Origin of the sequence: Pseudomonas sp. NY15356 (assembly GCF_048068175.1) — a bacterium.
Classification (GTDB): Bacteria; Pseudomonadota; Gammaproteobacteria; order Pseudomonadales; family Pseudomonadaceae; genus Aquipseudomonas; species Aquipseudomonas putida_K.
Map to the genome: position 1 here is coordinate 228,008 of NZ_JBLUPW010000001.1, position 56,655 is coordinate 284,662.

Consider the following 56,655-nt stretch of genomic DNA (forward strand, 5'->3'; position numbering starts at 1 on the left):
ACCGCTGGCCGATTGGCCTGCTGGCCACCCTGGGCGTGCTGATCGCCACCGTGGTGATCGGTTTCCTCGCGCATTGGGTCTTCGCCCTGTTCGGCTGGGACGTGCCACTGATCTACTGCCTGCTGTTCGGCGCGCTGATCTCGCCCACCGACCCGATCGCCGTGCTCGGTGCGCTGCGTACCGCCAACGCGTCCAAGCCCTTGAAGACCACCATCGTCGGCGAGTCGCTGTTCAATGACGGCACGGCAGTGGTGGTGTTCACCGTGCTGCTCGGCATTGTCCAGCTCGGCGAGGCGCCCAGCTTCGCCGACACGGCCGTGCTGTTCGCCCGCGAAGCCATCGGCGGCGTCGTCTTCGGTGGCGTGATCGGCTATGCCACCTACCGCATGATCAAGAGCGTCGAGCAGTACCAAGTCGAGGTCATGCTGACCTTGGCGCTGGTCATCGGCGGGTCGGCCATGTGCTACGAGCTGCACGTGTCGGCGCCGATCGCCATGGTGGTGGCCGGCCTGATCATCGGCAACCTGGGGCGCAACCTGGCGATGAACGACATGACCCGACGCTACATGGACGGTTTCTGGGAACTGATCGACGACATGCTCAATGCTTTGCTGTTCGCCCTGATCGGCCTGGAGCTGTTGCTGCTGCCGTTCAACTGGCTGCACCTGGCCGCCGGCAGCGTGCTGGCCGTGGCGGTGCTGCTGTCGCGGCTGCTCACCGTGGCCCCGGCCATCGTCCTGCTGCGCCGCTGGCGCAGCGTGCCCAAGGGCACCGTGCGCGTACTGACCTGGGGCGGCCTGCGCGGTGGCGTGTCGGTGGCCCTGGCGCTGTCGCTGCCCAGTGGGCCTGAGCGCGACCTGTTGCTATCGATCACCTATATCGTGGTGCTGTCGTCGATCCTGGTGCAGGGGTTGAGCATCGGGCGGGTGGTGCGCGGGGTAACCGCGCAGCCTTGAAGTTTTTGGGGCCGCTTTGCGGCCCTTTCGCGGCACAAGGCCGCTCCCACAGACGGGGCGCGCAAGCGTCATTCCACCGCGGTGTCGGGGAACTGGTCCTGGATGTACTTGATCTCGGTTCGCCCATGCGGGGCCGGCAGGCCGTCCTCGCCCAGGTTGACGAAGACCATCTTGTCCACCGTCAGGATGCTCTTGCGGGTGATCTTGTTGCGCACTTCGCACTTGAGGGTGATGGAGGTGCGGCCGAACTCGGTGGCAGTGATGCCCAGCTCGATGATGTCGCCCTGGCGCGAGGCGCTGACGAAGTTGATCTCCGACATGTACTTGGTCACCACGCGCTGGTTGCCCAGCTGGACGATGGCGTAGATCGCCGCCTCTTCGTCGATCCAGCGCAACAGGCTGCCGCCGAACAGCGTGCCGTTGGGGTTGAGGTCTTCGGGTTTTACCCATTTGCGGGTGTGGAAATTCATCGGGACTCCTGACCTGCTTGGCTGACGTGCGGTAATGATGGCAGAGCCTTCGGCAGTGCTCCATTGAACATCGACTATCGTCTCGATTAATCGACAGAAAACCTTGGGCGTGGCCCGGTGCCACGGCTATAATCCCTGCCGATTCACATGGCCACCCGCCGCGGGGGTCATCCCGCCACCCAGCCGAGGGGCGCTGCAGCAGGTTCGACCTGTCAGGCTCGGTTGGGGCGTTGTCCGCACCGCGGACGCTTAACGCACAACGGCGCCCATTCGCACACTACGAATGGAGGCTCTCGATGAGCGCTGTAAACACGCCTGCAGGTTTTTCCGACTTCAAGGTCGCCGACATTTCCCTGGCCGACTGGGGCCGCAAGGAAGTCATCATCGCCGAATCGGAAATGCCCGCACTGATGGGCCTGCGCCGCAAGTACCAGGCTGAACAACCGCTCAAGGGCGCGAAGATCCTGGGCTGCATCCACATGACCATCCAGACCGCCGTGCTGATCGAAACCCTGGTCGCCCTGGGTGCCGAAGTACGCTGGTCGTCGTGCAACATCTTCTCCACCCAAGACCAGGCCGCCGCCGCCATCGCGGCCGCCGGCATTCCGGTATTCGCCTGGAAGGGCGAGACCGAGCAGGAGTACGAGTGGTGCATCGAGCAGACCATCCTCAAGGATGGCCAGCCATGGGACGCCAACATGGTGCTGGACGATGGCGGCGACCTGACCGAGATCCTGCACAAGAAATACCCTGCGATGCTGGAGAAGATCCACGGCATCACCGAAGAGACCACCACCGGCGTACACCGCTTGCTGGACATGCTGGCCAAGGGCGAGCTGAAAGTCCCGGCGATCAACGTCAACGACTCGGTCACCAAGAGCAAGAACGACAACAAGTACGGCTGCCGCCACAGCCTCAACGACGCCATCAAGCGCGGCACCGACCACCTGCTGTCGGGCAAGCAGGCGCTGGTGATCGGCTATGGCGACGTGGGCAAGGGCTCGGCCCAGTCCCTGCGCCAGGAAGGCATGATCGTCAAGGTCACCGAAGTTGACCCGATCTGCGCCATGCAGGCCTGCATGGACGGCTTCGAAGTGGTCTCGCCGTTCAAGGACGGTATCAACACCGGCACCGAAGACGGCATCAACCGTGACCTGCTCGGCCGCATCGACCTGATCGTCACCACCACCGGTAACGTCAACGTCTGCGACGCCAACATGCTCAAGGCCCTGAAGAAGCGCGCCGTGGTCTGCAACATCGGCCACTTCGACAACGAAATCGACACCGCCTTCATGCGCAAGAACTGGGCATGGGAAGAGGTCAAGCCGCAGGTCCACAAGATCCACCGCACCGGCGCCGGCACCTTCGACCCGCAGAACGACGACTACCTGATCCTGCTGGCCGAAGGCCGCCTGGTGAACCTGGGCAATGCCACCGGCCACCCAAGCCGCATCATGGACGGCTCGTTCGCCAACCAAGTGCTGGCACAGATCTTCCTGTTCCAGCAGAAGTTCGCCGAGCTGCCAGCCGCGCAGAAGGCCGAGCGCCTGACCGTGGAAGTGCTGCCGAAGAAACTCGACGAAGAAGTGGCCCTGGAAATGGTCCGCGGCTTCGGCGGTGTGGTCACCCAGCTGACCCCGCAGCAGGCCGAATATATCGGCGTCACCGTCGAAGGCCCGTTCAAGCCAGACACCTACCGCTACTAAGCGGCGCTACGAGTGCCAGGCGGCGACAACCGGCCTGGCGCTCGCAGCCTGTAGATCTTGATGGATGCCCAAGCCAGGCCGGCCCCCACCGCCCTGGCTTTTACTTGCAGCTTGCGGCTTGTCGCTTGCAGCTGAGGAATAAGAGATGTCACAAGAACGCCGCTACAGTTTCGAATTCTTCCCCACCAAGACCGATGCCGGCCATGAAAAGCTGATGGCCGTGGCCCGCCAGCTGGCTGGCTACAACCCGGACTTCTTCTCCTGCACCTACGGCGCCGGCGGTTCGACCCGCGACCGCACCCTCAACACGGTGCTGCAGCTGGAAAGCGAGGTGAAGATCCCGGCCGCACCGCACTTGTCCTGCGTCGGCGACAGCAAGGATGAACTGCGCACCCTGATCAACCAGTACAAGGCCGCCGGGATCAAGCGCATCGTCGCCCTGCGTGGTGACCTGCCGTCCGGCATGGGCATGGCCTATGGCGAGCTGCGCTACGCCAGCGACCTGGTCGAATTCATTCGCCAGGAAAGCGGTGATCACTTCCACCTGGAAGTGGCCGCCTACCCGGAAATGCACCCGCAGGCGCGCAACTTCGAAAGCGACCTGGCCAACTTCGTGCACAAGGTCAAGGCCGGTGCCGACAGCGCCATCACCCAGTACTTCTTCAACGCCGACAGCTACTTCTACTTCGTCGAGCGCGCCCGCAAGATGGGTGTGGATATCCCGGTGGTGCCCGGCATCATGCCGATCACCAACTACAGCAAGCTGGCGCGCTTCTCCGACGCCTGCGGCGCCGAGATTCCACGCTGGATCCGCAAGCAGCTGGAAGCCTACGGCGACGACACTGCCAGCATCCAGGCGTTCGGCGAGGAGGTGATCACCCGCATGTGCGAACAACTGCTGCAAGGCGGCGCACCGGGCCTGCATTTCTACACCCTGAACCAGGCCGAGCCCAGCCTGGCGATCTGGAACAACCTCAAGCTACCGCGCTGACACATTTCGGCAATAAGTGCTTAAGGAAGAGTTAAGGCTTTGGCATTAGGCTAAAGCCTTATTTCTTTCTGCAGCCCGATAAGTTACCGAACGATGCAGCCGTCTTCCGCTTCGAATCCACAACTCATCTACCTGGCATTCGGTCGCTCGACCTACCATCAGGAAGCCTGTTTCAGCATCGTCAGCGCCCTCGCCCAGTTACACAAGGCGCCCGGCCAGGCACTGGATATCCAGGTCTATACCGACGACCCGGCCCCTTACGCGAAGCTGCCCGTCACGCTGCACCTGTTGGATGAAGCCACCCGGGCGGCCTGGAACCAGCCCCATGGCTATCACTTTCGCAGCAAGCACGTGCTGTTGCGCCAGGTCCTGCAGCAATATCCCGTGGCCGCCTTGATCGACACCGATACCTTCTTCCGCGAGTCGCCTTTGCAGCTGTTCCAGCGGATCGCCCCCGGCAGCCTGCTGTGCAATGCCATCGGCGGGCGCTACGACGCCAACCGGCAATGCCAGCTGTACAGCAAGCTGCAGGGCATCCTTCAGGATCGTGGCCTGGCGGATGGGCGGATGGGCCTGCTCAATTCCGGGGTCATCGGCCTGCATGCCATCGATGCCTCGGTTCTCGACCAGTCCATCGCCTTGATGGATGAATTCCACCCCCAGGTGCCCAACGCCTATACCCTCGAGGAGTTCTGCCTGGCCGTGGCCGCGTACCGTACCCTGGCGGTGGCCGCGTGCACCGACGTCATCCATCACTATTGGAGCCGCAAGGCCCTGTTTCGCGCCAAGGTCCAAGCCTGGCTGGGCAAGCATGGCCAGGATCCGCTCAGCGAGGCGGCGCTGGCCGACGTGGCGCTGGTCAACGACCAACTGCCGCGCCCGCCTACCCTGCATCGCCTGCGCTGCAAGGCCCTGAGCCTGACGCTCCCCAGTCACCAGCGCCAGTTTGCCCGTGAACTGCTCTACGGCTGCTACCCCTACGACAACGAGTTCGACCGGGCCTGCGCACCCGCCTGGTGGGACAAGGCACTGGAGAACTTCCAGGGCATGCATGGCCGCAAGGACCCCGAACAACTGGCGCGGCTGTTGCGCCAGCCCGGCCTGCGCCTGTCCCTGGGCAGCAGGCACAAGGAAGTGCAAGCCCACCTGCTCGGACCTTCCGGAGCCTGACCGCAACGGCTACTGGCGTTGGGCGCGCATTGCACGTACCCTGCCGCCATGCCCAATTTCCTGCGCCTGACCTGCATCCTGCTGCTCGCCTGCCTGAGCCCGCTGGCCCAGGCAGAGCGTTTGCGCCTGGTCAGTGACGACTGGGCGCCCTACATCTATTGGCACGATGGTCACCTCAAGGGCATCGACTACGAAGTCACCAACGAAGTACTCAAGCGCCTGGGTATCGATGTCGACTGGCAATTGCTGCCTTGGAGGCGCTGCCTGGCCATGGTCGAGCAAGGCCTGGCCGATGGGGTGCTGGACATCTTCCAGCTCGAGTCACGCGAACCCTTCATGGTCTACCCGGAGGAGCCCCTTTCGCACGTGCAGTTCGTGTTGTTCCAGTCGACCGCCCAGCACCGTGCAATAGAACGTCTGGAAGACCTCGCAGGCCTGACCGTGGGGACCTCGCCCGGCTACACGTACAACCCGGCCTTCAATACGTCACCGCTGTTCCAGCGGGAATCGGCCCCGACCCACGAGGCGAATTTCGGCAAGCTGATGCTCGGGCGCATCGACCTGCTGGTGACCGACCGCCGCGCAGGCCGCTACTTGCGCAGGCACCTGGGCCTGGAGCAACAGGTCGAGGAGCTGCCCCTGGTGATCAGCCGCCATGCCCAATATTTGGGCCTTGCCCGCAAGCCAGGGCGCGAACGCCTGGCCACGGTCTTCGCCGACGAGCTGCGCCGCTTCAAGCAGGAGCCGGCCTATGCGGCGATCAGTGCTCGCTATGAAAGCGACCAGGGAAATATTCCTGACGCCGTTGAGCAGCACGAACGCAGCACGGCGCGCTAGCTCTGTTATACTCGGGCCTTCCCGCCCGGCTCACGCCCGGACGCTCGGCCTCGCAACAGGCATCTCGACCGTCGCCCACGCACCCCCAGTGCTTCCCCGACGCTTCCAGGATGCGCAGTGAACGCCCAGCTGGACCGGACGCGATCGCATCCCGCCGATGCCCGTCGCGCCAGGCAGATCATCCCATCGGGCCCAGCCCCCACGAGAACAGGATTGCCCATGTCCTTTGCTTCCCTCGGTCTCTCCGAGGCTCTTGTCCGCGCTATCGAGGCAGCGGGCTATACCCAGCCCACCCCAGTGCAACAGCGGGCGATTCCCGCCGTGTTGCAAGGTCGCGACCTGATGGTCGCTGCCCAGACCGGTACTGGTAAAACCGGCGGCTTCGCCCTGCCGATTCTCGAGCGCCTGTTCCCGGGCGGCCACCCAGACAAGTCCCAGCGCCACGGCCCACGCCAACCCCGCGTACTGGTGCTCACGCCCACCCGCGAGCTGGCCGCTCAGGTTCATGACAGCTTCAAGGTCTATGCCCGCGACTTGCACCTGGTCAGCGCCTGTATCTTCGGTGGCGTCGGCATGAACCCGCAGGTCCAGGCCATGGCCAAGGGTGTGGACGTGCTGGTGGCCTGCCCCGGCCGTCTGCTCGACCTGGCCGGCCAAGGCAGCGTGGACCTCTCCCATGTCGAGATCCTGGTCCTCGATGAAGCCGACCGCATGCTAGACATGGGCTTCATCCACGACGTCAAGAAGGTCCTTGCGCGCCTGCCGGCCAAGCGCCAGAACTTGCTGTTCTCGGCGACCTTCTCCAAGGACATCACCGACCTCGCCGACAAGCTGCTGCACAACCCCGAGCGCATCGAGGTCACGCCGCCGAACACTACGGTCGAGCGGATCGAGCAGCGCGTCTACCGCTTGCCGGCCAGCCATAAACGCGCCCTGCTGGCGCACCTGATCACCCTGGGTGCCTGGGAACAGGTGCTGGTGTTCACCCGCACCAAGCACGGCGCCAACCGCCTGGCCGAGTACCTGGAAAAGCACGGCCTGAGCGCCGCCGCGATCCATGGCAACAAGAGCCAGAATGCCCGGACCAAGGCCTTGGCCGATTTCAAGGCCAATACCGTACGTGTGCTGGTGGCCACCGATATCGCCGCACGTGGCCTGGATATCGATCAACTGCCTCATGTGGTCAACTTCGAGTTGCCGAACGTGGAGGAAGACTACGTCCACCGTATCGGCCGTACCGGTCGTGCCGGCCGCTCGGGCGAGGCGATCTCGATGGTCGCGCCGGATGAAGAGAAACTGCTCAAGAGCATCGAGCGGGTCACCAAACAGAAGATTCCGGACGGCGACCTGATGGGCTTCGACCCAAGCCAGGTAGAGGCCGAGAAGCCTGAAGTACGCGAACGCCCGCAGAACAATGGCCGTGGCGGGCGCAACCAGCCGCGCGCCGAAGGCGGCAAGGACGGCAGCGGCGGGCGCAAGGACAAAGGCAAGGACAAAGGCAAGGCCAAGCAGCAGGCTGCCGAGAAGCCTGCCGACAAGGAAAAGGCCGGCGACAAGGCACAGCAGCAGCGCAAACCGCGCAACAAGAAGCCGCGCCAGCAGCAGGCCTCCCAGGGCCAGGCCGGCATCCCGCCGGTTCCGGCCGATCGTGACCCGGAAGAGTTCCTGGACGATGAGATCGACAATTTCGGCAACCGCGCCGACTATGTCAGCCCGTACCAGAACACCAAGAACCAAGGCCGCAACCGCCGCCCAGGCGGCAATGGCGGCCAGGGGCAGGCCCAGGGCCAAGGCCAGCGCAATGGCGGCGGCCAAGGGCGTGGCAATGGCGGTCAACGCCAGGGGCAGGGTTCCGGCGAGAAACGCGCCCGCAACAGCAACAACGGCGGTGCGCGCCGTGACAACAATGGCGGCGGTCGCAACCGCTCCGGCGGTCGTGACGACCTTTCCCGCCAGGAACCGGCAGTGCGCAACCCGCGCGAAACCCACCAGCCAGTGATCATCCGCAAGGAGTCCAAGCTCGACCGTTATCCGACGCCCGAGCAGCTGGATGACCTGCCCAGCCGCCCACGCGGTGAGCGCCCCGCGCTGTTGACTCGCAAGGGCTGACAACCGGGTATGTTGCGCCTTTCGCTGCCAGCTCAGCGAAAGGCGCAATACCGGCAGTTGCCGAATCAAGCCACGCGAAAGTTTAGTAACCGACGCGCCTCAGTATTCTTACCGCCTCCAGCAGTACGAATCCAATAACGCCACGGATTTTGGTGGTCTGCACGTATGTTGCGCAAAACTGTTAGTTCAGCCAGTTTTTAAAACTATTGCCCATCTGAACACTGAAGAGCCATAACGTAATAAGTGGCTCAACATGAATACTTTTACACCGACTCCAAAATCCAATAAAACCGAGTCCTCGGCCGGCACAACTACCGCAACACCGGTCATTACCAGCCTTTCGCTAAGGCGGGGTGCAAAGAATGATGTCCGAGGAAGCACATCCGTAACCCAAGGTGTGATCGAAGCCTTCTCCAATGGTACTTGGAAAGGGATTGCCGACGTAAAAGCCGATGGACGCTTTCATAATCCCGACTTGCCAGATAGCTACCTGCTGACCGCTGATACCGTACACGTGCGCGTCAACAGTTCGGGGCTCTCCCATCCCGTCACAGCGACGGATAGCTTTGTCCATCCGCGGTCTATCTTCATAGGCCCCACGGCGGCCAAAGCCAACGACCAAGCGTTTTACCAATGGAGTCTACAGTGGGCCGACTATCAACCCACCGGCTATAAATTGCCTGCCGGCAAAAGCGCCTCCCTCTGGCTTGAAGGGGACGATGAAGATGTGACAGTCCTGATAGGCGTACAAGGGCTGGCTGAGCAATCGAACCGCGCGATACAAACCCCAAACATGCGCGAGGTTCGCTTACAACGCGGTGACAACCGGCTGCGGCCCGATCTCGTCGGCGGCGTGATCCATATTCGCAATACGGGTAAGTCCGGCTGCCGCGTTATTCTCGACGGCGCCTTCCAGCCCATTCCTTACTATATCCTTGGGCAGACTCCGCCGAACGACTGGCATCGTATGCTCGATAAAAGCGATCGCCAAACAGAAGTCCAGCTCGTCGGCGACCGAGTGGTCATATCCGCCTACGCCGATACCTACCGGTTATTCGCGCACCCCGATGTTGGAGAGATTGTCAGGTCCCATGAAGAAGTCTTGAAAATCGAAACGATTACCGCCGGTCTGGACGGGTCTTCACCGAGGCATACGCGAAGCAATTTATGGATTCATGCCGTAGAAAGCGTATCCAGTAGCTCGCCCTACGCCACCACGGGCTACATTGGCCTGCCCCACAGTCGTAACCAAGGCAGCTCGTACATGAAGGCATTGTTGGGCGGCCGTGCACATGAGCTTTGGGTCGCCCTGCATGAGTACGGCCATCATTTTCAAAACCGGACGAACACCTTGGCGCCGTTGTTCGACGAAAACTCAGTGAACATCTATGCCCTCGCGGTCGGGCGTATCCATTCGAACGATTACAGCGAAGAATTTCCCAAACGTTGGCCGGGGCTGAAGGCATGGCTGGCCAAGCCACGCGATCAAAAACATTATCCGGAGTCTCCAGATACGCACGCTATCTTCGAACAGCTCAGAAAAGGATTCGGCAACCATTACCTGCCCGCCTGGGACCGCTTTGCCAGGGAGAACCCTATCAACGGTAATGACCTTGTCAACTTCACCGCCTCGCTATGCAAGGTGGCCAACTGCAACCTGGCGGATTTCTTTGCCGACTGGGGTGTCCTCAAGGAGGGTGATGCCACCTGGCGCGCGTTACATGCCCTGCGACTGCCAGCAGCACCTGCGGGGCTGATTCATCAAGTTCCGTACACATAAGCATAGGGGCCGCTACGCGGCCCTCTCGCGGCACAAGGCCGCGAAAGGGCTGCGCAGCAGCCCCCCGCTTTCAAACCGTTCGAATTACTTCTGCTTCACACCTTCGACACTGATATCCAGGTCCAGGGTCTGGGAGGTCGCGCCTGGGCCCTTGATGCCGAAGTCGTTCAGGTTCAGCGTGGTGGTGGCATTGAAGCCAGCGCGCTCGCCGCCCCATGGGTCCTTGCCTTCACCGTTGAAGGTAGCCTTGAAGGTGACTGGCTTGGTCACACCGTGCATGGTCAGGTCGCCGGTCACATCGGCAGTCTTGTCGCCGGTCTTCTTCACGCTGGTGGAGACGAACTTGGCTTCTGGATACTTCTTCACATCCAGGAAGTCGGCACTGGCGATGTGCTTGTCACGCTCGGCGTGGTTCGACCACAGGCTCGCAGTCTTCAGTTCGACGTTGATCTTGCTGTCTTCCGGCTTGGCGCTGTCCCAGGTGAAGTTACCGTCGAAGTCCTTGAAGGTGCCATGGATGAAGCTATAGCCCAGGTGGCTGATCTTCCAGTCGACGAACGCGTGCTGGCCTTCCTTGTCGATCTTGTACTCGGCGGCCATGGCCTGGCCAGCGGAGAGCAGTGCGGTACCGAGCGCCAGAGCGGCAAAAGTCTTTTTGAACATCCTTACTTCCTTCCTATGCAATTGAGGTAGAGAGTCAAGCTTTGCGGCCCAGCATGCGGGCCAGGGTCGCGTCACGGTCGATGAAATGGTGTTTCAGTGCTGCCAAGGCATGCAGGATGGCGAAAATCACCAGCCCCCAGGCCAGGTAGAGGTGGATGACCCCAGCAACATCAGCCTGGTCGGGCAGATCGCTGACAAGCGCCGGAACCTCGAACAAGCCGAATACCGGGATGCCCACGCCGTCGGCGGTGGAGATCAGGTAACCTGCGATCATCACGCCGAACAGGCCAAGGTAGAGCAACGCATGCCCCAGCTTGGCGGCCAGGCGGGTGAATGCCCCGTGGCTGGCCGGCGCCGGCGGTGGCGGGCTGACGAAGCGCCAGATCACACGCAACAACATCACCCCCAGCAGCACCAGGCCGATGCTTTTATGCAGGTCGGGCGCGGACTTGCGCCACGGGCTGTAGTAGTCGAGGCCGACCATCCACAGGCCCAGGCCGAACAGCCCGAAGACTGCCAGAGCCACGCCCCAATGCATCACGATGCTGACCAGGCCATAGCGAGAGGATGAATTGCGCAGTTGCATGTTGGTGTGTTTCCCCGTGAAAGCTGGTGCACAGACTAGCGCATAACGTATCGAAAAAAAGCGGAAAAACTTGCTTCGGATGATCGAAAAATTAGATATGTATTGTGAAACCTTCCCATTAAGGAAACATTAACGATAGTCGCTCACAGCGCTACTGCCAGTGCGGGCCCCATCGCGGTCCGACTTGCCTCACGATTGGGGCCCGCACTGGCTACGACAAGATTCAGCCAGCCTTGGCCTTGGGCTCTGCCGCCGCCTCAGGCTCGGCCTTGGCAGGCACATCGACCTTATCGGCGCCACCGAACATTCGCGAGAAGAAGCCAGGCTTGCCTTCCTTGGCCTGCGCCGGCTTCACTGGCTCAGCATTCGCCTTGTCGGCCTTGCCCGATGCACCACCGAACAGGTTGGAGAGGAACCCGCCCTTTTCCTTCGCGTTCGCTGCACTCGGAGCAGCGGCGACAGGTACAACCTTGGCCGGCTCGAACGACTTGCCGTCCGCCAGGTCCTGCACCTGGCTCGCGGCACGCTGGCCACTGCGCAGCGCACCCTCCAGCGTGCCGGGGTAGAGCGCATCGGTGTGCTCACCGGCAAAGGCGATGCGTTGCACCGGGCGCTCCCACAAACGCCAGTACTTGCTGATCTGGCCAGGACCGTAAGCCAGGTAGGCACCGCCCATTCCGGCGTCGGTGCTGTAGCGACGCACCTCGTATCCGGTGAAGGCGCCACGAGCCTGTGGGTAGAAGGCATGCATGCGGATCAGCACCTGGTCGACCATCTGCTTGTCACCGAAGGCCTGCAGCAGACGGGCGTTGTCGCCCGAAAGGTTGATCACCACATTGGCCCCTCCCTTGAGCGCAGGCTCGATCCACAGCATGCCAAGCCCTGCATTACTGAAGATTTCGCCCGACATGCGCGCACGGCTTTCCCACACTGGCTTCTTGAACTTGAGCATCAGCTGGTCGCGCCAACCGTAGTTGGTTCCCTTGAGGGCAGCCAGGTGCTTGCCGTCCAGGCCCGGGGTCATCTGGATCTTCGCCAGCGCCCGCAGCGGCACGGCCATCACCAGGTAATCGGCCTGGTAGCCGACGCTACCGACCTTGACCGTCACGCCGGTCTTGTCCTGGATGATCGCGGTCACCGGCGAACGGGTCTTGATGGTCTTGAGCTGCTTGACGAAGGCCTGGGCCAGCACCGGGCTGCCTCCTGGCAGGCGCGCGGCGCGCAGGTCGCGGTCGCTGACCCCACGATAGACGCGTGTCTGCTGGGCGAAGTAGAGCAACGACAGACGCGACGGTTCGTCGTAACGGGTCCGGATCTGCTGGTTGACCAGTTGCCGGGCGGTGGCCGGCAACTGCAGCTTGTCCAGCCAGGTGGAGACGTTCATCTGGTCGAGGGCGAACAAGGTGCTGGTGGCCGCCGGGTTCAACGGGTCGTCGATCGACCGGGCCAGGTCGTCGAGGGTCTTCTCGTAGCGTTTGAGCGCATCTGCGGTGGCCGGCTGCTTGGCCGCCAGGTCGCTGGCGCTGTAGTACTCGCCGTCGATCAGGTAGCCGGGGGTACGTACGAACTCCGGCGCAGGCAGCGTTTCAAGCTTGAAGCGGTCCAGGTACTGGTTGAGCACCGGCTGGCTCTTGCCGTTGCCGATCCATTCGCTGGTGGCGAGGCCCGAGCGCCCGCCCATGCCGGTCTTCGCTTCCAGCACCGTCACCTGCCAGCCCTTGTTCTGCAGCTCATAGGCCGCAGTCAGGCCCGCCAGCCCGCCACCCACGACGATCGCCGTGGGGCTCTTGTCCTTGGCCAGCGCGCCGGCGCTGGACACACCAATCAATACCAACGCACACAGGCGCACCCAAGCAGCAGCCATTTTGGCGAACTCCGGAAATAGAGGTGACAAAAAGAGGGGAAGAACGCCCCAGGATGTGATGCGTTAAGAATACGTCAGGCATCCAGACCCTGCCAGCGTAGTGACATCAAGTGCCCGTCGGCACAGGAAATTTAGTTTTCGACACCGCCGCACGCAGCGCGTCGGTTGTCCTGCGCGGCCCCATTGCTTAGGCTTGTCGGCCAAAGCACGCCCCGCCAGGAGATCTGCCCATGGGCCTCAACCAACAGTGGATGCAACGCGACCTGAAAGTCCTGTGGCACCCCTGCACCCAGATGAAAGACCACGAGCAACTGCCGCTGATCCCGATCCGCCGTGGTGAAGGCGTGTGGCTGGAAGACTTCGAAGGCAAGCGCTACCTGGATGCCGTCAGTTCCTGGTGGGTCAACGTGTTCGGCCATGCCAACCCGCGCATCAACCAGCGCATCAAGGACCAGGTCGACCAGCTCGAGCACGTGATCCTGGCCGGCTTCAGCCACCAGCCGGTCATCGAGCTGTCCGAGCGCCTCGTCGCCATGACGCCGGCTGGCCTGGACCGGGTGTTCTACGCCGACAACGGCTCATCCTGCATCGAAGTGGCGCTGAAGATGAGCTACCACTACTGGCAGAACAAGGGACAGGTGGACAAGAAGCGCTTCGTCACCCTGACCAACAGCTATCACGGCGAGACCATCGCCGCCATGTCGGTGGGCGACGTGCCGCTGTTCACCGAAACCTACAAGGCACTGCTGCTCGACACCATCAAGGTGCCGAGCCCGGACTGCTACCTGCGCCCCGACGGCATGGGCTGGGAAGAGCATTCGCGCAACATGTTCGCGCTGATGGAGCAGACCCTGGCCGAGCACCACGCCAGCATCGCCGCGGTGATCGTCGAGCCGCTGATCCAGGGTGCCGGCGGCATGCGCATGTACCACCCGGTGTACCTCAAGCTGCTGCGCCAGGCGTGCGACCGCTACGGCGTGCACCTGATCCACGACGAGATCGCCGTGGGCTTCGGCCGTACCGGCACGATGTTCGCCTGCGAACAGGCTGGTATCCGCCCGGATTTCCTGTGCCTGTCCAAGGCCCTGACCGGCGGCTACCTGCCGCTGGCCGCCTGCCTGACCACCGACGATGTGTACCAGGCCTTCTACGACGACTACCCGACCCTGCGCGCCTTCCTTCATTCGCACAGCTATACCGGCAACCCGCTGGCCTGTGCCGCGGCGCTGGCGACCCTGGATATCTTCGAGCAAGACAATGTGATCGAGGCCAACAAGACCCTGTCGGCGCGCATGGCCAGCGCCACCGCGCACCTGGCCGAGCATGCCCATGTCGCCGAGATCCGCCAGACCGGCATGGCCCTGGCCATCGAAATGGTCCAGGACAAGGCCGCCAAGGTCGCCTACCCCTGGCAGGAGCGCCGCGGCCTTAAGGTCTTCGAGCACGCCCTGACCCGCGGCGCGCTGCTTCGGCCGTTGGGCAGCGTGGTGTACTTCCTGCCGCCGTACGTGATCACCCCGGAGCAGATCGATTTTCTGGCCGAGGTGGCCAGCGAAGGCATCGACATCGCCACCCGGGACAGTGTCAGCGTGGCGGTGCCGACGAACTTCCACCCCGATTTCCGCGATCCGGGCTAGCCTGCAACCCCATCCACCTCCCCCTGTAGGAGCGGCCTTGTGCCGCGAAAGGGCTGCGTAGCAGCCCCGGCGATTGGGGCGTTGGCGTTGAGCGCCAGGGGCCACTTTGCGGCCCTTTCGCGGCACAAGGCCGCTCCTACACAGTGTGCGTAACCCTTTTTGACGAGTACTCCATGAGACTGTCCCGCTTCTTCATCGACGCCCCCTTGAGCCTCGGCGAACACGAGTTGCCCGAAGCCCAGGCCCATTACATCGGCCGCGTGCTGCGCATGGCCCCTGGCGATGCCGTGCAACTGTTCGACGGCAGCGGTCAGGAATTCCGTGGCCAGTTGCTGGAGGTCGGCAAGAAAGCCGTGCGCGTAGCGCTCGACGAGGCCCTGCCCGGCCAAGCCGAATCGCCGCTGCAGGTGCACCTTGGCCAAGGCCTGTCCCGGGGCGAGCGAATGGACTGGGCGATCCAGAAGGCCACCGAGCTGGGCGTCAGCGCCATCACGCCGATCGTCAGCGAACGCTGCGAAGTACGCCTGAAGGATGAGCGCGCCGACAAGCGCCTGGCCCACTGGCGCCAGGTAGCGATCAGCGCCTGCGAGCAATGCGGTCGCTCGACCGTGCCGGTGATCCACCCGCCGGTGACGCTTGCCGACTGGCTCAAGCAAACCGACGCCGACCTCAAGCTGGTGCTGCACCCGGTCGCAGAGCCCTTGACCCGCCACGAACGCCCGGCGCGCCTGGCCTTCCTGATCGGCCCGGAAGGCGGCCTGAGCGATACCGAGGTGGAACAGGCCAAGGCGGCCGGCTTCCAGTCGGCACGCCTCGGCCCGCGCGTGCTGCGCACCGAGACCGCACCGGTGGTCGCGCTGGCGGTGGCGCAGCAGCTGTGGGGGGATATCTAGTGTGGTGTTTCACAAATAACGACCATAACTCGCGAGCGATTTTTGGTCGTATTTGCAAAACACCACACTAGCGCACGTAGAAGAACACCGCGACGAAGTGCATCAGGCTACCGGCGATGACGAACAGGTGCCAGATGCCATGCCAATGGCGGAAGCGGCTGTCGAAGGCGAAGAACAGGATGCCGATGGTGTAGAACGCCCCGCCCGCCGCCAGCCAGGCGAACCCGGCGCCGCCGAGGGTGTGCAGCAGGGGCTTGACCGCCACCAGGACGATCCAGCCCATCACCGCATAGATGACAATCGACAGGATCCGCGCCTCCGAGCGCGGCTTGATCTCCTGGAGCATGCCGATCACCGCCAGCCCCCAGACCACGCCGAAAAGGCTCCAGCCCCAGGGGCCACGCAGGCTGACCAGGCAGAATGGGGTATAGCTGCCGGCGATCAGCAGGTAGATAGACAAGTGATCGAGCTTGCGCATGATCACCTTCGCCCGGCCACGGGTGCTGTGGTACAGGGTGGAGATGCTGTAGAGCAGCAGCAGGGTGCTGCCATAGATGGAGAAGCTGACGATCTTCCAGGGGTCGCCCTGCAGCCCGGCCACGACGATCAGCCAGATGGCGCCGATACAGGCCAGCACGGCACCGACCAGGTGCGTCCAGGCATTGAAACGTTCACCGTAGTACATGCAGACACAGACCTCCTGAAACGGGCCAGGTTCCAGATCACCTCGGCCCTCATCGCGGGACGAGCCCGATATCCTACCCGCCCAGAGGTTGCAGATCGGCGTCACGCACCATCCGTTCCAACCCTGCCAGGTCCGGGACCCTGGCCACCTGCTCGCCCACCTGCACCGCGGCCAGCTCCAGGCTGGCCAGCGGCACATCCACATAATTGAGCTGGCTGTCGAGCTTGCATGATCGCGGAATGTCCTGCAGCAGCAGCGCCAGGTAGCGAAGCCCGGTATCGCCCAGGGCGTTGAGCACCACGACACGAGCCCGATCACCGCAAAGGGTTTCGCCACCACAGGCCGCCTCGAAACCGATCAGCGGCAGCCGCTGCTGGCGCCAGTCGATCCAGCCCAGGTGCCAGGCCGGGTCATGGGCCTCGCAGGCGAACGCGCGCTGGCCGATCAGTTCGGCCACGGCGACATTGGGCAGCACCAGGGTCCGGTCGCTCATGGGCAGCAGCAAGCCGGTCAGGCTGCTGCGCTGGCCGGCGATATGTTCAAGCATGGGTCTGGCTCCAGTGGGCGATGCTCGCGAGCAGTACCGACTCCTGGTACGGCTTGCCCAGGTAGTCGTTGACACCGATGGCCATCGCCCGGTCGCGATGTTTCTGGCCTGTACGCGAAGTGATCATGATGATCGGCAGGTCCTTGAGCCGCGCGTCGCGCCGGATACGGGTGGCCACCTCGAAACCGTCCATGCGCGGCATTTCGATATCCAGCAGCAGCACGTCCGGGCGATGTTCCTCGAGCAGGGTCATGGCATCCACCCCGTCCTTGGCCGTGAGCACGTTCATGCCATGGCGCTCGAGCAGGCGGCTGGTGACCTTGCGCACGGTCACCGAGTCGTCCACCACCATCACCAGCAGACGCCGGCGTGGCGCCGGCCCGAGCAACGGCCGCTGGTCGCCATAGCCACCCGGCAGGCGCGCCAGGCGTCGCTGCTGGCCACGCAACTGGCCGAGCAGGTCGAGGATCAGCACCACCCGGCCATCGCCCAGCAAGGTCGCGCCGGACAGCCCCGGCACCGCCGCGAACTGCGGCCCCAGGCTCTTGACCACGATCTCACGGCTGGGCGACAGGCTGTCTACCTGGATGGCGAAGGATTGCTCCTGGGAGTGCACCAGCAACACCGGCAGCGGCACGCTCTGGCCCAGCAGGCTGGGACGCGGCCTGCCCCCTTGCAGCACTTCGCCAAGGTACCGCAGGTGGTATTCGTGCCCGGCATAGACATAGCGCGGCGCACTCAACTGGTAACAGGCCTCGAGCTCCGCGGGCGGCACGCGTACGATGCCCTCGATGGTGTTGAGCGGTATCGCGTATTGTTCATCATCCAGGTGCACCATCAGCGCCCGGTTCATGGAGACGGTGAACGGCAGGCGAATCAGGAAGCGTGCGCCCTTGCCCGGGCTCGACTCGATGCTCATGGAGCCGCCCAGCTGCTTGACCTCTTCATGGACCACGTCCATGCCAAGCCCGCGGCCGGAAATCTGGGTGATCTTCTCAGCGGTGGAAAACCCGGGGCGCAGGATGAACTGCAGGATCTCGTGGTCGCTCAGGTAGGCCTGTGGGTCCAGCAGGCCACGCTTGATCGCCTTGGCGCGCACTGCCTGCAAAGGCACACCGGCTCCGTCGTCGCTCATCTCGATGACGATGTCGGCCCCCTCATGAAGCAGGTTCAGGTGGATGGTGCCCTGCTCCGGCTTGCCGGCCGCCAGGCGCACTTCCCGGGTTTCCAGGCCATGGTCAACCGCGTTGCGCAGCATGTGCTCGAGCGGCGCCACCATGCGTTCGAGCACGCTGCGGTCCAACTCCCCCTCGGCATTGCCGACCACCAGTTCCACCTGCTTGCCCAGCTCGCTGGCCACCTGCCGCACCACACGCTGCAGGCGCGGCACCAGGCGCTCGAAGGGCACCATCAAAGTGGCCGTCAGGCCCTCCTGCAACTGGCTGTTCACCCGCGCCTGCTGCTGCAGCAGGCTGTAGGCGTCCTGGGCACGCTGGGCCAGGGTCTCCTTGAGATCGAGCAGATCGGAGGCCGACTCGAACAGCGCCCGCGACAACTGCTGCAACTGGGAATGGCGGTCCATTTCCAGGGGGTCGAAGTCGTCATAGGCATCGCCTTCGGCCTGGTAACGGCTGGACATCCGCCCCTGGGTCTCGATATCCAGGCGCAGCAACTGGTCGCGCATGCGCTCCAGGGTGGTTTCCATTTCGTTGAGGGCGAACTGGGCATCGTTGACTTGCTGCTCGATGCGGCCCCGGATGATCGAATGCTCGCTGGCCAGGTTGCCCAGGTCGTCCAGCAGCTCGGCATCCACCTTGACCATGTCGCCTGCGGCCCGCTCCGGGGTAACCGCTGGTGCTTCGGCGGCAGGCACCTCGGCCTGTGCCTGGCCCGCGGCGCTGTCGGTCAACGCCGCGCTGCTGAAGTTGCGGATATAGTCGATCAACGCCGTAGCGGCGTGCAGCGGTTGGCCTAGGCGCACCGCGTCAAGCATATGGGCGAGGCGGTCATGGCAGTTCTGCAGCAGGGCGAACAGCGCCGGGCTCGGTGGCAGTCGGCCAGCGGCGAGCAGTTCGTAGAGGAATTCCAACTCATGGGCCAGGTCGCCGATCGCCGCGACCTCGACCATCCGCGCCCCACCCTTGAGGGTGTGCAGGTCGCGTAGCAAGTTCTCGACCTCGATGCTGTTGCGCGGGTCGGCCTGCCAGCGGGCCAAGGAGGCCGCGGCGCTTTCGACGATATCCGAGCTTTCTTCCAGGAAGACTTCACGCAGTTCGCTGTCGCCCGGGCTCTGGGCCTCGCCTGCCGCAGGCTCGACAACCGGAGCGGTCGGGAAGGGCAAAGGCGTCACCGTGTCGAGGCCGACCTTGCCCATCGCGTCAGGCGCCAGGGCATCGTCCAACAGGCCACGCAGGGCCGCCACGCATTCCAGCCGCGCCTCGACCTGCTGCCCGGCGGCGATCTCATCGAACATGTCGAGCAAGGCTTCGTGAGCCTGCTGGGCCAGGCCGAAGAAGCGCCCATTGGCGGCCAGGCTGCCCTCCTCCACGGCGCCGTACAGATCGAGCAGCGCTTCACAGATTTCATCCACCTGCCACAGCTCGGCCAGGTGGGCCGCCTGCCCGAGGGCCGTCAGGTCATCGAGCAGGGTTTCCAGCTCCTGGCGCTCGCCCGGGTGCTCCTGCCAGCGCGACAGCAGCGATTCGGCATCGAGCAAGATGTCCATGCCCTGCGCCAGGAAGGCGGCGATACGCTGCGGGTCGCGCCCGGAACGTTGGGCCGGGTGCGGGTGCTGCTCAAGAAATGCCAGGCGCGCATCCACCGCCTGGCCGACCTGCTCGATCAGCGCCGCGGCGTCCGGGATGGGCGCCAAGGGCGTGCTGTCGAGCTGGGCGAGGCCCAGGTGGAACAAAGCCCGGGCTGCCTCCAGCCATTCGAGCTCGGCTACCTGCAACGCCAGCCCGTGCCCTTTGTATTCCCGAACCAGACGATCGAACGCCGTGGCCAGCTCGGCTATCGGCATGACACCCGCCATGGCGGCGCTGCCCTTGAGGGTATGCAGCGCGCGCTGCAGGCTGTCGCTGACGGGCGAGCCCTCGCCGTCCGCACCGCGCAGGTAGGTTTCCAGGCTGCCCAGGTGGCCCTGGGCCTCGTTGCGGAAGATTTCCAGCAATTGAGGGGCCAGCCCATGGGCCGCCGCCACTGGTGGATTATGGATGGCCAGCTGATGCAGATGGCTGGACAAGGCCTCGGCCTCGGCCAGCGGCGTCGGGTGACCCACCGCGAAATCGGCCAGCAGGTCCGGCAAACGCACCAATACCTGCTGCAAGGCCACCACCCCCTCCGCCGCCAGGGTGATGCGCCCCTCCAATACCCGGTTGAGCAGGTGCTCGGCGCCCCAGGCCAGCTCCGCCAGGGCCTCGGCATGCACCATTCGCCCACTGCCCTTGAGGGTGTGCAGCGCCCGGCGCACCTCTACCAGCGCATCGCGCAAGGTGTTGTCGGCACGCCAGCGCAACCAGTGGCGTTCGATCTCCGGCAGCAGCTCGCCGGCTTCCTCGAGGAAAACGTCGCGCAGCTCGTCATCGATCGCCTCGGGCTCGAGGCAGGCCTGGGGCTGCTGGCACACCACGCCGATCGCCGCCAGGCTGGCACGGGCCATGTCGAGGAAGGGCTGGGCATCGGCCAGGGGGTCGGCTACGCGCCATTGCAGATACATTTCGCCGGCACTCAGCGCTTCGGCCAGGTGCGCAAGCTCCTCGGCGGGTGGTTCCTGTTCCAGGTGGGCAAGCCAGCCCTGCATGTAACCGGCGCAACCACCGAACACCTCGGCCACCTCCGGCAGCATGAGCATGGACAAGGCACCGCGCACCTGGTGCAACAGGCCTGGCAGCGGCTGCAGGCGCTCGCGTGGCCAGCCGGACTCCAGGCAATCGCCGATCAGGTCCTTGGCCTGCTGCAACACCGCCAGCGCCTCGTTCAACACCAGCTGGCGGATCTCGATCACGTCGGCGCCCGGCAGGTTGCCCTGGCCGCTTTCATCCAAAGGCCCGACCATGCCGTTGAGGGTCGCCTCCACGTACAGCAAGGCGCCGGCGATATCCATCAGCACCGCGTCGTCCACGGCCCGCTCGCCCTGGGCCAGGGCCTGCAAGGCCAGCACTTGGTCGATGATCACCCGGCGCGGTTGCTGGAAGGCCAGTACCGCCAAAGTATCGGCGACCTGGCGCAGCGGCGCCAGCAGGGCCTCCAGTTGCTCGCGCTGCTGGCGGTCGCCGCGCACGAACAGGTCCAGCCGCTCCTTGATCCGGACCAGGTCATCGCACAGTGCCATCACCACCGAACGCAACGCGTCGCGGCCTTGCCCGGCCTGCAACTGTTCGCGCCAATTGCCCAGGGACAGGTCCAGGTCCGCCAGGTCGGCAGCCCCTGCCAGGCGCTGCGCCGCATGGCCGACCAGGCTGCCCTGGGGCAACGGCTCGACACCTCGGCACCCGCGCAACTGGTTCAGCAACGGCACCACCACTAACGGCAGGTCGTGACGTGCCCCACGCATGCGCTCCAGGTACGGGGGCAACTGCTCCAGCCCCCGGAACAGCGCGCCGAGGCAATCGCCCCGGGGGCTGACCTGGCCATTGGCCATGGCCCGGCCGAGCAGCTCCAGTTCCTCGGCCAGGTGAGTCGCACCGCGCAGCTCAAGCATGCGCAGGCAGCCGTGCACCTGGTGCAGATTGTCGATGAAGAAGGCCAGCATCGCCGGGTCTTCCGGCTCGCTGGCGAAACGCTCCAGGGCCTGGCGGGCCTGACCCAGGCAGTCGAGGATGGCTGCCTTGGCCCAGGCCAGGGCAACGGTGTCGTGGCGCTCGGGGCTCACGGTCGTGGGCACCATGGCTCGCTCCTCAACGTGGTTCGGCGGGGGCCGGCAGGGTGAAGCCGGAGACCGAGCGGCGCATCTCGCTGGCCATGCGCGCCAGGTGGCGGATGCTGTCGGCGGTGGCGCCGGAGCCGGCGGAGGTCTGCGCGGTGATCTGCTGGATCACCGCCATGGTGTGGGAAATCTGCCCAGCCGAGGATGTTTGCAGTTGGGCGGCGTCCGAGATGCTGTGGATAAGGTCGGCCAGCGTCTGCGACACGCCCTCGATCTCGGCCAGGGCGACGCCGGCGTCCTGGGCCAGGCGCGCGCCTCGCACCACTTCGGCGGTGGTCTGTTCCATGGAGATCACCGCCTCGTTGGTATCGGCCTGGATGGTGCGCACTAGCGCCTCGATCTGCCGGGTGGCCGACGACGAACGCTCGGCCAGGCGCTGCACCTCGTCGGCGACCACGGCGAAACCACGCCCGGCCTCGCCGGCGAGGGAGGCCTGGATCGCCGCATTGAGGGCGAGGATGTTGGTCTGGTCGGCGATGTCGTCGATCAGGCTGACGATGTCGCCGATCTCCTGGGAAGACTCGCCCAGGCGCTTGATCCGCTTGGCGGTGTCCTGGATCTGCTCACGGATGTTGTCCATGCCGTGGATGGTGTTGTGCACCACCTCGTTGCCTTTGTTGGCGATGGCCACCGAGCGCTCGGCTACCTTCGCCGATTCGTAGGCGTGGGCCGATACCCGGTCGATCGACTCGACCATGTCACCTACCGCCAGGGACGCCTCGCTGATCTGTTCGGCCTGGTGCTCGGAGGCCTTGGCCAACTGGCGGGCGGTGTTCTGGGTGTCCTGCACGGCCGCGGCGACCTGCTCGGCACTGTGGTTGATGGTCGCCACCAGGTCGCGCAACTGGTCGACCGAATAGTTGATCGAGTCGGCGATGGCCCCGGTGAAGTCCTCGGTGACCGACACGGTGACGGTCAGGTCGCCGTCGGCCAGCTCTTCGATCTCATCGAGCAGGCGCATGATCGCCTGTTGGTTGCGTTCGTTCTTCTCGGCGGTCTCGCGCAGTTGGCGGTGGGTGGCGCGTACCATCACCAGGCCGATGAGGATGATCGAGGCCAGGGCCACCAGCCCCAGCAGGTAGCCGCCGATGGTGGCCAGGGTGCGACCACTGGCCAGGTTCTCGAAACCGTTGGCCAGGTGCGAGGCTTCGTCGAGCAGGGTCTGCGACAGGCTGAAGATGTTGCCGGCCGCCTCGCGCACACGCAGCAGCTCCGGCGAGGTCTCGAGGATTTCGTCCACGGAGCCTGCGACGAACTGGAACAGCTCGGCGATTTCGGCCAGCCGCGCGCGGGCGTCGGCGTCCTCGACCTTGGTCACCTGGATCGCTGGGTTGCCGCCGAGCATGCCCTCGAGCACCTGGCCGAAACGGCTGGCATCGCGCCCGAAGGCGTCCGCCGCCTGGGCCGAGGTGTCGTCGCCCGCCAGCACCGTGTTGACCGAGCCGAGGATGCGCTCGGCCAGCAGCAGCTGGCGCTGGGCCACAGCCACCTGGCTGGCCGGCGCCCCGCTCTGCAGGAGGATCTCCACGACCTTTTCATACTCGACCTGCAACTGCGGCACGGTCTCGGCCAGGGTCGCTGCCACCTGGTGCAGTGACAGCACGGTCTGCTCGCTGGCAAGGATCGTGTCGGTGTTCTTGCGCAGGTTTTCCCAGTCCTGGCGCACGGCGTCCATTTCGTCGCGCACGGCCATGGGCGCCGGCGGCAGCCCAGTGGCCTGATCACCCTCGCGCAGGTAGCGCCAGCGCCGCTCGAAGTCGTTGCGCGCATCGGACAGCAACTTGAAGGCCAGCGCCTTGCCGGCCGCCGCCTCGGTGGCGTTCTTGGCGATGCGCTGGGAAAGCACGCGCAACTCGCCGGCATGGCCGATGTACTGCTTGTCGTAGTTGGCCTGCGTGTTGAGGTAGGCGAAGTTGGCGAACAGCAGGATGATCGACAGGATCAGCAGCAGGAACAGCACGGTGATCTGCGCGATGCTGCGCCGACGCGGGCTCACGACAGCCGGGGCAACGGGTGTGGCGGGTTTGTTCACGGTCGATGGGTCCTCTACAACGCCACGTCGAGAAAGCCCGGCGCCTGGGCCAAGGCGAACGGGCTGAAGATCGCCCAGTTGCGTTCACGGGAGAAATGGCCCTGGACGAAGGGCGCGGCAGCGCGCAGCAGCGGCTGCGGCGGGGACAACTCCAGGCTGCTCAGGGCGAAGTGCTGCAGGCCCAGGACTTCATCCACCAACAGGCCTGCGAACAGCGCTTCATGGTCCAGCACCAGCACCCGCCGCTGCTTGCCCGCCAATGCCGGGCCAAGGCCGAAGAACGCGCTCAGGTCCATGACCGGCAACAGCCGGCCACGCAGGTTGGCCACCCCGCAGACCCAGGGCTGGACACCAGGCACCCGGCTGCTGCGCGGCTCATGCAATACTTCGGCGACCTCGCCCATGGGCGCCACGAACCACTGCCGGGCAACGCGAAAGCCGATACCGCTCCACTGTTGCTGGCGCGTGTCCTGGGGCGGTTGGTCGGCCACCAGCAGACGACAGCGCCGGTCGATGTCCAGCAGCAGTTCGAAGGCGGTCAGCGACGCGCCCTGCGGACGGGTGGTCAAGCCCCGATGACCTCTTTGAGCTTGTCGATCAGCGCCGCTTCCTCCACCGGCTTGGTCAGGAAGTCCCGCGCGCCCTGGCGCGTGGCCCAGACCCGGTCGGTTTCCTGGTCCTTGGTGGTCACCACGATCACCGGAATGGCGCGGGTCTCGGGATCCTTGCTCAACTGCCGGGTGGCCTGGAAACCGTTCATGCCGGGCATGACGATGTCCATCAACACCGCGTCGGGCTTTTCCTGGCGGGCCAAGGCCACGCCATCGGCGCCATTGTCTGCCTTGAGCACCTGGTGGCCATGCTTCTCCAGCCAGGCGGTCAGCTTGTACATCTCTGTCGGCGAGTCGTCGACGATCAAAACTCGGGCCATGCTGTTTCCCCATGAAGGAAAGAAGACACCGCCATGGCGGGCGGGGTCAGGGTGCGTGTTGGGCCTGCGCGGCGAACCCGGGCACATGGGCCCTGATCGCATCGAGCAGTTCTTCCTTGCTGAACGGTTTGGTCAGGAACTGGTCGGAGCCGACCACCCGGCCACGGGCCTTGTCGAACAGGCCGTCGCGCGAGGACAGCAGGATGACCGGGGTGTCCTTGAAGGCGCTGTTCTGCTTGATCACTGCGCAGGTCTGGTAGCCGTCCAGGCGCGGCATCAGCACATCGACGAAGATGATCCGGGGCTTGTGGTCGACGATCTTGGCCAGGGCATCGAAGCCGTCGCTGGCGGTGATCACCTCGCAGCCTGCTTCGCCGAGCAACATCTGGGCGGTGCGGCGGATCGTGCGGGAATCGTCGATCACCATCACCTTCAGGGGTTGTTCCATAAGTTGGGCTACCATCGCGGCTCTGGCTGACATCCGGGGCCGCTTCGCGCCCCATCGCGGGGCAGGCCCGCTCCTACACGGCCCTGCGACAACAGAGCCCCGAGCCCGGCACAGACCCTGTGGGAGCGGGCTTGCCCCGCGATGGACTGCGCAGCAGTCCCAAGCGACATCATGCTTGGCTCCTGTGAACGGCATCAAGCACTATGCCTGGCATTTTTAGCACAGTCCGCAGGGGCATTCCATCCGCCGCCCCCTTGACCATCGGCGTTCCCGGCGCCACCCTGAGCCACTTTTCATCGAACCATCGCGGCAATCGCCGCCAATGAGGAATTACCCATGAGCGTTCGCCTCGGGATTGTCATGGACCCCATCGCGTCCATCTCCTACAAGAAGGACAGCTCGCTGGCCATGCTGCTGGCGGCCCAGGCCCGTGGCTGGACCCTGTTCTACATGGAGCAGCGCGACCTCTACCTGGGTGCGGGCCAGGCCCGCGCGCAGATGCGCCCGTTGAAGGTGTTCGCCGATCCGGCCCGCTGGTTCGAGCTGGGCGAAGAGCAGGACAGTGCCCTGGCCGACCTGGACGTGATCCTGATGCGCAAGGATCCGCCCTTCGACATGGAGTTCGTCTACAGCACCTACCTGCTGGAGCAGGCCGAGCGCGAGGGCGTGCTGGTGGTCAACCGGCCGCAGAGCCTGCGCGACTGCAACGAGAAGCTGTTCGCCACCCAGTTTCCGCAGTGCATGGCGCCGACCCTGGTCAGCCGCCGCGTGGACATCCTGCGCGAGTTCGCCAACAGCCGCGGCGACGTGATCCTCAAGCCGCTGGACGGCATGGGCGGCGCCTCGGTGTTCCGCCACCGCAAGGACGACCCGAACCTGTCGGTGATCCTCGAGACCCTGACCCAGCACGGCACCCAGCAAATCATGGCCCAGGAGTACCTGCCGCAGATCGTCGACGGCGACAAGCGCATCCTGATGATCGACGGCAAGCCGGTCGACTATTGCCTGGCACGCATCCCGGCCAGCGGCGAAACCCGCGGCAACCTGGCCGCCGGGGGGCGTGGCGAGGCCCGCCCGTTGACCGAGCGCGACCGCTGGATCGCTGCCCAGGTCGGCCCGACCCTGCGTGAAAAAGGCTTGCTGTTCGTCGGCCTGGACGTGATTGGCGACTACCTCACCGAGATCAACGTCACCAGCCCCACCTGCATCCGCGAGATCGACGCGGCCTACAACACCGATATCGGCGGGCAACTGATGGATGCCATTGATCGCCAGCTCAAGGCGCGCTGACCGCCGACGCGGAGCAATTTCGCGCAGTGGGGTATGATGCCAGTCCTTTTCGACTGAGCCGCCACCCCGCTTTGCGGTTGCTGGATACCTGATGACGCTGCCTGCCGACATCCCCGCCGACCTGCTGCCTCCCCGCGTCCGCCCTGCGGACCGGCTCGGCTTCACCCTGTTCCTGGCTGCCCTGGTGCACCTGGCGCTGATCCTGGGCGTGAGCTTCACCATCACCAAGCCCAGCGAAATCCGCCGCACCATGGAAATCACCCTGGCGACCTTCAAGAGCGAGAAACCGCCCGAGAAGGCCGACTTCCAGGCCCAGGACAACCAGCAGGGCAGCGGCACCCTGGAGAAGAAGGCGGTGCCCAAGACCACCGAGGTCGCGCCGTTCCAGGACAGCAAGATCAACAAGGTCACCCCGCCCCCGGCCGCCAAGCGGGAGAGCCCGCCGGCCCCGCAGAAGTCCGCCGTGGCCACCAAGGCCCCCAAGCCGCAGAAGGTCGAGCCCAAGCCCAAGGAAAGCAAGCCCCAGCCCAAGCCCCAGGCAGTGCCGGACTTCGACAGCTCGCAATTGTCCAGCCAGATCGCCAGCCTCGAGGCGGAGCTTTCCAACGAACAGCAGCTGTACGCCAAGCGCCCGCGCATCCACCGCCTCAACGCCGCCTCGACCATGCGCGACAAGGGCGCCTGGTACAAGGAAGAGTGGCGCAAGAAGGTCGAGCGGGTCGGCAACCTCAACTACCCCGAGCAGGCACGTCGCCAGCAGATCTACGGCAGCCTGCGGATGATGGTGTCGATCAACCGCGACGGTTCGCTGTACGAGGTGCTGGTGCTGGAGTCCTCCGGCCAGCCGGTGCTCGACCAGGCAGCCCAGCGCATCGTCCGCCTGTCGGCACCGTTCGCACCGTTCACCGGCGACCTGGCCGAGTTCGACCGGCTGGAGATCATCCGCACCTGGCGCTTTGCCCGCGGTGACCGCCTGTCCAGTAATTGAATGATGGTTGATCCGTAGGGCTTGAATGTGCGGTGGCGCACGCGTCATCAGGCGCCCCAAAACCACCGACCTGCACAACGCCCAGCAACACACTGGCACCTTGTCAGCCTCGCCACCTGACGCCACACTATCACCCATGAAAACCCTCAGCCCGAGCTACCTCAAGCACCAGTTCCTCATCGCCATGCCGCACATGGCCGACCCGAACTTTGCCCAGACTCTCACCTATATCGTCGAGCACAACGCCAATGGCGCCATGGGCCTGGTGGTCAATCGGCCTCAGGAGCTGAACCTGGCGGACATCCTGGAGCAGCTGCGCCCGGACGAAGAGCCGCCGGCCAGTACCCTGCAGGTGCCGATCTACCAGGGTGGCCCGGTGCAGACCGATCGCGGTTTCGTATTGCACACAAGCGAATGCAGCTACCAGGCTACCGTCGAGCTGCAGGGCCTGTCGCTTTCCACCTCCCAGGACGTGCTGTTCGCCATCGCCGATGGCGTAGGGCCGAAACAGAGCCTGATCACCCTGGGCTACGCCGGCTGGGAGGCAGGCCAGCTGGAAGCCGAGCTTGCCGACAACGCCTGGCTCAACTGCCCGTTCGACCCCGAGATCATCTTCGGCCTGGCCAGCGACCAACGCCTGGAGGCCGCCGCCGCGAGCCTGGGCATCAACCTCAGCCTGCTGACCAGCCAGGCGGGCCACGCCTGATGGCCGAATTGCGCCTGCTGCTGGGCTTCGACTACGGCAGCAAACAGATCGGTGTGGCCGTCGGCCAGGTGATCACCGGCCAGGCCCGCGAGCTGTGCACGCTCAAGGCCCAGAACGGCGTGCCGGACTGGGCCCAGGTGGAAAGACTCATCAAGGAATGGAAGCCCGATGCCATCGTCGTCGGCCTGCCACTGAACATGGACGGTACGCCCAGCGAGATGAGCGAGCGCGCCGAGAAGTTCGCCCGGCGCCTGCATGGCCGCTATAACCTGCCCGTGCACACCCACGACGAACGCCTGACCACCTTCGAAGCCAAGGGCGAGCAGATGGCCCGCGGCATGCGCCACGGCAGCTACCGCGACAACCCGGTCGATGCCATCGCCGCCGCCCTGCTCCTGCAAGGCTGGCTGGAGGCCAACACTTAAATCCGCTTTGCCGCCGGCCCACCCGGCGCCCCCTCCCGAGGAGCACGCAATGAGCCTACCCAACCCCGCCGACCTGATCCGGCAGATGGCCGTCGACCTTCGCGCCCACCTGGCCCGCCGTGCCATCACCGAGCCACGCTTCATCGGCATCCGCACCGGCGGTGTGTGGGTAGCCCAGGCCTTGCAGCAGGCGCTGGGCGACAGCAGCGCACTGGGCACCCTGGACGTCTCCTTCTACCGCGACGACTTCAGCCAGAACGGCCTGCATCCGCAGGTGCGCCCTTCGGAACTGCCCTTCGAGGTCGAAGGCCAGCACCTGGTACTGGTGGACGACGTGCTGATGAGCGGGCGCACCATCCGCGCCGCACTCAACGAACTGTTCGACTATGGCCGCCCGGCCAGCGTCACCCTGGTCTGCCTGCTGGACCTGGACGCCGGCGAACTGCCGATCCGCCCCAACGTGCTCGGTGCCACCTTGCAACTGGCGCCCACTGAACGGGTAAAATTGACCGGACCCGCACCGCTCGCCCTCGAGCGCCAGGACCTCGCCACCGCTTCCGCCCTTTAAGAGTCCCCCGCGATGACGCCATTCGACGCCAAGCGCCCGCTGCAGCTCAATGACCAGGGCCAGCTGCGCCACTTTCTCTCGCTCGACGGTTTGCCCCGCGAACTGCTGACCGAGATCCTCGACACCGCCGACTCCTTCCTGGAAGTCGGTGCCCGGGCCGTGAAAAAAGTCCCGTTGCTGCGCGGCAAGACCGTGTGCAACGTGTTCTTCGAGAACTCGACCCGCACCCGCACCACCTTCGAACTGGCCGCCCAGCGCCTGTCGGCCGATGTGATCAGCCTGAACGTGTCGACCTCCTCGACCAGCAAGGGCGAGACCCTGTTCGACACCCTGCGCAACCTGGAGGCCATGGCCGCCGACATGTTCGTCGTGCGCCATTCCGACTCCGGCGCCGCGCACTTCATCGCCGAGCACGTCTGCCCGGACGTGGCGGTGATCAACGGCGGCGACGGCCGCCATGCGCACCCGACCCAGGGCATGCTCGACATGCTGACCATCCGTCGCCACAAGGGCAGCTTCGAGAACCTCTCGGTGGCCATCGTCGGTGACATCCTGCACTCGCGCGTGGCCCGCTCCGACATGCTCGCGCTCAAGGCGCTGGGCTGCCCGGATATCCGCGTGGTCGGCCCGAAGACCTTGATTCCCGTGGGTATCGAGCAGTATGGCGTGAAGGTCTATACCGACCTGGCCCAAGGCCTGAAGGACGTCGACGTGGTGATCATGCTGCGCCTGCAACGTGAGCGCATGGCCGGCGGCCTGCTGCCCAGCGAAGGCGAGTTCTACCGCCTGTTCGGCCTGACCACCGCACGCCTGGCCGGGGCCAAGCCCGACGCCATCGTCATGCACCCGGGGCCGATCAACCGCGGCGTGGAGATCGAGTCGGCAGTGGCCGACGGCGCCCATTCGGTGATTCTCAACCAGGTCACCTACGGCATCGCCGTGCGCATGGCGGTGCTGTCCATGGCCATGAGCGGCCAGGCCGCGCAACGTCAACTCGACCAGGAGAACGCCCTGTGAGCATCAGTATTCTTGGCGCCCGGGTCATCGACCCCAGCAGCGGCCTGGACCAAATCACCGACCTGCACCTGGACGGCGGTCGCATCGTCGCCATCGGCGCCGCACCGGCAGGCTTCAGCGCCAGCCGCACCCTGCAGGCCGACGGCCTGGTCGCAGCACCCGGTCTGGTGGACCTCGACGTCGCCCTGCGCGAGCCGGGCTACAGCCGCAAGGGCACCATCGCCAGCGAGACCCGCGCCGCAGTGGCCGGCGGTGTCACCAGCCTGTGCTGCCCACCCCAGACCCGACCGATTCTCGACACCTCGGCCGTGGCCGAGCTGATCCTCGATCGCGCCCGCGAAGCCGGCAACAGCAAGGTCTACCCGGTCGGTGCGCTGACCAAGGGCCTGGAAGGCGAGCAACTGGCCGAGCTGGTCGCCCTGCGTGACACCGGCTGCGTTGCGTTCGGCAATGGCCTGAAGGACATACCCAACAACCGCACCCTGGTCCGCGCCCTGGAATACGCCGCCACCTTCGACCTGACGGTGGTGTTCCACTCCCAGGACGGCGACCTGGCCCAAGGCGGCCTGGCCCATGAAGGTGCCATGGCCAGTTTCCTCGGCCTGGCGGGCATCCCGGAAACCGCGGAAACCGTGGCACTGGCGCGCAACCTGCTGCTGGTCGAACAGACCGGCGTACGTGCCCACTTCACTCAGATCACCAGCGCCCGTGGCGCGCGGCTGATCGCCCAGGCCCAGCAGCTGGGCCTGCCGGTCACCGCCGACGTGGCGCTGTACCAGCTGATCCTCACGGACGAAGCCCTGCGCGACTTCTCCAGCCTCTACCACGTACAGCCTCCGCTGCGCACCGCCGCCGACCGCGATGGCCTGCGCGAAGCGGTGAAGGCCGGGGTGATCCAGGCGATCTCCAGCCATCACCAGCCCCATGAGCGCGACGCCAAACTGGCCCCGTTCGGCGCCACCGAGCCTGGCATCAGCAGCGTCGAGCTGCTGCTGCCGCTGGCCATGACCCTGGTGCAGGACGGCCTGCTCGACCTGCCGACCCTGCTGGCCCGCCTGACCTGCGGCCCGGCCAAGGCCATGCGCCTGCCGGCGGGCGAGCTGAAGGTCGGTGCGGCGGCGGACCTGGTGCTGTTCGACCCACAGGCCTCCACGGTCGCTGGCGAGCAATGGTATTCGCGTGGCGAGAACTGCCCGTTCATTGGCCATTGCCTGCCAGGCGCGGTGCGTTATACCTTGGTCGACGGGCACGTTTGCCACGAGGCCTGAGCGGCGACTTTGTAGGAGCGGCCTTGTGCCGCGAAAGGGCCGTAAGGCGGCCCCGGCAATGCATGCATCAGGCAAAGATCCCGGGGCTGCTACGCAGCCCTTTCGCGGCACGAGGCCGCTCCTACACAGGTGGTGCATCACCTGAAATCCATCGCAACCGTTCATCCCCCACGGTTGAAATCCTTCCCCCCACCCCCATATGAGTCTGCAACAGGCATTTTCGCCCCGCTGCGTGGAGACTCTCCCCTTGACTACCATCGTTTCAGTCCGCCGCCACGGCAAAGTCGTCATGGGCGGCGACGGCCAGGTTTCCCTCGGCAACACCGTGATGAAAGGTAATGCGAAGAAAGTCCGCCGCCTGTACCACGGTCAGGTCATTGCCGGCTTCGCCGGTGCCACTGCCGACGCCTTCACCCTCTTCGAGCGCTTCGAAGGCCAGCTGGAAAAACACCAGGGCCACCTGGTCCGCGCCGCCGTAGAGCTGGCCAAGGAATGGCGTACCGACCGTTCCCTGAGCCGCCTGGAAGCCATGCTCGCCGTGGCCAACAAGGACGCCTCGCTGATCATTACCGGCAACGGTGACGTGGTCGAGCCCGAAGACGGGCTGATCGCCATGGGCTCCGGCGGCGCCTACGCCCAGGCCGCGGCCCGTGCCCTGCTGAACAAGACCGACCTCTCGGCCCGCGAAATCGCCGAGACCGCCCTGAACATCGCCGGCGATATCTGCGTGTTCACCAACCACAACCTGACCATCGAGGAGCAGGACCTGGCCGAATAATCAGTTGTTCTGGCGTCCCGCCGTGAGCGGGGCTTTTCCACGCTGATTCATTCCGCCCGAGGACCATTTTCATCATGTCCATGACCCCCCGCGAGATCGTCCACGAACTCAACCGCCACATCATCGGCCAGGACGACGCCAAGCGCGCCGTGGCCATTGCCCTGCGCAACCGCTGGCGGCGCATGCAACTGCCGGCCGAGCTACGCGCCGAAGTCACGCCCAAGAACATCCTGATGATCGGCCCCACCGGCGTGGGCAAGACCGAAATCGCCCGCCGCCTGGCCAAGCTGGCCAACGCGCCGTTCATCAAGGTCGAAGCGACCAAGTTCACCGAAGTCGGCTATGTCGGCCGTGATGTCGAGTCGATCATCCGCGACCTGGCCGATGCTGCACTGAAGATGCTGCGCGAGCAGGAAATCATCCGCGTGCGCCACCGCGCCGAAGACGCCGCCGAAGATCGTATCCTCGACGCCCTGCTGCCCCAGGCCCGGGTCAGCAGCTTCTCTGAGGAAGCGTCGCAATCGAGCACCGACTCCAACACCCGCCAGCTGTTCCGCAAGCGCCTGCGCGAAGGCCAGCTGGACGACAAGGAAATCGAGATCGAAGTGGCCGAGTCCATGGGCGTCGAGATCGCCGCGCCGCCCGGCATGGAAGAGATGACCAACCAGCTGCAGAGCCTGTTCGCCAACATGGGCAAGGGCAAGCGCAAGGCGCGCAAGCTCAAGGTCAAGGAAGCGCTGAAGATGGTCCGCGACGAGGAAGCCAGCCGCCTGGTCAACGAGGAAGAACTCAAGGCCAAGGCCCTGGAAGCGGTCGAGCAGCACGGCATCGTGTTCATCGACGAGATCGACAAGGTGGCCAAGCGCGGCAACGTCGGCGGTGCCGATGTGTCCCGTGAAGGCGTGCAGCGCGACCTGCTGCCGCTGATCGAGGGTTGCACTGTCAACACCAAGCTGGGCATGGTCAAGACCGACCACATCCTGTTCATCGCCTCCGGCGCGTTCCACCTGAGCAAGCCGAGCGACCTGGTGCCCGAGCTGCAGGGCCGCCTGCCGATCCGCGTCGAGCTCAAGGCCCTGACCCCGGAAGACTTCGAGCGCATCCTGCAGGAGCCGCATGCTTCGCTGACCGAACAGTACCGTGAGCTGCTCAAGACCGAAGGCCTGAACATCGAATTTGCCGCCGAGGGCATCAAGCGCCTGGCCGAGATCGCCTACCAGGTCAACGAGAAGACCGAGAACATCGGTGCCCGTCGCCTGCACACCCTGCTCGAGCGCCTGCTCGAAGAGGTATCGTTCAGTGCCGGCGACCTGGCCAGTGCCCACGACGAAGCGCCGATCAAGATCGACGCCGCGTACGTGAACAGCCACCTGGGCGAACTGGCGCAGAACGAAGACCTGTCGCGCTACATCCTGTAAGCCCGCACGGGGCCGCTACGCGGCCCGTTCGCGGCGCAAGGCCGCTCCTACCTGGGCACACGCATTGCTGTAGGAGCGGCCTTGTGCCGCGAAAGGGCTGCGCAGCAGCCCCCTTGCACATTGGCCGGATTCTCCCGAAGCTTGCAGCATCAGCTCACAAGAGAACCAGCCCATGGCCCGCCTCCCCACCGCCATCAACCTGCACAAAGCCTCCAAGACCCTCACCCTCACCTACGGGCCGAACGAGGTCTACCATCTGCCCGCCGAGTTCCTGCGGGTGCACTCCCCTTCCGCCGAAGTCCAGGGCCACGGCAACCCTATCCTGCAATTCGGCAAGATCAACGTCGGCCTCGTCGGCCTCGAGCCTGCCGGCCAGTACGCACTGAAACTGACCTTCGACGATGGCCATGACAGCGGCCTGTTCACCTGGGAATACCTCGAGCAGCTGTGCCTGCGCCAGGAGGCACTGTGGGCCGAGTATCTCGATGACTTGCACAAGGCCGGCAAGTCCCGCGACCCGTCGGAGGCCGTGGTCAAGCTGATGCTCTAGCGCGAGGCCTGCAGGTTTTAGAGCGCATTTTCTAAAGTCATCTGCTTGAATGCCCCTGCACCGGCCAATCACAGGCTGTCTTGCGCATTACATGAAAGTCGGGTAACCAATGGAGCTGGCAAGTTCCCTGCATCGTCCATCGCGCGATCAGGGCCGGGCCGGCATGTAGAGGTCGCGAGCGAAAGCAGGCTGTCTTCACCCGCAGGAAAACCCGCCGCTCGTCGCCACACGCATCCGGCCCGCAACCGCTGTTTCTTATCACTGGGTCACCCGAGCAGCAGTACCGGGCAGTCGTCTGTGTACCCGCCACAGCCAACCGGTACTCGTCTCAGGACAACGGAGCGTCGTAGATGAGTAAGCACAACGATGAGTTGCAGCGGCAGGCCTCGGCCAACACCCTGGGCCTGAACCCGGTCATCGGCATTCGCCGCAAGGACCTGCTGAGTTCGGCGCGCACCGTATTGCGCCAGGCGGTTCGCCAGCCATTGCACAGCGCCAAGCACGTGGCGCATTTCGGCCTGGAGCTCAAGAACGTGCTGCTGGGCAAGTCCAACCTGCAGCCTGGCAGCGACGACCGCCGCTTCAGCGACCCCGCCTGGAGCCACAACCCGCTGTACCGCCGCTACCTGCAGACCTACCTCGCCTGGCGCAAGGAGCTGCACGAGTGGATCGGCAACAGCGACCTGTCGCCCCAGGATGTCAGCCGCGGGCAGTTCGTCATCAACCTGATGACCGAGGCGATGGCGCCCACCAATACCCTGGCCAACCCGGCAGCGGTCAAGCGCTTCTTCGAAACTGGCGGCAAGAGCCTGCTCGACGGCCTGTCCAACCTGGCCAAGGACATGGTCAACAACGGCGGCATGCCGAGCCAGGTGAACATGGATGCCTTCGAGGTGGGCAAGAACCTGGCCACCAGCGAAGGGGTGGTGGTGTATCGCAACGATGTGCTGGAATTGATCCAGTACAGCCCCATCACCGAGCAGGTGCATGCCCGCCCGCTGCTGATCGTGCCGCCGCAGATCAACAAGTTCTACGTCTTCGACCTCAGCCCGGAGAAGAGCCTGGCACGCTTCTGCCTGCGCTCCAGCCAGCAGACCTTCATCATCAGTTGGCGCAACCCGACCAAGGCCCAGCGCGAATGGGGCCTGTCGACCTATATCGACGCGCTCAAGGAAGCGGTGGACGCCGTGCTGGCGATCACCGGCAGCACGGACCTGAACATGCTGGGCGCCTGCTCCGGAGGCATCACCTGCACCGCCCTGGTCGGCCATTACGCCGCATTGGGCGAGAACAAGGTCAATGCCCTGACCCTGCTGGTCAGCGTGCTCGATACCACCCTGGACAACCAGGTCGCGCTGTTCGTCGACGAACAGACCCTCGAGGCCGCCAAGCGCCACTCCTATCAGGCCGGTGTGCTCGAGGGCAGCGACATGGCCAAGGTGTTCGCCTGGATGCGCCCCAACGACCTGATCTGGAACTACTGGGTCAACAACTACCTGCTCGGCAACGAGCCGCCGGTGTTCGACATCCTCTTCTGGAACAACGACACCACGCGCCTGCCGGCCGCCTTCCACGGCGACCTGATCGAGATGTTCAAGAACAACCCCCTGACCCGCGCCGATGCCCTGGAAGTGTGCGGCACGTCAATCGACCTGAAGAAGGTCCAGTGCGATATCTACAGCGTCGCCGGCACCGCCGACCACATCACGCCGTGGCAATCCTGCTATCGCTCGGCCCACCTGTTCGGCGGCAAGATCGAGTTCGTGCTGTCCAACAGCGGGCATATCCAGAGCATCCTCAACCCGCCCGGCAACCCCAAGGCACGCTTCATGACCGGCGAGGACCGTCCGGACGATCCGCTGGCCTGGCAGGACAACGCGGTCAAGCACGCCGATTCCTGGTGGCTGCACTGGCAAACCTGGCTGGGCGAGCGCGCGGGCGACCTGAAGAAAGCCCCCGCACGCCTGGGTAATCGCACCTATAGCGCTGGCGAGTCAGCACCGGGCACTTATGTGCACGAACGATAGGCCACCGCGATCATGGCCATTTGATACGATGACAGAGCGACTTATCCACCTAGAGTTTCGTGCATGGCGCAACCGTACATCTTCAGGACCGTCGAGTTGGACAACCAGTCCATCCGTACCGCGGTCCGCCCAGGCAAGTCAGAGCTGACGCCGCTGCTGATCTTCAACGGCATCGGCGCCAACATGGAGCTGATCTTCCCGCTCATCGAGGCGCTGGACCCGGATATCGAAGTCATCGCCTTCGATGTGCCCGGTGTCGGGGGCTCTTCCACGCCCAGCCGTCCGTATCGTTTCCCCGGCCTGGCCAAGCTCACCGCACGCATGCTCGACTACCTGGACTACGGCCAGGTCAATGTCATCGGGGTTTCCTGGGGCGGGGGCCTGGCCCAACAATTCGCCCATGACTACCCCGAGCGCTGCAAAAAGCTGATCCTCGCCGCCACCGCTGCCGGTGCCTTCATGGTGCCCGGCAAGCCAAAGGTGCTGTGGGCGATGGCCAGCCCCCGACGCTATGTACAGCCCTCCTACGTGCAGTACATCGCGGCGCAGGTCTACGGCGGCGGTTTCCGTCGCGACCCCGAGCTGGCCCTGCATCATGCTGCCAAAGTGCGCTCCAGCGGCAAGACCGGCTACTACTGGCAACTGTTCGCGGGCCTGGGCTGGACCAGCATCCACTGGCTGCACAAGCTCCACCAGCCGACCCTGGTGCTGGCCGGCGATGACGACCCGTTGATCCCGCTGATCAACATGCGCCTGCTGGCCTGGCGAATTCCCAATGCCCAGCTACACATTATCGACGACGGGCACCTGTTCCTGATCACCCGGGCCGAGGCGGTCGCGCCGATCATCATGAAATTCCTCCAGCAGGAACGCCAACGCGCGGTGATGCACCCCCGCCCCGGAGGCTGACAACCCATGACACACGAACCCGGATGATCGCTGACGACGGAGTGAGGGATGAAAGACAAACCGGCAAAAGGGACGAGACCGGTCCCCGCTGCGAGCATCAATGTACAGAACGCGATCACCGGACTGCGCGGTCGTGACCTGTTCTCCACGCTGCGCAACGTCGGCCGCCTGAGCCTGGGCAACCCGTTGCACACCGCACACCACCTGCTGGCCCTGGGCAGCCAGCTGGGGCGAGTGATGCTCGGCGAAACGCCGCACCAGCCACACCCGCGCGACAACCGCTTCAGCGACCCGACCTGGAGCCAGAACCCGTTCTACCGCCGTGGCCTGCAAGCCTACCTCGCCTGGCAGAAGCAGACCCGCCAGTGGATCGAGGAAAGCTCGCTGGACGACGACGAGCGCGCCCGGGTGCACTTCCTGTTCAACCTGCTCAACGATGCCTTGGCACCGAGCAATTCGTTGCTCAACCCGTTGGCGGTCAAGGAACTGTTCAATACCGGCGGGCAGAGCTTGGTGCGCGGCCTGGCCCACCTGGTCGACGACCTGCGCCACAACGATGGCCTGCCACGCCAGGTGGATGAACGCGCCTTCGAGGTTGGCGTCAACCTGGCGACCACACCCGGCGCGGTGGTGTTTCGCAACGAATTGCTCGAGCTTATCCAGTACCGGCCGATGAGCGAGAAACAGTACGCCCGGCCGCTGCTGATCATCCCGCCCCAGATCAACAAGTTCTATATCTTCGACCTGGGACCGACCAACAGCTTCGTCCAGTACATGCTCAAGAGTGGCCTGCAGGTGTTCATGGTCAGCTGGCGCAACCCGGACCCGCGTCATCGCGAGTGGGGCCTGTCCAGCTATGTCCAGGCGCTGGAGGAGGCGCTCGCGGCATGCCGCAGCATCACCGGCAGCCGCGACCCGAACCTGATGGGCGCCTGTGCCGGCGGGTTGACCATGGCCGCATTGCTGGGCCACCTGCAGGCCAAGCGTCAGCTGCGCCGGGTGCGCAGCGCCACCTACCTGGTGAGCTTGCTGGACAGCCAGTTCGACAGCCCCGCCAGCCTGTTCGCCGACGAACAGACCATCGAGGCCTCCAAACGGCGCTCCTACCAGCGTGGCGTGCTGGACGGCGGCGAGGTGGCGCGGATCTTCGCCTGGATGCGGCCCAACGACCTGATCTGGAACTACTGGGTCAACAACTACCTGCTTGGCCGCACGCCCCCGGCGTTCGACATCCTCTACTGGAACGCCGACAACACCCGCCTGCCCGCTGCCTTCCACGGCGAGCTGCTGGACTTCTTCAAGCTCAACCCGCTGACCCAACCGCAAGGGCTGCACGTGTGCGGCACGCCTATCGACCTGGGCCAGGTCGACCTCGACAGTTTCACCGTCGCTGGCAGCAACGACCACATCACCCCGTGGGACGCCGTCTATCGCTCGGCCCTGCTGCTCGGAGGCGATCGCCGCTTCGTGCTGGCCAACAGCGGCCATATCCAGAGCATCATCAACCCGCCCGGCAACCCCAAGGCCTTCTTCCTGGAGAACCCGACGCTTTCCAGCGACCCACGTGCCTGGGTGCATGATGCCACGCGCCACGAAGGCAGTTGGTGGCCGCAATGGCAGGCCTGGATCGCCCAGCGCTCCGGCCGGCTGAAGGCGCCGCGCAGCGAGCTGGGCAACGCCACCTACCCACCGCTGGGCCCGGCGCCGGGCAGCTACGTACGGACACGTTGAGCGGATGAAGACCCGCGACCGGATCCTCGAATGCGCCCTGCAGCTGTTCAACCAACAGGGTGAGCCGAACGTCTCGACGTTGGAAATCGCCAACGAACTGGGGATCAGCCCTGGCAACCTGTACTATCACTTCCACGGCAAGGAGCCGTTGGTGCTGGGCTTGTTCGAACGCTTCGAGGAAGGGCTCATGCCGCTGCTCGATCCCCCCATCGGGGTGCGCCTGGGTGCCGAGGACTACTGGCTGTTCCTGCACCTGATCGTCGAGCAGATGGCTCACTACCGGTTCCTGTTCCAGGACCTCTCCAACCTGACCGGGCGGCTGCCGAAGCTGGCCCGGAACATGCGCAGCCTGATCAATGCCCTCAAACGTACCCTCGCCGCTCTGCTGGCCAGCCTGAAGGCACACGGGCAGGTGACCAGTGAAACACAGGCGCTGGGGCAACTGGTGGAGCAGATCACCCTGACGTTGATGTTCTCGCTGGATTATCAGCGCGTGCTGGGGCGGCAGGGGGATGTGGGGGTTGTGGTGTACCAGGTGATGATGCTGGTGGCGCCGCACCTGGTGGGGCCGGCGCGGGAAGCGGCGGAGCAACTGGCGGGAAAATACCTGGAAGGGTAGGACCGCCTGCGCGGGCTCAATCGCGGGACAAGCCCGCTCCCACAGATGCAACGCCCTTCTGGAGGTTTGCGCTGAACCTGTGGGAGCGGGCTTGTCCCGCGATATAGGCGACGCGGTCAGGCCTGGGAAGCCGGAGTGGCCGGTGCCGCCGGTACGTTGCTGGCCGGTGCCGCTGCCGGTGCTGCATTGACTGCCGGTGCAGCCTTCGTCGCAGCCGCTTTTGCCTGCGCCTTCTTCACTGCAGGTTTTTTCGCCGCAGGCTTTGCCGCCGGCTTGGCAACTGCTGGCTTGGCCGCAGCCGTCTTGGCTGCAGGTTTTGCCGCAGCGGCCTTCGCCGCAGGTTTAGCCGCAGCCTTGGCAGCAGGTTTTGCCGCAGCAGGTTTTGCCACAGCGGTTTTGGCCGCCGGCTTGGCCGCAGCCTTGGCCAGGGGCTTGGCGGTGGTCTTGCTGGCTGCCGCCTTCGAAACCGGGGCCACCGAAGCGCCGGTCAGTTTCTCGATCTGCTTGGTCAGGCTATCGACCTGCTGGTGCAGGGCCTTAATCTCGTTGCGGCTCGGCACACCCAGGCGCGAAATGGCGCTGTTCAGACGCTTGTCGAAAGCTTCCTCCAGCTCGCTCCATTTGCCCAGCGCACGCTCCTTCACATCCGACACCCGCGAGGACGTCGCGGACTTGGCGGTGCCGGCAGCCGAGCCTGCGCTTTTCTTCGCCTGCCTTTCAGCCTTCTCGCCGTCCTTGACCAACGAATCGAACAGCTTGGGGCCGTCCTGGTCGATCTTGGAATAGATGCCCAGGCCAGCCAGCCAGATCTTGCGCGAGTATTTTTCGATACCGCCGACCCACGAGCCGCCTTCTTTCTCGGTGTTCTTCTTGCCAGCCATCCTGCTCTCCTTATGGTTTGCGCGCGACACGCTCGAGCAACTCGGTCAGCTGTTCGAGTTTGATGGACAACGCCTCAACGTCATGTTTAGACGCAATGCCGAAGCGATTCAAGGCGCGGGCGACCCGTGCATCGAAAGCTTTTTCGATCTTGTCCAGTTGAACTTCGACCCTGCCGCGTACGCGGCTTGCTGCAAGGGTCGCTTCGTCGATCGGGTGGTTGGCCGCATCGAGTTGTTGACCCACGCGTTTCTTGCCACGTTTCTCGATGCTTTCGCCGGCCTTGACCAGCTCCTTGAAGTAATCCGAACCTTCCTGGCCAACGCGGGCATAGGCACCCAGGCCTGCCAGCCAGATCCTACGCGCATAGCCGCGCACCTCGCCCAGGGTGCTGCCCGGGGCGTCGTCCTTTTTCCTAACGTTCACGTTGGCCATGTTCGGCACCTCATGCTCATGAAGGGACATGTGCCCATTGAATGCGGGCTCGAGCATAAGGTAGGGCGAAAAATTAGAATGCTCACCCTAAGCAACAAGGAAGGCTCAGGCTAGATGCCCCGCAGGATGCAGCAAGGACCGCTCCACACAACGCTGTAGTGGTGGGAGCGACTGTCTTGAGTTGCCTGCCCCGGCCCTGTTTCGAACGGCAGGCGACGATCAGGCCAGCGCCTTGTCCAGCGCCCGCTCGATCTCGCCCTTGATGGTGCCGCTCATCATCGACAGCATCATGCCGAGCTTGAGCTCCACACGGATGGTGTCCTCGCCGATATGCACGCTGCCGTTGGCGCCGCTGCGCGCCACATCGACGCGGTCGCCCTGCCAGGAGGCCTTGAGGTCGTATTCGCGGGTCAGGCGCTCCACCAGCGCCTCGGCCTTGGCGCGCGCGGCTTCACGGCCGAGGGAGTGCTTGCGTTCAACGCTGATCTGGGTCATGCGGGTAATCCTGGATATCAACACAATGAACGCATTATGCCCGTGCCCATCCAACGGAGCACCCCGCCAAGACAAATTGGCCCGATGCCCCTAGAATGGCGGTAATTTTTTCCGGTGAAGCGATATGAACGACCAGCGCAAAGGCGACCACGCCGAACCCACCACCCATTTCGGCTACCAGAACGTACCCGAGAGCCAGAAGGCGAAGAAAGTCGCCGAGGTGTTCCACTCCGTAGCCGCCAAGTACGACCTGATGAACGACGTCCTTTCCGGTGGCATGCACCGGTTGTGGAAGCGCTTCACCATCGAGCTGTCCGGCGTGCGCAGCGGTAACCGGGTGCTGGATATCGCCGGCGGCACGGGCGACCTGGCCGCCAAGTTCTCGCGCCTGGTCGGCCCTACCGGCCAGGTGGTGCTGGCCGACATCAACGAGTCGATGCTCAAGGTCGGCCGCGACCGTCTGCTCGACCGTGGTGTGGCCGGCAACATCGAGTTCGTCCAGGCCGACGCCGAGAAGCTGCCGTTCCCGGACAACCACTTCGACTGCGTGACCATCGCCTTCGGCCTGCGCAACGTCACCCACAAGGAAGACGCCATCCGCTCCATGCTGCGCGTGCTCAAGCCCGGCGGCCGCCTGCTGGTGCTGGAGTTCTCCAAGCCGACCAACAAATTCATGTCCAAGGCCTACGACGCCTACTCGTTCGCCTTCATGCCCCTGGCCGGCAAGCTGATCACCAACGACTCGGAAAGCTACCGCTACCTGGCCGAATCGATCCGCATGCACCCGGACCAGGAAACCCTCAAGGCCATGATGGTCGACGCCGGCTTCGACCGCGTCACGTACCACAACATGACCAGCGGCATCGTCGCCGTGCACCGGGGGATCAAGCCCTGATGCTCCTGGCCGGGCTGCTCGCCAGCGTCGAGCACGGGCTCAACCGCGTGCTGCGCATGGACAGCACGGCCCTGCCGCGCCTGGCCGCGCTCGAGGGCAAGGTGGTCGAGATCGACTGCCTGCAACCGGCCCTGCAGCTGTTCATCCTGCCAGACGACGAAGGCCTGATGCTCGCCGCCCACTGGGAGGGCGAGGTCGATTGCACCCTGCGCGCCCCGGCCGGCAGCCTGGCGCAACTGGCCTTGGCCAAGGACAAGACCGCCGTGCTGCACAGCCCGCAGGTCGAGCTGCACGGTGACAGCGCTGTGCTGCTCGACTTGGTCGGCGTGCTCCAGGACCTGGAGCTGGACTGGGAGTACGAGCTGTCGCGCTGGCTGGGCCCCGTGGCCACTGCACTGGTCGCCGGGCATATCCGCCTGCGCGCCCGCTGGACCCGCCAGGGCCTGTCACGCTTCAGCCAGAACCTCTCCGAATACCTGGCCGAAGAATCCCGCACCCTGGTCGGCCGGCGCGAAGCCGAAGCGGCTTTCAGCGAGCTCGATGCCCTGAAGGTCGACATTGAACGCCTCGAGGCACGCATCCGTCGCCTCGCCCGATCCCTTGATACCAGCGATAACGCATGAAGCTGCTCGCCGTCCGCCGTCTGTTGCGCATCCAGCGCGTCGTGATCCGCTACCGCCTCGATGACCTGCTGTTCGACCTTCCCCTGCCCTGGTGGCTGATGAGCCTGCGCCTGCTGCTGCCCTGGCGTTGGCTGCCGCGCAAGCCGTCCGCGCTCAGCCGGGGCGCGCGACTGCGCATGGCCCTGCAGGACCTGGGGCCGATTTTCATCAAGTTCGGCCAACTGCTGTCCACCCGCCGCGACCTGCTGCCCACCGACATCGCCGATGAGCTGATGCTGCTGCAGGACCGGGTGCCGCCCTTCGACCCGAAGAAGGCTGTGGAACTGATCGAAGAGCAGCTTGGCGCCAAGGTCGGCGAGGTGTTCAGCCGTTTCGACGTCGAACCGCTGGCTTCGGCCTCGGTGGCCCAGGTACATGCTGCGCGCCTCAAGAGCGGCGAAGAGGTCGTGGTCAAGGTGGTGCGCCCGGGCCTCAAGCCGGTGATCGCCCAGGACCTGGCCTGGCTGTTCCTGATCGCCAAGGGCGCCGAGCGGGTGTCCGCCGACGCGCGCCGCCTGCACCCGGTCGAAGTGGTCAGCGACTACGAGAAGACCATCTACGACGAGCTCGACCTGCTGCGCGAGGCGGCCAACGCCAGTCAGCTGCGTCGTAACTTCGAAGGCTCGGAACTGATGTACGTGCCCCAGGTGTACTGGGACTGGTGCCGCCCCAAGGTGCTGGTGATGGAGCGCATCTATGGCGTGCCGGTCACCGACCTGGCCACCCTGGCCGACCAACGCACCGACATGAAGCTGCTGGCCGAGCGCGGCGTGGAGATCTTCTTCACCCAAGTGTTCCGCGACAGCTTCTTCCACGCCGACATGCACCCGGGCAACATCTTCGTCAGCACGGTCAAGCCGTGGAGCCCGCAATACATCGCCATCGACTGCGGCATCGTCGGCAGCCTCACCGGCGAAGACCAGGACTACCTGGCGCGCAACCTGATCGCGTTCTTCAAGCGTGACTATCGCCGTGTCGCCCAGTTGCACATCGACTCTGGCTGGGTGCCGGCACAGACCAAGGTCAATGAGTTCGAGGCGGCGATCCGCACGGTGTGCGAGCCGATCTTCGAAAAGCCGCTCAAGGACATCTCCTTCGGGCAGGTGCTGATGCGCCTGTTCCAGACCGCCCGGCGCTTCAACATGGAAGTCCAGCCGCAACTGGTGCTGCTGCAGAAGACCCTGCTCAATATCGAAGGCCTGGGCCGCCAGCTGTACCCTGACCTGGACCTGTGGAGCACAGCCAAGCCGTACCTGGAGCGTTGGATGCGCGAACGCATGAGTCCCAAGGCGGTGTTCGGCAACCTGCAGAGCCAGGTGGAGCAACTGCCGCACCTGGCCGACATGACCCGCGACCTGCTCGAACGCCTGTCGCAACCGCACCTGCACGACCCGCAGATGCCCGAGCGGCGACGCCAGGGCGACCGCTGGGCCCTGCGTCTGCTGGGCGCCGGCCTGCTCGCAGGCGGCGCCACGCTGGCCGCCGGCGCCGCCAGCCTCAGCGCCCCGGCCGCGTGGCCGGCCTGGCTGATGCTTGCGGCCGGGCTCTACCTGGTCGTGCGCCAATAGCCAGCTGCGCAGCTGGCTGGCACACTAGCGCAAAGGGCCCGGCACTGGCGCGGGCCCGGATTTGGAGTCGACGATGAAAGACTGGCTGGACGAGATCAAGTGGAACAGCGAGGGCCTGGTGCCGGCGATCGCGCAGGACCACAAGACCGGGCGCGTACTGATGATGGCCTGGATGAACCGCGAATCCCTGGCCCTGACCGCCGCCGAACAACGTGCCATCTACTGGTCGCGTTCGCGTGGCAAACTGTGGCGCAAGGGCGAAGAGTCGGGGCATGTACAAAAGCTGCACGAGATGCGCCTGGACTGCGATGCCGACGTGATCATCCTGATGGTCGAGCAGTTGGGCCATATCGCCTGCCATACCGGCCGTGAAAGCTGCTTCTACCGCGTCTTCGAAGACGGCCAGTGGAAAACCGTCGACCCGGTCCTGAAGGACCCGGATGCCATCTACAGCGCAGGACACTGACATGAGCGACACCCTCAACCGCCTCGCCGAGGTGCTGGAGCAACGCAAGCAGGCGGCGCCCGACAGTTCCTATGTGGCCAGCCTGTACCACAAGGGGCTGAACAAGATCCTCGAGAAGCTCGGCGAAGAGTCCGTGGAGACCATCATCGCCGCCAAGGATGCTGCCGTCAGCCAGGATTACAGCGATGTCATCTATGAAACTGCCGACCTGTGGTTTCATAGCCTGGTGATGCTCAGCGCCCTGGGCCAGCATCCCCAGGCGGTGCTCGACGAGCTGGAGCGCCGCTTCGGGCTTTCCGGGCATGACGAGAAGGCCGCGCGCCAGCCGTCTGCCTGAGGTATTCCCGGGGCGCAGCGCGTCCCTGTGGGAGCGGGTTTACCCGCGAAGAATGCAACGCGGTGTATGGCACCGGCTTCGCCGGTGTTCGCGGGTGAACCCGCTCCCACAGGGACCGCGCTGCCAGAAAAATTCGCTGTACCTGTAAATTTCAGGAGTACGAAATGGGTATTTTTGACTGGAAACACTGGATCGTCCTGCTGGTCGTCGTGGTCCTCGTCTTCGGCACCAAGAAGCTGAAGAACCTGGGCAGCGACCTGGGCGAATCGATCAAGGGCTTTCGCAAGGCCATGAACGAGGAAGAGACCAAGCCGGCCGAGCAGACCCCGCCACCGGCGCAACCCGCCCAGCCCGTGCAGAATACCGCGCAGCAGAACCAGGGCCACACCATCGAAGGCCAGGCCCAACCGGTCCAAGAGCCGCAGCGGAAAGACTGACCCATGTTCGGCATCAGCTTCAGCGAGCTGCTGCTCGTCGGCCTGGTCGCCCTGCTGGTGCTCGGCCCCGAGCGCCTGCCCGGTGCCGCCCGCACCGCAGGCCTGTGGATCGGCCGGCTCAAGCGCAGCTTCAACAGCATCAAGATGGAAGTCGAGCGTGAGATCGGCGCCGACGAGATCCGCCGCCAGCTGCACAACGAGCACATCCTGTCGATGGAACAGGAGGCCCGGCGCATCCTCAACCCGCAGACGCCACCGGCCCAGCCGAGCAGCACCGAAGCACCTGCCAACCCGACGGCGAGCCACCCTGCGGCCCCGGCCACGCCATCCGAGCCTCCCCAACCGCCACGAGCCCCATGAGCGATAGACCGGAAACCGACCAGCCGATGCCGCTGGTCTCGCACCTGACCGAGCTGCGCACCCGCCTGCTGCGCTGCGTTGCCGCCGTCTTCCTGATCTTCGCCGGGCTGTTCTCCTTCGCCCAGCAGATCTACACCCTGGTCTCGGCGCCCTTGCGCGCGCACTTGCCGGCCAACGCGACGATGATCGCCACCGACGTGGCTTCGCCGTTCCTGACGCCGTTCAAGCTGACCATGATCGTCTCGCTGTTCCTGGCCATCCCATTCATTCTCCAGCAGATCTGGGGCTTCATCGCGCCAGGGCTGTATCGCCATGAAAAACGCATCGCCATCCCGCTGCTGGTGTCGAGCATCCTGCTGTTCTACGCCGGCATGGCGTTCGCCTATTTCCTGGTGTTCCCGCTGATCTTCGGCTTCTTCGCCAGCGCCACGCCTGAAGGCGTATCGATGATGACGGACATTGCCAGCTACCTGGACTTCGTCATGACGCTGTTCTTCGCCTTCGGCGTCGCCTTCGAGATTCCGGTGGCCGTGGTGCTGCTGGTGTGGATCGGCGTGGTGGACGTGCAATATCTGAAGAAGATCCGCCCCTACGTGATCATCGGCTGCTTCGTCGTCGGCATGGTCCTGACACCGCCGGATATCTTCTCCCAGACCCTGCTCGCCGTGCCCATGTGGATGCTGTTCGAGGTAGGCGTGCTCTGCGGCAGCCTGATCCGCAAGCGCAGCCACGCCCAGGAAGGCGCACCGGACGACCATAACGACCAACCGCCAGCGACCCAATCGTGAACCTGTTGTTGCTCGAGGAGGCCGATTTCATCGCGGCCGACCGTGTGGTGCTGGCTGATCGGCGCTTCACCCACATGCAGGAGATCCATCGCGTGGCGGTGGGGGACACCTTGCGGGTCGGCCGCATCGGCGGGCTGATGGGCCAGGCCAGCGTGCTGCGCCTGGAGGGCCATGAGGCCGAGCTGCAGGTTGCCTTCGACCAGCCACCACCGGCCAAGCTGCCGCTGACGCTGATCCTTGCCGTACCGCGCCCCAAGATGCTGCGCCGCCTGTTCCAGACGGTCGCCACCCTGGGGGTGCCGCGGCTGATCCTGGTCAACAGCTACAAGGTCGAGAAAAGCTTCTGGCAGACCCCGTTCCTGAACCCCGAGACCATCCGCGAGAACCTGATCCTGGGCCTGGAGCAGGCACGCGACACGGTGCTGCCCGAGGTGATCATCGAAAAACGCTTCAAGCCGTTCGTCGAAGACCGTCTACCAGCGATCGCCAACGGCACCCTGGGCCTGGTCGGTCACCCCGGCCCCTACCCCGCCTGCCCGCGCGCGGTCGAGGAGCCGGTTACCCTGGCGATCGGCCCTGAAGGCGGCTGGATCCCCTATGAAGTCGACCTGCTGGGCAAGGCTGGCCTGGCACCGGTGCAGTTGGGCGATCGCATCCTGCGCGTGGAAACCGCCGTCACGGCACTGCTCTCGCGTATTTTCTGACGGACGGGTCAGGCTCACCCCGTCAAGTTTCCCCGGTACAGGCCGATGGCCTAGGCAACATTACAAAAATGCTACCGTTGCCGGGGAGTAGAACATGTACCGATGGTTTAACCAGTCGCTGGGGAATATGAGCGTCAATCGCAAGCTGGGTTTCGGTTTCGGCCTGGTATTGCTCTTGACCCTGGCCATCACCGTGACCGGCTGGATCAGCCTGGACAACGTCACCAACCGGGGTGACAAGCTGGGTAATATCTCGATGATCTACGAGACCACCCAGGACCTGCGCATCGCCCGGCTCAACTACCAGACAAGCCACGACCAGGCCGCGATCGGCGAACTGGAGAAGACCCTCGATCACCTGGAACAGCAGATCCAGACGATGCTCGGGCAGATCGAACAGCCCGCCGACCAGCAGCGTCTGCAACAGCAGCTCGAGGCCACCCGCCAGTATCGTCAGGCGTTCGACCGGCTCAAGCAGGCCGACCAGCGCCGCGGCAATCTGGTCGACGACGCCATGGCGGCCAGCCAGCAGGCCCTGGAGCACATGGCCGCGCAAGGCACTGTGCTCAAAAATACGAGCCAGGCCTTGACCACCTCGCAGACTGCGGTACGCGATGCCGGCACCCGCAAGGCCAAGCAGACCCTGGCCGGGGCTACGACCCTGGCGCTGCTGCTCGGCCTGCTGGCCGCCTGGGCTATCACCCGCCAGATCGTAGCGCCCCTGCGCCAGACCCTGGCCGCCGCCGAACGTGTGGCCAGTGGCGACTTGCGCCAGGAGCCGCCGGTGCAGCGTCGTGACGAGCTGGGCCAGCTGCAGGCCAGCATGCAACGCATGACCCAGGGGCTACGGGAGTTGATCGGCGGTATCGGCGATGGCGTCACCCAGATCGCCAGCGCCGCCGAACAGTTGTCGGCCGTTACCGAGCAGACCAGTGCCGGCGTCAACAACCAGAAGATAGAGACCGACCAGGTGGCCACGGCGATGAACGAAATGGCCGCCACGGTGCACGAGGTGGCACGCAACGCCGAACAAGCCTCGGAGGCTGCCGTGGCAGCCGACCAGCAGGCGCGCGAAGGGGACCGGGTGGTGGGTGAAGCCATCGCCCAGATCGAGCGCCTGGCCAACGAAGTGATCAACTCCAGCGAAGCCATGAACCAGCTCAAGGACGAAAGCGAAAAGATCGGCAGCGTGCTGGACGTGATCAAGTCGGTGGCCCAGCAGACCAACCTGCTGGCGCTCAATGCTGCTATCGAGGCGGCCCGGGCTGGCGAGGCCGGCCGAGGCTTCGCCGTGGTGGCCGACGAAGTACGCAGCCTGGCCCAGCGTACCCAGCAGTCCACGGAGGAAATCGAGGAGCTGATCGCCAGCCTGCAGAACGGCACCCAGCGAGTCGCTGGCGTGATGGATGGCAGCCGTGCGCTGACCGACAGCAGCGTCGAACTGACCCGCCGTGCCGGCGGCTCGCTGGCGACCATCACCCGCACCGTGTCGGCGATCCAGGCGATGAACCAGCAGATCGCCACCGCGGCGGAGCAGCAGAGTGCCACGGCCGAGGAGATCAACCGGAGCGTGATGAACGTACGGGATATTTCCGACCAGACCTCGGCGGCGAGCGAAGAGACGGCGAGCTCGACCGTCGAACTGGCACGGCTGGGGACGCACCTGCAAGGGCTGGTTGGGCGGTTCAGGCTCTAAGGCCTGCTGCGCAGCCCAATCGCACAACGCCCGCTCTCACAGCGCACCCTGTGGGAGCGGGCTGGCCCCGCGATGGCCGCCTTGGCGGCCCCGGCGGTCACAGCACCTGACGCAGGAACGCCTGGGCCCGTGGGTCCTTGGGCGCGGCGAAGAACTGCTGCGGCGGCGAGTCCTCCAGCAACTTGCCATGGTCGAAGAACAGGACACGGTCGGCCACTTCCCGGGCAAAGCCCATCTCGTGGGTCACGCAGACCATGGTCATGCCCTCCTGGGCCAGGGTCTTCATCACATCCAGCACCTCGCCCACCATCTCCGGGTCCAGCGCCGAGGTCGGTTCGTCGAACAGCATGACCTTGGGATCCATCGCCAGGGCCCGGGCGATGGCCACCCGTTGCTGCTGGCCGCCGGACAACCGCGACGGGTACTCGTTGGCCTTCTGGCCGATGCCCACCTTCTCCAGCAGCGCCTTGGCCTTGGCTTCGCGCTCGGCCTTGCTGCGCTTGCGCACCACCTTCTGGGCCAGGCACAGGTTCTCCAGCACGGTCATGTGCGGGAACAGGTTGAAATGCTGGAACACCATGCCGACTTCGCGGCGGTAGGCGTTGATGTCGGTCTTCGGGTCATCCAGCTGCAGGCCGTCGATGGACACATGCCCCATGTCGAAATGCTCGAGGCCATTGAGGCAACGCAGGAAGGTCGACTTGCCCGAGCCAGACGGCCCAAGCACCACCACCACCTCGCCCTTGGCCACGCCGGTGGTGACGTTGTCCACCGCGCGCACCACCTGGCCGCGGGTGTCGAAGACTTTTACCAGGTCACGGACTTCAATCACTTTGCGCAAGCCTCCGCTCGAGCCGGCTGGCGATGTGCGACAGCGGCAGGTTGATCAGCAGGTACAGGCCTGCCACGCAGAACCAGATCTCGAAAGTCGAGAACGAGGTGGTGATGGCCTCGCGGCCGCTCTTGGTCAGTTCGGTGATGGCGATCACCGAGACCAGCGAGGTGTCCTTGACCAGGCTGATGAACTGCCCCGCCAGTGGCGGCAGCACGCGCTTGAAGGCCTGGGGCAGGATCACATGGCGCATCGATTGGCTGGCGTTCAGGCCCAGCGAGCGCGCCGCCTCGTTCTGGCCTTTGGCGATGGACTGCACACCGGCGCGCACGATCTCGGCCACGTAGGCGCCGGTGAACAGCGCCAGCGCCGCCACCCCGGCGAACTCCCGGGACAGGTTGAGCACGGTGCCGATGAAGAAGTAGAAGATGAAGATCTGTACCAGCAGCGGCGTGCCGCGCACCAGTTCGACATACACCGTGGACAGGTCACGCAGGGTCGGGTTGTTCGACAGCCGGCACAGCCCGGCGAACAGGCCGATCACCAGGCCCAGGGCACCGGACACCACCGAGATCCACAGGGTGGTCCATAAGCCCCACGCCAACGGGCCGGCCGCCCAATGGCGGGTCACGCCGATCGCATCGCCTTCGGCGACATCGTCACCACGGCTGAGCAGCATGCTGTCCTTGTCCACCTCCACGACCTGCTGGCCGCCGCTTTCGTCCTTGAGGGTGACGCGCGCGGTGTCGCCGCTGACCACGATCTCTTGGACCGTACCGTAGTCGGCAGCGCGCTGGGTCTCTTCGGCCTTGTAGGCGAAATACTGGGGGACGCGGTTCCAGCGCCACTCATAGGAAATCATCGAGGTGGCCAGGTAGAGGCTGAACGCCAGCCCCACCAGTACCAGCGCGGTCAACCCGTGCCAGGGCCACTGGGCTTTCTTGTGCTTGATCAATTGGGGTACTTCCGTAAAAGCGAACGCGCAGGGTTTGCCTGCGCGTCGGGGTGATAAAGCCGGGCTTGTGGCCTGGGCCTTATTCCATTTCCTTCAGCCAGTCCTTGTTCTTGAACCACTTGTCGTGGATACGATCGTAGGTCCCGTCGTTCTTGATCTGGTGCAGGAAGTTGTTGATGAAGTTGATGCTGTCGTAGTCGCCTTTCTTCAGGCCGAAGGCCAGCGGCTCGTAGGTGAAGGGTTCTTCGAGGAACAGCAGCTTGCCGGCACCGGCCTTGTCCACCGCCACCACGTTGTACGGCGCGTCGTAAACGAAGGCATCGGCCTTGCCGTTGACCACATCCATCACGCCTTCCTGCTCGTTGTCGTAGCCGTGGTACTTGGCCTTGCTGATCAGCTTCTTGGCGACCATCTCACCGGTGGTACCGAGCTTGGAGGTGATGCGGTACTTCTCGTTGTTCAAGTCCTTGTACGACTTGATCTCGCCCGCTAGCTCCTTGCGGATCAGCAGGGTCTGGCCGACCACGATGAAGGGTTCGCTGAAGTTCAGCCGCAGGTTGCGTTCCTGGGTGAGGGTCATGCCGCTGCCGATCATATCGAACTTGTCGGTCAGCAGGGCCGGGATGATGCCGTCATAGGCGGTGGAGACGGTCTCCAGCTTGACGCCCATGGACTTGGCCATGGCCTTGAGGATGTCGACCTCGAAGCCGATGATCTCGCCGCGCTTGTTGGTCATCTCGAAGGGCATGTAGGTAGGGTCCATGCCGACCCGCAGCGTGCCGCGCTTGACCGCGTCTTCGATGGCCCCCGCCTGGGCGGCGGTTACCGCGACTAGCGCGGTGACACCGACCAGGAGTCGCGACAGGTATTTTTTCATCATCACCAGGTCCCCTAGCAAAGTAGTGCGAATTTTATTGTTGGAAGGTCGTCAGACCGATACATATCGAGGTGGATGCTAACGCATGCGCAGGCTGGGACCTAGAGCCAGGGGGGACTTTGTTGGCCAAAATCGAAGAGATGACGAGGGCTGCGCCCTCGATCGCGGCACAAGGCCGCTCCTACAGGGGACGTGCAATGTGTAGGAGCGGGCTTGTGCTGCGATGGGCCGCACAGCGGCCCCTTGGGAGGGATCAGGCGCCAACCAGCGAAGGCTGGGCCTGATTGTCCGGATGCAGCGGCAGCAAGGGTGAATGCGGGTCGCTGGTGATGGAGTTGCGCCACACCCCGATCCACGCCTCGTTGTGCGTGGCCCAGACCTGCTCATGCAGGCGCGACAGCGCCACCGGGTCGCTCAGCAGTGCCAGGCGGGTGTTGCCGTCCAGCCCCTTGGGCCCGACTTCCAGCGCCTTGGCGACACGCTCGGCACGCAGTGCTTCGATCGGTGTAGCCTGACCGTGCCGTGCAGTGGCCATGGCACAAGCCAGGGCGTTCTGGCGCGGGTCGACCACCGCCCGAACGAACCCGTCATGCATGGCATGCCAACGGTTTTCGTGGGTGTACTGGTCGGTGGCCAGCAACTCATGCGGGGTCGCATATTCCTCAGGGATCAGGAACAGCTTTTCGTCCTTGGCGCTCAGGCCCAGGCGCACACGGCTGGAAATCACCGACACCGGAATCGACAGCACCAACGAGCCCACGATCGGCGCCAGCCACCACAGGAAGCTCGGGTTCAGCCAGGCCACCAGCGCCGCCCAGGCGATGCCCAGCAGGGTCTGCGGGCCGTGGCGACGCACGGCTTCGCTCCACGGGGTGGAGTCATCGTCACGCTGCGGCGAGTTCCAGGTCGCCGCCCAGCCGAGGAACGCAGCCAGGACGAAGCGGGTGTGGAAGATCATCCGCACCGGCGCCAGCAGCATGGAGAACAGCATCTCGATCAGCATCGACAAGGTGACCTTGATGCGCCCGCCGAACTCGGTGGCGCCCTTGGCCCAGATCAGCACGATGCTCAGCAGCTTGGGCAGGAACAGCAGCACGATGGTGGTGGAGAACAGCGCGATGGCCTTCTCCGGGTGCCATTGCGGCCACAGTGGGTAGAGCTGGAACGGCTCGATGAAGTACTGCGGCTCCATCAGGGTATTGGTAGCCAGCAATGCGGTCGAAAGCACCAGGAAGAAGAACCACAGCGGCGCCGACAGGTACGACATCACGCCGGTGAGGAACACCGCACGGTGCACCGGATGCATGCCTTTTACCAGGAACAGGCGGAAGTTCATCAGGTTGCCGTGGCACCAGCGCCGGTCGCGCTTGAGCTCGTCGAGCAGGTTCGGCGGCAGCTCCTCGTAGCTGCCCGGCAGATCGTAGGCGATCCACACGCCCCAGCCGGCACGGCGCATCAGCGCGGCTTCGACGAAGTCGTGGGAGAGGATCGCACCAGCGAAGGCCCCCTTGCCCGGCAGCGGCGCCAGGGCGCAGTGCTCGATGAAGGGCTTCATGCGAATGATCGCGTTGTGGCCCCAATAGTGCGATTCGCCCAGCTGCCAGAAGTGCAGGCCGGCGGTGAACAGCGGGCCGTAGACACGGGTGGCGAACTGCTGGATGCGTGCATAGAGAGTGTCCATGCCCGACGCCTTCGGCGCGGTCTGGATGATGCCCGCGTCCGGGTTGGCCTCCATCAGGCGCACCAGGCTGGTCAGGCACTCGCCGCTCATGACGCTGTCGGCGTCGAGCACGACCATATATTTGTACTCACCACCCCAGCGACGGCAGAAGTCGTCCAGGTTGCCGCTCTTGCGCTTCACGCGGCGGCGGCGGCGGCGATAGAAGATGCGCCCGAAACCTTTGGCTTCGCGGCACACCTCGAGCCAGGCCTGCTGCTCGGCGACGGCGATGTCGGTGTCGTTGGTGTCGCTGAGCACGAAGAAGTCGAAGCGGTCCAGGTCGCCCGTGGCGGCCACCGACTCGAAGGTCGCGCGCAGGCCCGCGAAGACCCGCGGCACGTCCTCGTTGCAGATCGGCATCACCAATGCGGTACGCGCCTGGGGCGCGATCGGCTCGCTGCCGGCGCTGCTGCCGGAGATACGGTACTTGTCACGCCCGGTGAGCAGCTCGAGAAAGCCCATCAGCGCGGTCCAGAAACCTGCCGACACCCAGCAGAACAGGATGCCGAACAAGACCAGGATGGAGGTCTGCAAGGCGTACGGCCAAACCTGCACCACGGTTTCCCAGAAGGTCTGGGCCATGATCTCGTCGAGCGAGACGAACGACCAGCCCTGGTAAGGCAGGATGCCCTTCATGTACCAGCCGGCCACGAGGGTCTGGCCGATCATCAGCAGCAGCAGGATGTAGCGACGCAGGGAGCCGACCCGGCGCCAGCGGGCCGGTGGCAGCTCGCGCTTGGGCGGCTGCGGGGCGTTGGTACGCCCGGTGAGGCGCCGCCACATGCGCACCAGCACATTGGTGCGCCAGGGTTCGGGCACCACGCGGGTACGCTTGATCGGCGGCGCGATCTTCAGGCACAGCCGCCCGCCGGCGTCGACGCCGAGCATTTCGGCCTCTTCCAGCTCGGCGGCGCTGCCCACGGTCAGGCGAGGGCCCACCGAGGCCTGCACGGCCTCGGTGGCATTGGCGGCCGGATGGGCCGCCAGGCGTTGGTGCAGCTCACTGAACGAGGTGCAGCTGGCAAGTTCTGCCCGCTGCTCATCGCTCAGTGGTAGGTGGGCCAGGTATTCGGCAAGCGATTCTGGCCGGGCGCTTGAGTTACTCATCGGCAGGCAACTGATAGCTCCAGGTCTCGGTCATCACCTTCTCGGTGGTGGCCGGGGCCCCGTTGGTGGGCGCCGCATCGGCGGCAGGTTGTTCAGCCTTGACGGCTTTCTCGGCCTTGGCGTGCTTGCCGGCGGCCTTTTCCTGCTTGCCTTCCTTGGCCGGCTTGGCCGGTTCCACCGGAACGTCGCGTACCAGCGCGGCACGCATCTCGGTGGACTTGCTCGGGTCCTTGACCTTCAACCGCAGGGTCAGGCGCCAGCCCTTGATTTCAGGGTTGTAGCGCAGGTTGTTCTCGACCACCTCGGCGTTGTCGCCCACGCTGACCTGGCTGCGCAGGGCGGTGTCCTCAGGCAGGGCGGCCAGCGCCGGGCCTTCGAAGTCGACCAGGAAGGCCACGCTGCCGTCGGCTTCACGGATCAGGTTGGACTGCTTCACATCACCGGTCGAACGCATGGTCTGCTTGACCCAGCCCAACTCCGGCGCGTGCAGCTGGGACTCGTCGATGGTCCAGCGCAGGCGGTATTCGAACTCCACCGGCTTGCCCGGCTCGGGCAGTTTCTCCGGGCTCCAGAAGGCAACGATGTTGTCGTTGGTCTCGTCGGCGGTGGGGATCTCGACCAGGTCGACAGTACCTTTACCCCAATCGCCACGGGGTTCGATCCAGGCGCTCGGACGCTTCTGGTAGTTGTCGTCGAGGTCTTCGTAGTGGCTGAACTCACGCTGGCGCTGCAGCAGGCCGAAACCACGCGGGTTCTCCACGCTGAAGCTGCTCACGGCCAGGTGCTTGGGGTTGTTCAGCGGGCGCCACAGCCACTCGCCGTTGCCGGCGTGGATCGACAGGCCTTCGGAGTCGTGCAGGGCCGGCCGGTAGTTGAGGACCTTGGATGGCTGGTTGCTGCCGAACAGGTACATGCTGGTCAGCGGGGCAACGCCCAGGCGGCTGACGTGATCACGCAGGAACACCTTGGACTTGACGTCCACCAGCGTGTCGCTGCCCGGACGCAGGATCAGCTTGTAGGCACCGGTGGAGCGCGGCGAGTCCAGCAGGGCGTAGATCACCAGGTGCTTGTCGGTGGGCTTGGGCTTCTCGACCCAGAATTCGCGGAAGCGCGGGAACTCCTCGCCCGACGGCAATGCGGTGTCGATGGCCAGGCCGCGGGCCGACAGACCGTACACGTGGCCCTTGCCGACCACGCGGAAGTAGCTGGCGCCCAGCAGGGTCATGATCTCGTCCTGCTTGCCGGCCTTGTTGATCGGGTAGAGCACGCGGAAACCGGCGTAGCCCAGGTTCTCGACGGTCTTGGGGTCATGGGGTACGTCGCCGAACTCGAAACGGCTCGGGTCGTACTTGATCTCCTCGACGGTGGTGGCGGTGACCTGGTTGATCTTCACCGGCGTGTCGAAGTGCATGCCCTGGTGATAGAAGGACAACTTGAACGGCGTCTTGTCCTTGGCCCACTCGGCCTTTTCCTGGATGAAACGGATCTTTTGGTAGTCCGCGAATTTCATGTCACGGAACACCGCCGGCAGATTGCTCTTGGGTGCTTCGTACTTCTGGCCGGCCAGATCCTTTGCCTTGGCTGCAACATCGTCAAGATTGAATGCCCACAGCTGGCCAGCGCTCATCAGGCCAAACAGTGCGACGCCAGCCACCAGGGCCTTGCGTAGCCGATTTCCGGGGATTCTTTGTGCAATACAGGGACTTACAATCACGAGCAACCCTCGCCGAAAACAGATCATGAAACCAACGGCCAGCGACCAATGCCGGGTTGGCGAGCACTGTTCGGACCCCGTGAGGGCCCAATGATTCCCCAAACGGTTCCAGACAATGCTCGAGTCAGAGTGAAACGAGCCCACGGACGCAGGCTCACGCAGCGCGCGATTATCCAGCAGAGCGCGTTACAACGCATCAGGC

At 64.8% G+C, this 56,655-nt stretch carries 52 protein-coding genes and 1 riboswitch (1 of these 53 running past the window's edge); of the genes, 33 read left to right on the forward strand and 19 right to left on the reverse strand.

The genetic code is table 11. The annotated features are described in order from the left end of the window. Positions 1-956, forward strand: the 3' portion of a protein-coding gene (locus ACNFCI_RS01035) for a cation:proton antiporter (protein WP_368829480.1). It extends 280 nt beyond the left edge of the window; 956 of the gene's 1,236 nt are visible here — the last part of the coding sequence; its start codon lies off the left edge, out of view; its stop codon occupies positions 954-956. A gap of 68 nt (positions 957-1,024) precedes the next feature. Here ACNFCI_RS01035 and ACNFCI_RS01040 read toward each other — a convergent pair whose 3' ends face one another. Beyond that, on the reverse strand, positions 1,025-1,426 hold the full coding sequence (locus ACNFCI_RS01040) for an acyl-CoA thioesterase (RefSeq protein WP_043207235.1): 402 nt from the start codon (positions 1,424-1,426) through the stop codon (positions 1,025-1,027). Positions 1,427-1,605: 179 nt separating this feature from the next. After that, a riboswitch (S-adenosyl-L-homocysteine riboswitch) is annotated at positions 1,606-1,701 on the forward strand. Positions 1,702-1,722: 21 nt separating this feature from the next. Between ACNFCI_RS01040 and ahcY the strand changes: the two genes are divergently transcribed. The 6 genes from ahcY (at position 1,723) to ACNFCI_RS01070 (ending at position 10,019) form a co-directional block, all read left to right on the forward strand. After that, on the forward strand, positions 1,723-3,132 hold the full coding sequence (gene ahcY, locus ACNFCI_RS01045; RefSeq protein WP_084854040.1) for an adenosylhomocysteinase: 1,410 nt from the start codon (positions 1,723-1,725) through the stop codon (positions 3,130-3,132). A gap of 145 nt (positions 3,133-3,277) precedes the next feature. Further along, positions 3,278-4,123 (forward strand): methylenetetrahydrofolate reductase [NAD(P)H], encoded by an 846-nt coding sequence (gene metF / locus ACNFCI_RS01050; RefSeq protein WP_196145954.1) that lies wholly within the window; start codon positions 3,278-3,280, stop codon positions 4,121-4,123. Positions 4,124-4,216: 93 nt separating this feature from the next. Beyond that, positions 4,217-5,293: a hypothetical protein gene (locus ACNFCI_RS01055; RefSeq protein ID WP_368829481.1), complete on the forward strand. Its 1,077-nt coding sequence runs from the start codon at positions 4,217-4,219 to the stop codon at positions 5,291-5,293. A gap of 48 nt (positions 5,294-5,341) precedes the next feature. Further along, positions 5,342-6,130, forward strand: a complete 789-nt coding sequence (locus ACNFCI_RS01060) for a substrate-binding periplasmic protein (protein ID WP_084854035.1) — start codon at positions 5,342-5,344, stop codon at positions 6,128-6,130. 219 nt (positions 6,131-6,349) lie between these two features. After that, complete coding sequence (locus ACNFCI_RS01065) at positions 6,350-8,239, forward strand: DEAD/DEAH box helicase (protein ID WP_172402931.1); 1,890 nt, start codon at positions 6,350-6,352, stop codon at positions 8,237-8,239. 253 nt (positions 8,240-8,492) lie between these two features. Continuing rightward, positions 8,493-10,019 carry a M60 family metallopeptidase gene (locus ACNFCI_RS01070; RefSeq protein WP_368829482.1) on the forward strand — a complete coding sequence of 509 codons (1,527 nt, stop codon included), beginning with the start codon at positions 8,493-8,495 and terminating at the stop codon, positions 10,017-10,019. A gap of 84 nt (positions 10,020-10,103) precedes the next feature. Here ACNFCI_RS01070 and ACNFCI_RS01075 read toward each other — a convergent pair whose 3' ends face one another. From ACNFCI_RS01075 to ACNFCI_RS01085, 3 genes are all read right to left on the reverse strand, one after another. Further along, positions 10,104-10,682, reverse strand: coding sequence for a YceI family protein (locus ACNFCI_RS01075; protein ID WP_224457159.1), 579 nt, complete (start codon positions 10,680-10,682; stop codon positions 10,104-10,106). A 34-nt stretch (positions 10,683-10,716) separates the two neighbouring features. Then, a complete protein-coding gene (locus tag ACNFCI_RS01080; protein ID WP_084854029.1) occupies positions 10,717-11,268 on the reverse strand; it encodes a cytochrome b in 552 nt (183 codons plus the stop codon). A gap of 223 nt (positions 11,269-11,491) precedes the next feature. Continuing rightward, positions 11,492-13,132: a flavin monoamine oxidase family protein gene (locus ACNFCI_RS01085; protein ID WP_368829483.1), complete on the reverse strand. Its 1,641-nt coding sequence runs from the start codon at positions 13,130-13,132 to the stop codon at positions 11,492-11,494. A gap of 230 nt (positions 13,133-13,362) precedes the next feature. Here ACNFCI_RS01085 and ACNFCI_RS01090 point away from each other — a divergent pair, with 230 nt between their 5' ends. Further along, on the forward strand, positions 13,363-14,769 hold the full coding sequence (locus ACNFCI_RS01090) for an adenosylmethionine--8-amino-7-oxononanoate transaminase (protein WP_084854028.1): 1,407 nt from the start codon (positions 13,363-13,365) through the stop codon (positions 14,767-14,769). A 173-nt stretch (positions 14,770-14,942) separates the two neighbouring features. Further along, positions 14,943-15,662 carry a 16S rRNA (uracil(1498)-N(3))-methyltransferase gene (locus ACNFCI_RS01095; protein WP_084854026.1) on the forward strand — a complete coding sequence of 240 codons (720 nt, stop codon included), beginning with the start codon at positions 14,943-14,945 and terminating at the stop codon, positions 15,660-15,662. Positions 15,663-15,729: 67 nt separating this feature from the next. Here ACNFCI_RS01095 and trhA read toward each other — a convergent pair whose 3' ends face one another. From trhA to ACNFCI_RS01130, 7 genes are all read right to left on the reverse strand, one after another. Continuing rightward, the gene (gene trhA / locus ACNFCI_RS01100) at positions 15,730-16,347 is read right to left on the reverse strand and encodes a PAQR family membrane homeostasis protein TrhA (RefSeq protein WP_084854024.1); all 618 of its coding nucleotides are present in this window, start codon (positions 16,345-16,347) and stop codon (positions 15,730-15,732) included. Positions 16,348-16,420: 73 nt separating this feature from the next. Beyond that, complete coding sequence (locus tag ACNFCI_RS01105; protein ID WP_368828859.1) at positions 16,421-16,894, reverse strand: chemotaxis protein CheW; 474 nt, start codon at positions 16,892-16,894, stop codon at positions 16,421-16,423. Continuing rightward, complete coding sequence (locus ACNFCI_RS01110) at positions 16,887-21,782, reverse strand: Hpt domain-containing protein (protein ID WP_416767243.1); 4,896 nt, start codon at positions 21,780-21,782, stop codon at positions 16,887-16,889. The genes ACNFCI_RS01105 and ACNFCI_RS01110 overlap by 8 nt, the downstream gene beginning before the upstream one ends. 10 nt (positions 21,783-21,792) lie before the next feature. Continuing rightward, positions 21,793-23,817, reverse strand: a complete 2,025-nt coding sequence (locus ACNFCI_RS01115; protein ID WP_253249299.1) for a methyl-accepting chemotaxis protein — start codon at positions 23,815-23,817, stop codon at positions 21,793-21,795. Positions 23,818-23,867: 50 nt separating this feature from the next. Beyond that, the gene (locus ACNFCI_RS01120; RefSeq protein WP_084854019.1) at positions 23,868-24,422 is read right to left on the reverse strand and encodes a chemotaxis protein CheW; all 555 of its coding nucleotides are present in this window, start codon (positions 24,420-24,422) and stop codon (positions 23,868-23,870) included. After that, a complete protein-coding gene (pilH, locus tag ACNFCI_RS01125) occupies positions 24,419-24,784 on the reverse strand; it encodes a twitching motility response regulator PilH (protein WP_084854018.1) in 366 nt (121 codons plus the stop codon). Before pilH ends, ACNFCI_RS01120 begins: the two co-directional genes overlap by 4 nt. A 46-nt stretch (positions 24,785-24,830) precedes the next feature. Further along, on the reverse strand, positions 24,831-25,232 hold the full coding sequence (locus tag ACNFCI_RS01130; protein ID WP_084854016.1) for a response regulator: 402 nt from the start codon (positions 25,230-25,232) through the stop codon (positions 24,831-24,833). Between the two features lie 336 nt (positions 25,233-25,568). Here ACNFCI_RS01130 and gshB point away from each other — a divergent pair, with 336 nt between their 5' ends. The 14 genes from gshB (at position 25,569) to ACNFCI_RS01200 (ending at position 39,526) form a co-directional block, all read left to right on the forward strand. Then, positions 25,569-26,522, forward strand: a complete 954-nt coding sequence (gene gshB, locus ACNFCI_RS01135) for a glutathione synthase (protein ID WP_368828858.1) — start codon at positions 25,569-25,571, stop codon at positions 26,520-26,522. Between the two features lie 91 nt (positions 26,523-26,613). Beyond that, positions 26,614-27,510, forward strand: coding sequence for an energy transducer TonB (locus ACNFCI_RS01140; protein ID WP_084854012.1), 897 nt, complete (start codon positions 26,614-26,616; stop codon positions 27,508-27,510). Positions 27,511-27,646: 136 nt separating this feature from the next. After that, positions 27,647-28,216 (forward strand): YqgE/AlgH family protein, encoded by a 570-nt coding sequence (locus ACNFCI_RS01145; RefSeq protein WP_084854298.1) that lies wholly within the window; start codon positions 27,647-27,649, stop codon positions 28,214-28,216. After that, complete coding sequence (gene ruvX / locus ACNFCI_RS01150) at positions 28,216-28,641, forward strand: Holliday junction resolvase RuvX (protein ID WP_084854011.1); 426 nt, start codon at positions 28,216-28,218, stop codon at positions 28,639-28,641. Before ACNFCI_RS01145 ends, ruvX begins: the two co-directional genes overlap by 1 nt. A 49-nt stretch (positions 28,642-28,690) precedes the next feature. Next, on the forward strand, positions 28,691-29,209 hold the full coding sequence (pyrR, locus tag ACNFCI_RS01155) for a bifunctional pyr operon transcriptional regulator/uracil phosphoribosyltransferase PyrR (RefSeq protein WP_084854009.1): 519 nt from the start codon (positions 28,691-28,693) through the stop codon (positions 29,207-29,209). A gap of 12 nt (positions 29,210-29,221) precedes the next feature. Continuing rightward, positions 29,222-30,226 (forward strand): aspartate carbamoyltransferase catalytic subunit, encoded by a 1,005-nt coding sequence (locus ACNFCI_RS01160; RefSeq protein ID WP_224457169.1) that lies wholly within the window; start codon positions 29,222-29,224, stop codon positions 30,224-30,226. Next, positions 30,223-31,494 (forward strand): dihydroorotase, encoded by a 1,272-nt coding sequence (locus tag ACNFCI_RS01165; protein ID WP_084854006.1) that lies wholly within the window; start codon positions 30,223-30,225, stop codon positions 31,492-31,494. Before ACNFCI_RS01160 ends, ACNFCI_RS01165 begins: the two co-directional genes overlap by 4 nt. Before the next feature lie 247 nt (positions 31,495-31,741). Beyond that, positions 31,742-32,272: an ATP-dependent protease subunit HslV gene (gene hslV / locus ACNFCI_RS01170; protein ID WP_084854004.1), complete on the forward strand. Its 531-nt coding sequence runs from the start codon at positions 31,742-31,744 to the stop codon at positions 32,270-32,272. A 74-nt stretch (positions 32,273-32,346) separates the two neighbouring features. Further along, positions 32,347-33,690: an ATP-dependent protease ATPase subunit HslU gene (hslU, locus tag ACNFCI_RS01175; protein ID WP_084854003.1), complete on the forward strand. Its 1,344-nt coding sequence runs from the start codon at positions 32,347-32,349 to the stop codon at positions 33,688-33,690. Between the two features lie 172 nt (positions 33,691-33,862). After that, entirely contained in the window at positions 33,863-34,240 is a 378-nt protein-coding gene (locus tag ACNFCI_RS01180; RefSeq protein WP_084854001.1) for a gamma-butyrobetaine hydroxylase-like domain-containing protein, read from the forward strand. Positions 34,241-34,590: 350 nt separating this feature from the next. After that, positions 34,591-36,267, forward strand: coding sequence for a class II poly(R)-hydroxyalkanoic acid synthase (phaC, locus tag ACNFCI_RS01185; protein WP_368828857.1), 1,677 nt, complete (start codon positions 34,591-34,593; stop codon positions 36,265-36,267). A 63-nt stretch (positions 36,268-36,330) separates the two neighbouring features. Further along, a complete protein-coding gene (gene phaZ / locus ACNFCI_RS01190) occupies positions 36,331-37,176 on the forward strand; it encodes a poly(3-hydroxyalkanoate) depolymerase (RefSeq protein ID WP_224457173.1) in 846 nt (281 codons plus the stop codon). A 48-nt stretch (positions 37,177-37,224) separates the two neighbouring features. After that, positions 37,225-38,907 (forward strand): class II poly(R)-hydroxyalkanoic acid synthase, encoded by a 1,683-nt coding sequence (gene phaC / locus ACNFCI_RS01195; RefSeq protein ID WP_224457174.1) that lies wholly within the window; start codon positions 37,225-37,227, stop codon positions 38,905-38,907. A 4-nt stretch (positions 38,908-38,911) separates the two neighbouring features. Next, a complete protein-coding gene (locus tag ACNFCI_RS01200) occupies positions 38,912-39,526 on the forward strand; it encodes a TetR/AcrR family transcriptional regulator (protein ID WP_084853993.1) in 615 nt (204 codons plus the stop codon). Between the two features lie 116 nt (positions 39,527-39,642). Here the strand turns inward: ACNFCI_RS01200 and ACNFCI_RS01205 are convergent, their stop codons facing one another. The 3 genes from ACNFCI_RS01205 to ACNFCI_RS01215 form a co-directional block, all read right to left on the reverse strand. Further along, the gene (locus tag ACNFCI_RS01205; RefSeq protein WP_368828856.1) at positions 39,643-40,407 is read right to left on the reverse strand and encodes a phasin family protein; all 765 of its coding nucleotides are present in this window, start codon (positions 40,405-40,407) and stop codon (positions 39,643-39,645) included. Between the two features lie 10 nt (positions 40,408-40,417). Next, positions 40,418-40,840, reverse strand: a complete 423-nt coding sequence (locus tag ACNFCI_RS01210) for a phasin family protein (protein WP_084853990.1) — start codon at positions 40,838-40,840, stop codon at positions 40,418-40,420. 219 nt (positions 40,841-41,059) lie between these two features. Then, the gene (locus tag ACNFCI_RS01215) at positions 41,060-41,335 is read right to left on the reverse strand and encodes a polyhydroxyalkanoic acid system family protein (RefSeq protein WP_084853988.1); all 276 of its coding nucleotides are present in this window, start codon (positions 41,333-41,335) and stop codon (positions 41,060-41,062) included. 124 nt (positions 41,336-41,459) lie between these two features. Here ACNFCI_RS01215 and ubiE point away from each other — a divergent pair, with 124 nt between their 5' ends. The 10 genes from ubiE to ACNFCI_RS01265 all read left to right on the forward strand — a co-directional run bounded on the left by ubiE (position 41,460) and on the right by ACNFCI_RS01265 (position 49,248). Next, positions 41,460-42,230: a bifunctional demethylmenaquinone methyltransferase/2-methoxy-6-polyprenyl-1,4-benzoquinol methylase UbiE gene (ubiE, locus tag ACNFCI_RS01220; protein ID WP_084853987.1), complete on the forward strand. Its 771-nt coding sequence runs from the start codon at positions 41,460-41,462 to the stop codon at positions 42,228-42,230. Next, positions 42,230-42,853, forward strand: coding sequence for a ubiquinone biosynthesis accessory factor UbiJ (locus ACNFCI_RS01225; RefSeq protein WP_224457179.1), 624 nt, complete (start codon positions 42,230-42,232; stop codon positions 42,851-42,853). The genes ubiE and ACNFCI_RS01225 overlap by 1 nt, the downstream gene beginning before the upstream one ends. Continuing rightward, positions 42,850-44,460, forward strand: a complete 1,611-nt coding sequence (gene ubiB / locus ACNFCI_RS01230) for a ubiquinone biosynthesis regulatory protein kinase UbiB (RefSeq protein ID WP_368828855.1) — start codon at positions 42,850-42,852, stop codon at positions 44,458-44,460. The genes ACNFCI_RS01225 and ubiB overlap by 4 nt, the downstream gene beginning before the upstream one ends. A gap of 73 nt (positions 44,461-44,533) precedes the next feature. After that, the gene (hisI, locus tag ACNFCI_RS01235; protein ID WP_013974544.1) at positions 44,534-44,926 is read left to right on the forward strand and encodes a phosphoribosyl-AMP cyclohydrolase; all 393 of its coding nucleotides are present in this window, start codon (positions 44,534-44,536) and stop codon (positions 44,924-44,926) included. 1 nt (position 44,927) lies between these two features. After that, the gene (locus ACNFCI_RS01240; protein ID WP_084853982.1) at positions 44,928-45,263 is read left to right on the forward strand and encodes a phosphoribosyl-ATP diphosphatase; all 336 of its coding nucleotides are present in this window, start codon (positions 44,928-44,930) and stop codon (positions 45,261-45,263) included. 164 nt (positions 45,264-45,427) lie between these two features. Beyond that, complete coding sequence (locus tag ACNFCI_RS01245) at positions 45,428-45,700, forward strand: twin-arginine translocase TatA/TatE family subunit (RefSeq protein ID WP_324816465.1); 273 nt, start codon at positions 45,428-45,430, stop codon at positions 45,698-45,700. 3 nt (positions 45,701-45,703) lie between these two features. After that, complete coding sequence (gene tatB, locus ACNFCI_RS01250) at positions 45,704-46,060, forward strand: Sec-independent protein translocase protein TatB (RefSeq protein ID WP_084853979.1); 357 nt, start codon at positions 45,704-45,706, stop codon at positions 46,058-46,060. Next, positions 46,057-46,848: a twin-arginine translocase subunit TatC gene (gene tatC, locus ACNFCI_RS01255; protein WP_084853977.1), complete on the forward strand. Its 792-nt coding sequence runs from the start codon at positions 46,057-46,059 to the stop codon at positions 46,846-46,848. Before tatB ends, tatC begins: the two co-directional genes overlap by 4 nt. Beyond that, a complete protein-coding gene (locus tag ACNFCI_RS01260; RefSeq protein WP_368828854.1) occupies positions 46,845-47,552 on the forward strand; it encodes a 16S rRNA (uracil(1498)-N(3))-methyltransferase in 708 nt (235 codons plus the stop codon). Before tatC ends, ACNFCI_RS01260 begins: the two co-directional genes overlap by 4 nt. Positions 47,553-47,646: 94 nt before the next feature. After that, positions 47,647-49,248, forward strand: a complete 1,602-nt coding sequence (locus ACNFCI_RS01265) for a methyl-accepting chemotaxis protein (protein WP_084853974.1) — start codon at positions 47,647-47,649, stop codon at positions 49,246-49,248. A gap of 97 nt (positions 49,249-49,345) precedes the next feature. On the opposite strand, the gene ACNFCI_RS01270 is transcribed toward ACNFCI_RS01265, so the two are convergent. The 5 genes from ACNFCI_RS01270 to ACNFCI_RS01290 all read right to left on the reverse strand — a co-directional run bounded on the left by ACNFCI_RS01270 (position 49,346) and on the right by ACNFCI_RS01290 (position 56,453). After that, positions 49,346-50,080 carry an amino acid ABC transporter ATP-binding protein gene (locus ACNFCI_RS01270; protein WP_324816483.1) on the reverse strand — a complete coding sequence of 245 codons (735 nt, stop codon included), beginning with the start codon at positions 50,078-50,080 and terminating at the stop codon, positions 49,346-49,348. Next, positions 50,073-51,035, reverse strand: coding sequence for an amino acid ABC transporter permease (locus ACNFCI_RS01275; protein ID WP_084853972.1), 963 nt, complete (start codon positions 51,033-51,035; stop codon positions 50,073-50,075). The genes ACNFCI_RS01270 and ACNFCI_RS01275 overlap by 8 nt, the downstream gene beginning before the upstream one ends. Positions 51,036-51,114: 79 nt before the next feature. After that, positions 51,115-51,912 carry a transporter substrate-binding domain-containing protein gene (locus tag ACNFCI_RS01280; protein ID WP_084854293.1) on the reverse strand — a complete coding sequence of 266 codons (798 nt, stop codon included), beginning with the start codon at positions 51,910-51,912 and terminating at the stop codon, positions 51,115-51,117. A 253-nt stretch (positions 51,913-52,165) separates the two neighbouring features. Next, complete coding sequence (gene mdoH / locus ACNFCI_RS01285) at positions 52,166-54,739, reverse strand: glucans biosynthesis glucosyltransferase MdoH (RefSeq protein WP_368828853.1); 2,574 nt, start codon at positions 54,737-54,739, stop codon at positions 52,166-52,168. Then, positions 54,732-56,453 (reverse strand): glucan biosynthesis protein G, encoded by a 1,722-nt coding sequence (locus ACNFCI_RS01290; RefSeq protein WP_084854291.1) that lies wholly within the window; start codon positions 56,451-56,453, stop codon positions 54,732-54,734. Before ACNFCI_RS01290 ends, mdoH begins: the two co-directional genes overlap by 8 nt. Positions 56,454-56,655: the final 202 nt, after the last annotated feature.

Excerpts from the sequence above, each read along its gene's own strand:
- pyrR (WP_084854009.1), top strand. The coding sequence starts at position 28,691 with ATGAGCCTACCCAACCCCGCCGACCTGATCCGGCAGATGGCCGTCGAC.
- phaZ (WP_224457173.1), top strand. The coding sequence starts at position 36,331 with ATGGCGCAACCGTACATCTTCAGGACCGTCGAGTTGGACAACCAGTCC.
- ACNFCI_RS01060 (WP_084854035.1), top strand. The coding sequence starts at position 5,342 with ATGCCCAATTTCCTGCGCCTGACCTGCATCCTGCTGCTCGCCTGCCTG.
- ACNFCI_RS01200 (WP_084853993.1), top strand. The coding sequence starts at position 38,912 with ATGAAGACCCGCGACCGGATCCTCGAATGCGCCCTGCAGCTGTTCAAC.
- ACNFCI_RS01040 (WP_043207235.1), bottom strand. The coding sequence starts at position 1,426 with ATGAATTTCCACACCCGCAAATGGGTAAAACCCGAAGACCTCAACCCC.
- tatB (WP_084853979.1), top strand. The coding sequence starts at position 45,704 with ATGTTCGGCATCAGCTTCAGCGAGCTGCTGCTCGTCGGCCTGGTCGCC.
- ACNFCI_RS01265 (WP_084853974.1), top strand. The coding sequence starts at position 47,647 with ATGTACCGATGGTTTAACCAGTCGCTGGGGAATATGAGCGTCAATCGC.
- ACNFCI_RS01210 (WP_084853990.1), bottom strand. The coding sequence starts at position 40,840 with ATGGCCAACGTGAACGTTAGGAAAAAGGACGACGCCCCGGGCAGCACC.
- ACNFCI_RS01280 (WP_084854293.1), bottom strand. The coding sequence starts at position 51,912 with ATGAAAAAATACCTGTCGCGACTCCTGGTCGGTGTCACCGCGCTAGTC.
- ACNFCI_RS01055 (WP_368829481.1), top strand. The coding sequence starts at position 4,217 with ATGCAGCCGTCTTCCGCTTCGAATCCACAACTCATCTACCTGGCATTC.
- ACNFCI_RS01205 (WP_368828856.1), bottom strand. The coding sequence starts at position 40,407 with ATGGCTGGCAAGAAGAACACCGAGAAAGAAGGCGGCTCGTGGGTCGGC.
- ACNFCI_RS01075 (WP_224457159.1), bottom strand. The coding sequence starts at position 10,682 with ATGTTCAAAAAGACTTTTGCCGCTCTGGCGCTCGGTACCGCACTGCTC.
- ACNFCI_RS01180 (WP_084854001.1), top strand. The coding sequence starts at position 33,863 with ATGGCCCGCCTCCCCACCGCCATCAACCTGCACAAAGCCTCCAAGACC.
- ACNFCI_RS01110 (WP_416767243.1), bottom strand. The coding sequence starts at position 21,782 with ATGGTGCCCACGACCGTGAGCCCCGAGCGCCACGACACCGTTGCCCTG.
- ACNFCI_RS01065 (WP_172402931.1), top strand. The coding sequence starts at position 6,350 with ATGTCCTTTGCTTCCCTCGGTCTCTCCGAGGCTCTTGTCCGCGCTATC.
- ACNFCI_RS01090 (WP_084854028.1), top strand. The coding sequence starts at position 13,363 with ATGGGCCTCAACCAACAGTGGATGCAACGCGACCTGAAAGTCCTGTGG.
- ubiE (WP_084853987.1), top strand. The coding sequence starts at position 41,460 with ATGAACGACCAGCGCAAAGGCGACCACGCCGAACCCACCACCCATTTC.
- ACNFCI_RS01215 (WP_084853988.1), bottom strand. The coding sequence starts at position 41,335 with ATGACCCAGATCAGCGTTGAACGCAAGCACTCCCTCGGCCGTGAAGCC.
- mdoH (WP_368828853.1), bottom strand. The coding sequence starts at position 54,739 with ATGAGTAACTCAAGCGCCCGGCCAGAATCGCTTGCCGAATACCTGGCC.
- ACNFCI_RS01130 (WP_084854016.1), bottom strand. The coding sequence starts at position 25,232 with ATGGAACAACCCCTGAAGGTGATGGTGATCGACGATTCCCGCACGATC.
- ACNFCI_RS01240 (WP_084853982.1), top strand. The coding sequence starts at position 44,928 with ATGAGCGACACCCTCAACCGCCTCGCCGAGGTGCTGGAGCAACGCAAG.
- trhA (WP_084854024.1), bottom strand. The coding sequence starts at position 16,347 with ATGTACTACGGTGAACGTTTCAATGCCTGGACGCACCTGGTCGGTGCC.
- gshB (WP_368828858.1), top strand. The coding sequence starts at position 25,569 with ATGAGCGTTCGCCTCGGGATTGTCATGGACCCCATCGCGTCCATCTCC.
- ACNFCI_RS01085 (WP_368829483.1), bottom strand. The coding sequence starts at position 13,132 with ATGGCTGCTGCTTGGGTGCGCCTGTGTGCGTTGGTATTGATTGGTGTG.
- ruvX (WP_084854011.1), top strand. The coding sequence starts at position 28,216 with ATGGCCGAATTGCGCCTGCTGCTGGGCTTCGACTACGGCAGCAAACAG.
- pilH (WP_084854018.1), bottom strand. The coding sequence starts at position 24,784 with ATGGCCCGAGTTTTGATCGTCGACGACTCGCCGACAGAGATGTACAAG.
- metF (WP_196145954.1), top strand. The coding sequence starts at position 3,278 with ATGTCACAAGAACGCCGCTACAGTTTCGAATTCTTCCCCACCAAGACC.
- tatC (WP_084853977.1), top strand. The coding sequence starts at position 46,057 with ATGAGCGATAGACCGGAAACCGACCAGCCGATGCCGCTGGTCTCGCAC.
- phaC (WP_368828857.1), top strand. The coding sequence starts at position 34,591 with ATGAGTAAGCACAACGATGAGTTGCAGCGGCAGGCCTCGGCCAACACC.
- ubiB (WP_368828855.1), top strand. The coding sequence starts at position 42,850 with ATGAAGCTGCTCGCCGTCCGCCGTCTGTTGCGCATCCAGCGCGTCGTG.
- hisI (WP_013974544.1), top strand. The coding sequence starts at position 44,534 with ATGAAAGACTGGCTGGACGAGATCAAGTGGAACAGCGAGGGCCTGGTG.
- ACNFCI_RS01070 (WP_368829482.1), top strand. The coding sequence starts at position 8,493 with ATGAATACTTTTACACCGACTCCAAAATCCAATAAAACCGAGTCCTCG.
- ACNFCI_RS01145 (WP_084854298.1), top strand. The coding sequence starts at position 27,647 with ATGAAAACCCTCAGCCCGAGCTACCTCAAGCACCAGTTCCTCATCGCC.
- ACNFCI_RS01105 (WP_368828859.1), bottom strand. The coding sequence starts at position 16,894 with ATGCTTGAACATATCGCCGGCCAGCGCAGCAGCCTGACCGGCTTGCTG.
- ACNFCI_RS01140 (WP_084854012.1), top strand. The coding sequence starts at position 26,614 with ATGACGCTGCCTGCCGACATCCCCGCCGACCTGCTGCCTCCCCGCGTC.
- ACNFCI_RS01160 (WP_224457169.1), top strand. The coding sequence starts at position 29,222 with ATGACGCCATTCGACGCCAAGCGCCCGCTGCAGCTCAATGACCAGGGC.
- ACNFCI_RS01225 (WP_224457179.1), top strand. The coding sequence starts at position 42,230 with ATGCTCCTGGCCGGGCTGCTCGCCAGCGTCGAGCACGGGCTCAACCGC.
- ACNFCI_RS01080 (WP_084854029.1), bottom strand. The coding sequence starts at position 11,268 with ATGCAACTGCGCAATTCATCCTCTCGCTATGGCCTGGTCAGCATCGTG.
- phaC (WP_224457174.1), top strand. The coding sequence starts at position 37,225 with ATGAAAGACAAACCGGCAAAAGGGACGAGACCGGTCCCCGCTGCGAGC.
- hslU (WP_084854003.1), top strand. The coding sequence starts at position 32,347 with ATGTCCATGACCCCCCGCGAGATCGTCCACGAACTCAACCGCCACATC.
- ahcY (WP_084854040.1), top strand. The coding sequence starts at position 1,723 with ATGAGCGCTGTAAACACGCCTGCAGGTTTTTCCGACTTCAAGGTCGCC.
- ACNFCI_RS01095 (WP_084854026.1), top strand. The coding sequence starts at position 14,943 with ATGAGACTGTCCCGCTTCTTCATCGACGCCCCCTTGAGCCTCGGCGAA.
- ACNFCI_RS01245 (WP_324816465.1), top strand. The coding sequence starts at position 45,428 with ATGGGTATTTTTGACTGGAAACACTGGATCGTCCTGCTGGTCGTCGTG.